Genomic DNA, 55,787 nt, shown 5'->3' with positions numbered 1-55,787 from the left:
CCCCTCTCGTCGCCGCGTTCGGCGGCCTTGCGCAGCTCCGCCACCAGCGTGGGCAGGTCGGCGGCGGCGACGGCCACCCGGTGCGGCAGCCGGGACTTGACCCGGTTGCTGGTCCAGCACAGCTGCGCCAGCTGGTCGCCGGGACGGCGGGACAGGGCGTCCGCCTGGGCCAGCAGATTGGCGCGCAGCCGCTCCGGCCCGCGGGCGGAGACGGTGAACACGCCCGGTGCGCCGGGGCGGGTCCGGTGGACGACCCGGGGCGCGGAGGCCAGCACCGCGTGGGCGTTGCTGCCGCCCATGCCGAAACTGCTCACCGCGGCGTGCACCGTGCCGGAGGGCAGCCTGAGCGGCGACTTCAGCAGGGACAGCCGTTGTCCGGGCAGGTCCAGCTTCGGGTTCTCGTCGTGGGCGAACCTGCTCGGCGGCACCGTGCGGTGGTGCAGCGCGAGGACGGCCTTGATGAGCCCGGCGATGCCGGCCGCGCCTTCGGCGTGCCCGAAGTTGCTCTTGACCGAGCCCAGCGCGACGCTGCCGCCGCTGCGGCCGCTGGTCAGTCGGCCGAGCGCCTGCGCCTCGATGAAGTCGCCGAGCAGGGTGCCGGTGCCGTGCGCCTCGATGAACCCGATGTCGTCGGCGGTGATCCCGGCCCGCTGCCACACGGACTCGATCAGCTGCTCCTGCGCCCAGCGGTTGGGCGCGGTGATGCCGTTGCTGCGCCCGTCCTGGTTGCTCCCGGTCTCCTTCAGCACGGCGTACACCGGCTGACGGTCCGCCAGGGCGTCGCTCAGCCGGCGCAGCATCAGCACCGCCACGCCTTCGGCCCGCCCGATCCCGTCGGCTGCGGCGCTGAACGGCTTGCACCGGCCGTCGGGCGCCGAGAGGCCGGCCTGGGTGTAGAAGATGTTGATGACCGGCGTCATGATCAGGTTGGTGCCGGCCACCAGGGCGTGGTCGCACTCTCCCCAGCGCAGCGAGTTCATGGCGAGGTGGACGGCGACGAGCGAGGAGGAGCAGGCCGTGTCCACGGCCAGGCTGGGGCCCTTGAGGTCGAGGTGGTACGAGACGCGGTTCGCGCCCATGAAGTAGCCGTTGCCGGAGCCGTAGCGTGCGGTGATCGTGTCGTAGTCCTTGAGCGCCAGATACGCCCACTCGTTGGCCATCACCCCGACGAATACGCCGGTCGCCGTTCCGGCCAGGTCCTGGGGTGCGATCGCGGCGTCCTCGATCGCCCGCCACGAGCACTGCAGCAGCAGCCGCTGCTGCGGGTCCATCGCGGCGGCCTCGCGCGGTGCGATCCCGAAGAAGGCGGGATCGAAGGCGTCGGGGTCGTGGATGAAGCCGCCGCGCACGGTGTTGCTGCGGCCCGGCGGCCGGGCCTCGCGGGCGCTTTGCGGAGCGGACGGGGGAACGGCGTGATAGCGCTCGGCGTCCCAGCGCTGCTCGGGCACCCGGCCCGTGCCGTCGCGTCCGTCCATGAGAAGGGCCCAGTACTCCTGGGCGTCGCGGGCGCCGGGGAAACGGCAGTCGAGACCGACGACCGCGATCGGCTCGCGCACGGTCATGACGGGTCCTCGTCGTCCGTCGCCCGGTCGGCCAGGCGTTCGGTGAGATGGGTGGCGATCGCGTGGACGGTCGGGAAGTCGTACGCGATCGTGGGGGAGACCGGGATCCGGAACTTCTCCTCGATCTCGCCGCAGATGCTGATCGCCGCGACGGAGTCGATGCCGTAGTCGGCGAGGGGGGTGTCCGGGTCGATGTCCTCGGCCGCCTTGCGCAGATGGAAGGCGACCCGCTCGGTCAGCCACAGTTCGAGGCCGGGTGCGTTGTCGCGGGGCGAGGGCCGGTCCATGGGCTCGGCGGGACGGGCGTCGCGGGTTTCGGGGGCGATGCTCATGGTGTTTCTCTCTCTGAGGGGCGTAGGCCTGCGGATCTCAACGGCGGGTGGCGGCGGGCTCTGGCGCCGCTTCCGTGGTGGTGACCAGGGCGGCGACCGCGGGCTGCAGCCGCTGGTGCAGCACCGACAGGCTGCCGTCGAGGAAGAGCTGCCGCATGAGGGTGCGCTGCGTCTTGCCGCTGGTGGTCTTGCGGATCGCGCCGGGGCGCACCAGCACCACGCTCACGGCGGGCAGCTGGAACTGACGGCTGACCAGGGCCTGGACGGAGGCGCAGAGTTGAGCCAGGTCGTGCTCCTCGGGGGCCCGGGCCCGCAGCTCCTGCACCACGACCACGTGCGAGCGGTCGGACGCCTCGTCGGTGACGGTGAACACCGCGCCGCCGCCGCGCCGGAGCGACTCCCCGGACTCCTGTACGGCCTGCTCGATGTCCTGCGGGTAGAGGTTGCGGCCGTGCTGGATCAGCATCTCCTTGATCCGACCGGTGACGTAGAGCTCCTCGTTGAGCAGGGCTCCGAGATCGCCGGTGCGGAACCAGCCGCCGCGGCCGTCCGCCGTCACCGCCCGGAAGGTCTCGGCGGTCAGTTCCTTGCGGTTCCAGTAGCCGACGGCCACCGAAGAGCCGCGCAGCCAGATCTCGCCGACCCGGCCGCCGGGCAGCACCTTCAGGGTCACCGGATCCACGATGAGCACCTCGGTGTCCTTGGGCCGGCCGCAGCCGACCAGGGTGCGGGCGGGCCGGTCGCTGCGGGCGGGCCGCAGCTCGTCCTGCTCCAGGGCGCGGGCGTCCACAGTGAGTTCGAGGTGGGGGGCCTCGGTGTCCCCGCTGGAGACCAGCAGGGTGTTCTCGGCCAGGCCGTAGCAGGGCAGGACGGCCTGCGGGCGCAGCCCGTTGGCGGCGAAGCGGCTCACGAAGGCGCGCAGGGTCTCGGCGCGTACCGGCTCGGCTCCGTTGAGTGCCACCCGCAGGCTGGACAGGTCCAGGTCCGCGGACTGTTCATCGGTGACGCGGCGGGTGCACAGCTCGTAGCCGAAGTTGGGGGAGGCGGTGCCCTCGACCCGGTAGTCGTGGATCATGCGCAGCCAGCGGTGCGGCTGCTTGATGAAGGCGATCGGTGACATCTGCACGCTGGTGCCGCCCATCCACAGCGGGTGCAGGGTCATGCCGATGAGCCCCATGTCGTGGTAGAGCGGCAGCCAGCTGCCGGCCACCACGCCCTGCGGGGTCACCATGGCGGTGCGGATGGCCTCCTCGTTGGCGGCGAGGTTGGCGTGAGTGACCATGACGCCCTTCGGTTCGCTGGTGGAGCCGGAGCTGTACTGGAGGAAGGCCACATCCGTGTCGCGCACGCGGGGCGGGGACCACAGGTCCGGGTCGGCCGTGTTGTCGTCGTCCCCGCCGGTCGCCAGGCACAGCACGTCCTGTTCTCCCGCGGCGACCAGCCAGGCCCCGATGGCCTGCCGGTACTCCGGGAGCGTCAGCACCGCGCCCACCTTGGCGTCCCGCAGGATGCCGTGGACCCGGGCCAGCCGTTCGCCCGGCTCGTCGGGCAGCGGCGCGGGAATGGCCGTGCGGCCCGCGTAGAAGCAGCCCAGGAAGGCCGTGACGAAGTCCAGGGTCGGCGGGTACAGCAGCAGGACCGGACGCGAGGGGTCTTTGGACGCGTGCCGCAGCCGGGTGGCCACCAGGCGGGCGCGGCGGTCCAGTTCGGCGTAGCTGAGCTGCTCGGGCCGCATGTCCGGGCCGTCCTCGTGCAGGTACACGAACGCGGCACGCTCGGGATGGCGTTCCACGCCGGAGCGTACGGCGTCCGTCAACGTCCGGTGCTGAGGCTGGTGTGGCACGGGCTGTCCTCTCCCAGGGCGATCCTTGCGACGGCACCGAGTGCCATCCGTTGTCCTCAGCCTTGACGTGCCGTGAAAAGGCGGCGTAAAGCGAAAATTGGTGCGCACGTCAAGGGTTTGGGGTTGTAGCCATGGCCGGGTGCAACGGTTGGTGCGCGCGGGAACACGTACCGTGCTGGCACGCGGTGCCGGATACCGTCTGCCCAAGGAGGCCTCGTGACCGGATGGGACGTACATGTCGAAGGGGCTGTGGCGAGCGGCCCCTTGCCTCCCGGCGGGCATGCCGTCCGCCTCGGCCGGCTGGACGAGTGGGCGCGGGCGTCGGGTGAACCCGCACGCGAATACGTCGGCCGGGCGCGGTCGTCGGGATCCCGGCTGCTGCTGCGCCATGCGGTGGCCGCGGCCGGCGGCACTCAACCGCACCGGGTGGTCGTGGGCCGCGACGGCCACGGTCGGCCGGTCCTGCATGCTCCAGCGGGGCTGGACGTGAGCATCAGTCACACGGCCGACGTGCTCGTCGTCGGCGTGGCCCGCGGCCGCCGTATCGGAGTGGACGTGGAGGCCTGGGACCGCCCACTGCTGGTGCCCGGGCTCGCCGAGAGGTTCTGCCACCCCGAGGAACTGGCGGAGCTGCGCGAACTGCCGCCCGCCGCACGCAATTCGATGCTGGTACGGCTGTGGACGCTCAAGGAGGCCTACACGAAGGCGCTCGGCGTCGGGCTGGCGTACGACTTCTCACACCTGCGCCCCCGGCCCGCCCCGGACAGCGGCTGGTGGCTGGACCGCGCCGCACCCGGCTGGCGCCTGCGCTGCGACCGTGTCCTGGACCGCTACGTCGTCGCCCGCGCCCTGGGGCCTGACGGGCTGTAACGGCATCGCCGCAATCGAGTCAGCCATGTTTCGATACACCGTTGACTCGATTGCTCGCCGGGTCTAGCGTCAAGTCCACACGGCACCAGTACGGCACTCAGCTCACGTTCACCCTCTTCTTGCCGAGGAGCGGAAATTCGTGACAACTCAGCCTCGCCGCAAGCCCCCTGACCAGGCGTCGGCCACCGCGCACCCGCACCGCTGGCGCGTGCTGGCGGTGCTCCTGGTCGGCCTGCTGCTCGTAGTCCTGGACACGTCGATCCTCAACGTGGCCCTGAAGACCCTGGCCGAGCCCGCGCCCGAGGGCCTCGGAGCCTCACCGGGCGATCTGCAGTGGTCGATCGACTCCTACACCCTCGTCTTCGCCGCCCTGCTCTTCACCACCGGCGCGCTCGCCGATCGCTGGGGACGCAAACGCGTCCTGCTGGCCGGGCTGTTGGTCTTCGGTGCCTGCTCCCTGTGGTCCGCCTACGCCCGCAGCGCCGACGAACTGATCGTCGCGCGGGCCGGGTTGGGGTTCGGTGCCGCTCTGGTGCTGCCGGCCACCCTGGCGATCATCATGGCCGTCTTCCCGCCCGCCGAGCGCGCCAAGGCCATCGGTCTGTGGGCGGGCGCCGCCGGACTCGCCGTCGCGCTCGGGCCGGTCACCGGCGGCGCGCTCCTCGAACACTTCTGGTGGGGCTCGGTGTTCCTGGTCAACCTGCCCATCGTGCTGATCGGTGCCGCCGCCGCGCTCGTCGTCGTCCCCGAGTCCAAGGACCCCGGGCGCGGCGGCCTCGACCCGCTCGGCGCCGTGCTGTCCGTCGCCGGGCTCACCTCCCTGGTGTATGGCGTGATCCGGGGCGGCGAGTCGGACAACTGGGCGGAGGCCGTGGTGTGGGGGCCGATCCTCGGGGGCCTGCTGGTCCTGGGCCTGTTCGCGTTGTGGGAGCACCGCACCGAGCGGCCCGCGCTGGACCTCGCCCTGTTCACGGTCCGCCGCTTCTCGGCCGCCGTGGCCGTGATCGGCCTGGTCTTCTTCGCCCTGCTGGGCGCCACCTTCTTCCTGGTCTTCTATCTGCAGAGCGTGCGCGGCTGGACGCCGCTGGAGGCCGGCTGCCTGCTGCTGCCCCTGGCCCTGGCGCAGTTGGCCTTCTCTGCGCCGGCCACGCTGATGGCCAAGCGGATCGGGTCCGGGCCGGTGTGCGCCACCGGCATGCTGCTCACCTCGCTCGCCTTTCTCGCCGTGGCCGGCGTCGACGAGCGGACCGAGGTGTGGGTGATCGAGTCCGTCCTGTTCGCCATGGGCATCGGCATCGCCTGTGTGATGCCGCCCGCGACCTCGGCCGCCATGTCCGCCGTCTCCCAGGACCGGGCGGGTACCGGCTCCGCGGTCACCACCACCTTCCGGCAGGTGGGCGGCGCCCTCGGCGTCGCCGTCCTGGGCTCGGTGCTCTCCGTCGCCTACCGCTCCCGGATCGAGGAGCACCTGACGCCGCTGCCCGCACCGGTCCGTGACACGGCGGAGGAGTCCATCGCCACCACCCTCACCGTCGCCGAGGAGTTGGGTCCGCGCGGTGCGCCGCTCGCCGGACAGGCTGTCGACGCGTTCGTCTCGGCCATGCACCTCACGGCCCTCGTCGCTGTCGGCGTCACCTTCGTCGGTGCCCTGGTCAGCCTGCTGTTCCTGCCTTCCCGTACGGCCGCCGGAGTGCCCGACGGCCAGGAGGCGCCCACGCGAGAAGTCCATACCACGGAGGTCTGATGCCTATGCCGCACGCCGATCGAGCCGCGGCCGCCCCGGGGTCCTCCCCCCGGGGCGGCCGTCAGCGCGACCCCGCCGCCGACCAGGCGATCCTGGACAGCACCCTGGGCCTGCTCAGCCAGGGGTGCAGCTTCGGCGACCTGTCCATGGACCTGGTCGCCCAGCGCGCGGGCGTCGCCCGGGCCACCATCTACCGGCGCTGGCGCAACAAGGAAGAGCTGGTGCTGGCCGCGCTGGGCAGTCTCGACCTGCCGGTGCCGCCGCTGGAGGGACTGAGCCTGCGGGACCGGCTGGTCACTCTCGTCGACCAGCTCCGGCACCGGGGTCAGGACACCAATCTGCACCGGCTGATCGGCAGTCTGCTCGGTGAGGCGGTGCGCCGCCCGCAGCTGGTGGAGCAATTCGAGAACACGGTCGTCGCCGCCCGGCACGAGGCCCTGCTGCGGGTGCTGCGAGACGGCATCGACAGCGGTGAGCTGCGGGCCGGCCTCGACCTGGACGACGCGATCGAGATGCTCACCGGGCCGATGGCCGCCCGGCTGATCCTGCGTCAACGCCCCGTGGAGTCCGTGGTGTTCGCCGAACGCATCGTCGACACGTTCCTGAACGGAACCCGCATTGTCCGTGCCGGGACAAGCCCGGGCACGACACCGGAGCACCTCCCACAACCAGAGGAGCCGCTGCCATGAAATTCCTGTTCGACGACCCCGCCTTCGACTACCAGGCCTTGCGCGCCGCCGGCTACGCCGACTACGGCGGTGCGCAGCTCGGCGAGGTCGTCGCGGTCGCCTCCCGGATCCCCGGCGGAGACACCGACGCCTGGCGGCACGCGTGGACGTCGCTCGCCGAACGCGTCCTCGGCCTGGCCACGGCGGCGCGCGGCGAGGGACGCACCGTCGACGCACGGGCCGCACTGCTGCGTGCGCACAACTACTACCGGACCGCCGAGTTCTTCGAGCGCGACGACCCGCAGGGCACGGAGGCCCGGCGGCTGATGGGCCTGTCCCGGGAGACCTTCGCCGACGCCGCCGCGCTCATGGAGCGGCCACCGCAGTTCATCCGCATCCCGTACGAGGACACCTCACTGCCCGCCTACCTGTACCGGGTGGACGACTCCGACGAGCCCCGGCCGACGATCATCCACCACGGCGGGCTCGACTCCACGGTCGAAGAGGGCTACTTCTTCGTGGCCGCGGCGGCCCTCGCCCACGGCTGGAACTGCCTGTGCTTCGAGGGCCCAGGGCAGGGCTCGGTCCTGCGTGACCAGGGGCTGGTCTTCCGGCCCGACTGGGAGAAAGTCGTCACCCCGGTGGTGGACCACGTCCTGTCCCTGCCCGGCGTGGACCCCGACCGCCTGGCGCTGGTCGGCACCAGCCTCGGCGGCCTGCTCGCGGTGCGGGCGGCCGCGTTCGAGCACCGGCTGGCCGGCTGCATCGCCCATGACGCGGTCTGGCAGCTGGGCGACGTCGTTCCGCTGCCGCCGTTCGTGCTGGACTGGGTCGAACAGGGACACGACGACTTCGCCAACCCGGTCATGTGGGGGATCGCCGCCCAGCAGACCTTCACCCGCTGGCTGCTGCGGCACGCCCTGTGGACCTTCGGCGCCGCCACCCCGGCCGAGCTGCTGCGCCGAATGCCTGCGTTCGGCCTCTCGGAGGTCATCGGCAAGGTGCGCTGCCCCGTGCTCGTCCTGGACGCGGAGGAGGATCTGTTCTTCGCCGGCCTGGAGCACGCCAAGAAGGTGTATACGGGGCTGAACTCACCCAAGACGCTGCATGTGTTCACCGCGGACGAGGGCGGCGGGGCGCACTGCCACTCCGGTGCCATGCGCCTCTTCCATGACCGGCTCTTCTCGTGGCTGACGGAGACTCTCGGGGCGGGGCGGGCGGTCGCGGTCTGACCGTCGGCGGAGCCGGCGCCGGACTCCCGGTCCGGACAGCCCGGTCCGCTCGCCCGCGGGCCGGGCTGTCTGCCGGACAGGATCCATGGACAGTCGATTTCGAGCGGCCGAATACATTTCCATAGCCAGTATCCGGGCGGCCCGAATTTTATTCTCCTTAATGGCCGTGTAACGGGGAGGGGGTGGTACCGAGAGATGAGCTAGCATATGCTTCACGCACTGGCGGCGATATTGCCGACTATGTTGCGTCCCAGACCTGAGGGCGGACGGGGGAACCAGAATCAGTTGAATGCGTACCTACGCATTCTGGGGGGTTTGCTGTGGCCCTGTCCTCTGTACAGGCTGACCAGCCACTGCGCTATGACCTACTCGGGCGCCTGCGGGTGACCCGAGGCGGTGTCGACCTGACGCCGGAGCCACCCAAGCTCGCCAAACTGCTCGCCCTGCTCCTGATCAGGGCGGGTGAGCCGGTGGCCGGCGAGAAACTCGTGGCGGAACTGTGGGAGCAGGATCCACCGCGCTGCGCGTTCGCGAGCCTGCGGGTGTACGTCTCACAGCTGCGGAAGCTTCTCAGTGGCCCGCGGGGAATGTCCCCGATCGTCACGACGCCGCCCGGATACATTCTCGACACGAGTGGGGCGGTGACAGACCTCCACGAATTCGAGATGCTCTACACCCGTGGCCGAGAACGGTATGTGGCGGCTGATTTCTCACATGCGTCCGAACTCCTGCGCCGGGCGCTGTCGCTGTGGCGTGGCCCCGTTCTGGAGGGTATTCCCGGCTCGCTGGTCATCGATTCGTTCACGGCAGTCCAGGACGAGAAACGGCTGAATTGCACCGAACTGAGCATGGACTCGGCGCTGGCTCTCGGCTGCCATCACGAGATGATCGAGGAACTGCGCGGCCTGGTCGTCCTGCACCCGCTGCGCGAGCCCTTCTACCACCAGCTGATGGTCGCCCTGTACCGGGCGGGCCGCCAGGGCGATGCGCTGGCGGTGTACCGCAGCGCCCGCCGGGTGCTCAGGGAGGAGCTGGGAGTCGAGCCGGGACCGTCGCTGCGGCTCTCCCAGGAAGCGATCCTGCGGGCGGATCCGGTGCGATTGGAGGCCGCCGGGGTCATTCCCGCCCTGCACTGACTGCACCGCACCCGCTGCCCGCACCGCCCCGTCGCGCGCTTTACACGGGTTTTGCAGTGGCTTAAGTGCCCTCTCCTAGCGTGCAGTTGACCCCGTGACCCGCGGGGGAGCCGAGTAGCCGTGGGAGGACACATGGCCGCGGTGTGGGCCGCCCTTCTCTCGCTGTGTCTGGTCGGGTTCCTCGCCGCACCGGCTCAGAACCCGACCGGACACCGCGACAGCACCAGGCACTTGAACGCGTTCCTCGCCACATACCACGCCGACGTGGGCTCCTCGGTCCCCCTGGGAGACGGCAGGGTGCTGTGGCTGTTCGGCGACACCGTGCGCGCGGACGGCGGGTTCGACCGCAACAGCGCCGCCGTCCAGTACCCGGACGGGCAGTTCCGCAGCCTCCCGGGCACCTTCGCCGACCACCCGCTCCCCGACCACTGGTACTGGCCCGGCACGGCGAGCCGGTCGGGGAACCGGCTGAGGATGCTGGCCATGGACTTCACCTGCGACGAGCCGTGCGGCGCGTGGGACATGCGCTACCAGCACACCGACGTCCTCACCTACCGACTGCCGGATCTGACCCCCCTCGGGCGGGTGTCGCTTCCCCGCCGTCCCACCGGTGCGATGTGGAGCCAGCTGTACCCGGCGCACGGCGGTGTCACCTACGTCTTCGGCTCCTACGCGGTGCTGGGCCGGCCGGGCAAGGCCGTCGAGGTGGCCCGCGTGCCCACCGGCCGCCTGGCCGACCCCGCGGCCTGGAACTACCTCGGCACGAAGCTCGGGCCCGAGCTCGAACTGGGCACGGTGATGAGCGTGGTGCGCACGGCCGAGGGCCATCGCCTGTACTCCAAACGGCTCGACCTGTGGTCCGACGAGATCATTTCCTACGACGGGCCCACTCCCCATGGGCCGTGGTCGAACCGCCGGGTGGTCGCCACGACCCCGCGACGCGAGGGAATGTTCACCTACGCCGTGGAGGCCCATCCGGAGCAGCCGTCCGCCCCGGGCCGCCTGCTCCTCACGTACGCGACGAACTGCAAGCGTCTGTGCGGCGGTTACCACGTCACGGCGATCACGGTCGCCGCGCCCGGCGTCCTGCGTGACGCGGCCCTTCAGGGCTCGCGTGCCGAATCCGCCTCCGGCGCACAGGGCGGCGAGGCGACCAGGCCGGAGCGGTAGGCGAGGGCGATGGCCTGCGACCGGCTGCGGAGTTCGAGCTTTTGCAGGAGATGGTGGATGTGGGAACGGACCGTCGTCTCCGAGATGAACAGCAGACCGGCGACCTGATGGGTCGAATACCCCTGTGCGATGTGCCGCAGGATCTCCAGTTCACGTGAGGTCAACCGGTCGAGAGAGCACGTCTCCCGATCGGTCACCGGATCCCGCTCCGCGGCCAGCCGGCGCAGCAGGGGACGGGTCACGGAACCGGTGAGGACGACCGCGCCGACCGCCACCATCCGCACCGCACAGACGAGTTGCTCGGCCGGGTCCTCTTTCAGCAGGAAACCCCGAGCACCCGCGAGCAGCGCCTGGGTGACGAGGTCGGTGTCACCGGCGGCCGCGAGCACGACCACCCCGCCCGGCTGGTCCGACCTCATCTCGGCGAACTCGCGCACGGCGGTGCCGCCTTCGTACCGGAGGGAGTTGACGTCCATGACGACGACCGCGGGATTGAGCCGGCGCACCATTCCCATGGCGTCCGCGATGCGGTCGACCTCACCCACCACCGTGATGCCCGTCTCGGAATCCAGAATCGACCGAAGCCCCGCGCGGACCAACCGCTGCTCGTCGCACAGGACCACTCGGATGTCCATGACCGACCATCAGCTCCAATTCGGAGTGAGTCCGCTGGCGACGGGTGTCGGGCTATATGGCGGTAATGCTGAATTAGCGTTCGAAAGGTGAGTCTATCGGGGCGCCTGAGAGACCGTCAATTCGTGGTGATTGTGATGTCGGTGAGGTGCGGCATGGGTGTCGGCTCCACGAAAAACGGAGACCGCGACCGAGCTTGGACGAATGATCGAGGCGGGGAATCAGCGAATGACTGAAGACAGTCCGACCTCAGATCTCGTAACCTCGGGCCCACTCTGGGGGGAGGGGAGGGAATCATGACTGCCGCAGAAGGTGTTCACATGCCCGCCGATGTGCGCGCGGAAAAGATACGGGGGATCGTCTGCGATATTTTGGAGATCGATCCTGCCGATATGACACCCACAAGTCTCTTCAAGGAGGAGCACGAGGCCGACTCCCTGCGGGCCATCGAAATACTCGCCGCACTTGAGCGGAATTTTTCCGTCGTCATCGACCAGACGGAGCTGAGCCGCATGGTGAACCTCGAAGGCGTCTGCGCGGTCGTCACCGATGCGCTGGAACGCACCTGACATGGACGGCGCGCGCGTTGTCATCACCGGACTGGGCACGGTGACCGGCATCGGCATCGGAGTCGAGGACTTCACGGACGCACTGCGCGCCGGACGCCACTGCGCACAGCCGATCACCGCGTTCGACACGACCGGCTTCGCTCATGCGAACGGCTGTGAGATAGCGGACTTCGACCCTGCCCGCTGGATCCGCGCCACGGACCCGTACACCCTGGGGCGCGCAGGCCGGTTCGCCGTCGCCGCGGCACGTCTGGCTCTTGAGGACGCGGGCCTGCCGGTGGACACCGTGCGGGCGCGGCGCTGCCTCGTGGCGGTGGGGACGACCGACGGCGAGTCCCGTGACCTCGACGACCTCGTCGAGGTGCAGCTGCGCAAGGGACCCGAGCACATGGATCCCGGCGTCGTCCGGCGCGCCGGAGCCGAACGGCTCTCCTCGGGCATCGTCCGCGAACTCGGTCTGGCCGACGTGGAGGCGGTGACCGTTGCGACGGCCTGCGCGGCGGGCAACTACGCGCTCGGCTACGGCTTGGACGCGATCGCTCAGGGCGAGGCGCAGATAGCCCTGTGCGGGGGAGCGGACGCGATCTGCCGCAAGACCTTCACGGGCTTCTACCGCCTCGGAGCCATCGCCCCCGACGCCTGCCGGCCCTTCGACCGCAACCGGCGCGGCCTGCTCACCGGAGAGGGCGCCGGCATCCTCGTCCTGGAAAGCCTGGGCGGCGCCCTGGCCCGAGGAGCCCGTATCTACGCCGAAGTCCTCGGCTACGCGCTGACCTGCGACGCCCACCACCCGATGGCGCCACTGCGGGACGGCATCGCACGGTGCATGCTGCAGGCGCACGGCAACGCCGGTGTCCAGCCGCACGACATCGACCTCATCTCCGCCCACGGCACCGGAACCAGGGCCAACGACGCCACCGAGGCGGCCGCCATTCGCCAGGTCTTCGGCGACCGGCCGCCCAGCACCGTCTCCATCAAGGCGATGATCGGTCACACCATGGGCGCCGCGAGCGCACTGGCGACCGCGGCCTGCGCGGTGGCGATCACCGAAGGATTCATCCCGCCCACGGTCAACCACATCGAGACCGACCCCGACTGCGCACTGGACTGCGTCCCCAACCGGGCGCGGCAGACGGCGCCGCGGATCGTGCAGAACAACGCTCTCGCTTTCGGCGGCAACAACGCGGTGGTCATCCTCCGCCGATGGGAGGGGACGGTGGCATGAGCGTCTCTCCGCCCGCAGCGCCGGGCAGCGTGGCCATCACCGGCATGGGGGTCGTGTGCTGCCTGGGCGACACCGTCAGCGGCACCTTCGCGGCGCTGTGCTCCGGGCGCAGCGGCGTCGCCCCGCTGCGAGCCTTCCGCCCGGAGCTGTACCGCGCCCGCCACGCCTACGAGATCGACGACCGGCCGGGCCGCCGCGACGAGACCCTGCGCGCCACGCGCTGGCTGGTGCGCGCGGTGCGCGCGGCCATCGCCGACGACGGGCTGCTCGACGACCTGGGCTCCGTTCCCGTGCTGGTCGGCACCACGCTGCGGGAGTTGCGCTCGGTGGAGCTGTGGTGGCGCGACGGCCATCCGTTCGCCCCGCGCGATCTGCACTTCGGCACGGCGCTGCGCGACGAGTTCGCTGCCACCGACACCCACACGGTGTGCAATGCCTGCGCCGCATCCCTCTACACCCTCGGCCTCGGCGCGGACCTGATCACCCTGGGCGCGGCACCCGCGGTCGTGGTCGCCGGCGTCGACGCGATCACCGAGAGCAGCTACGGGCTGCTGGACCGGGCGAACGACCGGCCCCCGAGCGCGCTGCGCCCCTTCGAACGGACCCGCAGCGGCATGTTGATGGGAGAGGGGGCGGCCGCGGCGGTGCTCCGCCGGGCCGACGCGGCACCGCCGAACCGGGTGCGTGCGGTGGTCCGGGCGGTCGCCCTGGCCTGCGACGCGCAGCACCCGACGGCCCCCGACCCCAAGGGAATCGCCGCGGCCATCCGCGAGGGCCACCGGCGTGCCTCGGTCGCCGCCGAGGACGTGGACCTGGTGATGCTGCACGGGAGCGGCACACCGCTGGGCGACGAGGCGGAGGCCATGGGGCTGACCGATGTGCTGGGGCCGTCGGTGCGCGGGCCGTACATGACCGCCGTGAAGTCGATGACCGGGCACACGGCCGGCAGTTCGGGACTGCTGAGCCTGATTGTCGCGGTGGAGAGCCTGCGCCACGGCAGGGTGCCGCCCGTCGTGGGCCTGGCCGAACCGATCGAAGCGGCACGGGAGTTCCGCCTCGTACGAGGTACCGCGGCCGCTGCCCGGCTGCGGCTGGCGCAGGTGAACGCGTTCGGCTTCGGCGGCCTGAACGCGGTGGCCCTGGTCGAGATGCCCGCCGCGTCGGAGGTGGCCTAGATGACGTACGACGATGACGACGGCGTGCTGGTGACCGGCACCGGCTTCGCCCTGTCCGGGGTGGACCGGGCGGCGGACCTGTGGACGTGCCCCTCGGCACGCTTCAAGGAGCCGTTCGAACCGGCGGACCGGCTCGGCGGACGGCGTCTTCGGTACAAGGACCGCGCGACCCGGCTCGGCCTCGCGGCCGTGCACCAGGTCCTGCGCGATGCGCGGCTGCAGGCGGACGGCGGCGGCCTCACCGTGCCGGGGGAGAGCACCGGAGTGGTCGTCAGCTCCAACCTCGGCAACGTGGACGCCGTGTGCGCGGCGGCGGAGACGATCGCGAGCGACACGGCGGCCGCCGTGAGCCCGATGGAACTGCCCAACACCGCGAGCAATGTGATCGCCTCCTGGATCGCGATCCGCTTCGGGCTGCGCGGCGCGAGCCTCACCCTGTGCAACGGGCCCACCTCCGGCCTGGACGCCTTGTTCTGGGCGTGGGCACTCGTCCGGGCCGGCCGCGTCGAGCGCGCCGTCGTGGTCGGCGTGGAGCCGACCGGCACAGCGGCCCGCCTCCTGGCCGCCGCCCACGACCGCCGACCGGACGACGGCGCACGGCTCCTTGACGGCGCGGTGGCCCTCGTGGCCGAGTCCGCCCGTGCCGCACGCCGGCGCGGGATTCCGGCGACGGCCGCGCTGTCCGGTTTCGCGCGCCGTGCCGACCTCCACGAAGCCGTCGCCCGGGCACGCGGACCGGACGGCCCGCCGGTCGGCGTGTGGCTCGTCCCGGAAGGCGGCAGCGTGCCCACGCCCGAGGGCCTGCACGGAGTGCACACCCGCGACCTCAGCACGGACGTGGGCCACTGTTCCGGCGCCCTGGGCGTGCTCCAATGCGCGGCCGCTACCGCGTACCTGAGCCGGGGCGGTCCTGGCTGCGTCCTGGCGACGGCGGGTGGCCACGACGATGACGACGCCGCCGCGGCCGTCGTGCTCACCGCCCCTGCACCGAGCGACGACTTCGTACCGGGCCCGTCGGCCCTGGAAGGACGCTGATGGCCTCCCCCACCGACACCGCCGGTCTGCCCCCGCTGCTGCGCAACCGCACCCGCCATGTGCTCCGCCCACGGTACGAGGGCGCCAACATCTGCACCTGGATCGGCTTCAAGCACGTCAACTACCTGGTGGAGGAAGCCGTACTCGCGCACTTCCGGGAGGCGGGAGTGCCCGCCGGACGCCTCTACGAGGACTTCGGCCTGTGTCTCGGCGTCACCGCCCTCGCCACCCGGATCGGCACCGCCCTCCACTTGGACGACAAGACCGTCGCCGACGTCACCCCCGCACAGTGGGACGCCTCGGGCCTGCGGATGCGGGTGACGCTGGCCCTGGACCGTGACGGCACGGCCCGCCGCGCGGCGACCTCGACGGTACGGGCCGTGCTGCGCACCGACACACGCGGCGGCCCCGTGGCGACGGTTCCGGAGGAACTGGCCGGCTGGTCCGTGCCAGGTGTGGCGGCCCCCCTTTCCGACGTCTCTCGGCCCGTGCCCGTGCCGGAGGACATCCCGGGCGAGGAGGTCGTCCGCCGACTCACCGCCGACGTCAACGCCTTCGCCGTCGCCTGGCGCATCCCGTACTACTACTGCCACTTCACCGAGCAGATGCAGATCTCCGGCTATCTGCGCGCCCTGGAGGGGGCCGTCGACCTGTTCCTGGCGGACCGGGGCGTCTCCATCCGGAGCCTGCTCGACGAGCGGAACCTGATCCCGGTCGTCCCCCGCTCGTCGGTCACCATGCTCGGCGAGGCGCTGATGGAGGACCGGGCCTACACCGTCCTCACGGTCGAGGAGGTCTTCAAGAACCTCACCTTCACTCTGCGCATGGACTGCTACGTCCACCGCGGCGGGGCCCTGCTGCCCACGGCCACCGGGCGGATCACCCACGGCTACGCGACGATCCGCGGCCGCCGCGACTGGAGCCTGGTCGGCTTCGACCCCCATCTGCTGCGCGCGCTCGGCCCGGCCGGTGGCTGAGCGCCGTCCTGTCGGCCGGAGGTGCCCGTGGAGCCCGTAGCGATCACCGGACTCGGTGTCCTGTGCTGCCTGGGCAGCGGAACGGACGTCTTCTGGCGTGGCCTGGCCACCGCACGGCCCGCGCCCGCACCGGTCGGCGACCCTCACGCCCGTATGCCGCTGCCCATCTGCTACGCCGTGCCGGACGGCGCCGTGCCCGACCGGCCCGACCACCTGGGCGGCCTGCCGCTCGGCCGGGCTTCGCGGATGGCGGTCGCCGCCGCCCGCCAGGCACTCGCCGACGCCCGGCTGACGGGCATGGCGGGAGCCCCGTACGCGATCGTCGTCGGCACCGGGATGGGTGACTCGGGGCTGCACGAGCAACACCGCTGCGACAGCCCCCCGGACGGAAAGGAGCTGGGCCCCGTCTTCGTGGTGGGCTCCGCCCTCGGCGACGCGCTGGGCTGGACGGGACCCTGCATCAGTGTCAGCAACGCCTGTTCCGCCGGCGGATTCGCGCTGACCGTCGCCGCCGACCTGATCCGCGCCGGCGAGGCCGATGTGGCCCTGGCGGGCGGCGCTGACGCCTACTCGCGGGTCGCGCTCGCGTGCTTCAACCGGCTCGGCGCCATCGACCCGCTGCGCTGCCGTCCCTTCGACGCCCGCCGACGCGGCACCGTCTTCGCCGAGGGCGCCGCCATGCTCGTACTCGAATCCGCGCTGCACGCCGAGCGGCGGGGCGCGCTCCCGCCCACGGCCTGGCTGCTGGGCGACGGGTGGAGCTGCGATGCCCACCACCCGACCGCCCCCGAACCGCAGGGGCAGCAGATCCGCCGGGCGATGCGTGCCGCGATCGAGGGCTCCGGCAGCGATGCCGACGCGATCGGCTGCGTCATCCCCCACGGCACCGGCACCGCACTCAACGACGTGGTGGAGAGCAGGGCGTTGCACGCCGTCATCGGCCCGCGGTGCGCGCGACTGCCGCTGTACAGCCTCAAGGCCCTCGTCGGCCACACCGGTGGCGCCGCCGGGGCCCTCGCGGCCGTGACCGGCGCGCTCATCGCACGTCGACGGGCCGTGCCGCCCAACGCCCCGCTCGACGAGCCCGATCCGGACTGCCCGGTCTGGCTGCCGGACGGCGGCCCCACCCCGCTCACCGGGCGGCACGTCCTGGTCAACGCCTACGCCTTCGGAGGCAACAACGTGTCGTTCGTTCTCGCCGGAGGTGATCCCCGATGAGCGCACCGGCCGATCTGGTGGTCACCGGAATCGGCGTCGTGAGCCCGCTCGCCGCCATGGCGGCCCTGGCTGCCCCGCCGCGCGCGGGGAACGCCGCACCCGCCCCGGCGGCCGACGCCTGGTTCGACGCCGACGCCCGCCTCGGCCCGCGCGGCCACAAGTACCTGCCGCCCGCCGCCCGGTACCTCCTCGCCGCCGCGGGCGACGCCCTGGCCGACGCCGGTGACTGCCTCGCCGGGATTCCCGAGGAGCGGCGTGGCGCCGCGGTCGGCACGAACCACGCCGTCGCCGCGCTGCACGCCCGCATGGACCGCACGGTGATCAGCGAGGGTGCGGACGGACTCAGCCCGGCCACCGCCCCGTTCTTCTCGGTCAACCTCTTCGGCAGCCACCTGTCCGGCCGGTTCGCGCTCAAGGCGTTCAACGTCACCGTCACCTCGCCCGGCGTGGCGGGTCTCGAAGCCGTGCAGATGGGCCTCCGCGCCGTCACGGCCGGCCGGTCCGCACTGCTGCTCGCCGCGGCGACCGAGGAAGCCCGCGAGGGCGGGACCCACACCGACAGCGGTGCCGTCGCCCTCGTGTTCGAGCGACGGCAGGCGGCGACGGCCCGGCCCGTGCGGCGGCACGGCTCCTGCCGGGTGCGCAGCGCCTTCGTACCACCGAGCCTGTTGCGGGAGGCATCCGGGCGGGCACAGGCCCGCGACAGGCTGGTCGCCCACCTCGCCGAACCCGGCGCCGACGCGCCGCCGACCCACCTGGTCCTGGACGACTCGCCGGTGGCCGCCGTGGCAGCGCAGGCCGTCGGTGCGACCGGAGCGGCGGTGACGTACGAGGCGGTGGGCTCCGGCAGCCTGCGCCCCATGCTGCGGCTGGCCGGGCTGTTGGCCGTCGCGCGGGGGCCGGCGCGGCTGGTGTCCGCGATCGCCCAGGGGCATGTCGCATGGGCCGAGACCCGCCCGGAAGATGCGCGCGCGGACGGGTCGGCGCCGTGCTGAGGGAACTGAAAGGACTCTGGGCGCTGATCCTGGGCGCCTCCAGCGGCATGGGCCGTGCCACGGCCCGCGCTCTGGCCGCGGAGGGCATGCACGTCGTCGGTGTCCACTTCGATCCGCCGTCCGCCCAGGCGGCCACGGACCAGCTGGTACAGGAGCTGCGCGCCGGCGGGACGTGTGCGCACTTCGCCCATGCGAACGCGGCCGCCGCCCGGACCCGCGGTCAGCTGGTGCCCTGGGTGGCCGACCTCACCGGCGGCGCCGGCGTCCACGTCCTGCTGCACTCCCTCGCCTTCGGCAGCCTGGCCCCCTACCTCGGCGGCGGGGACGGGGCGCCGGAGGCCGTCACCGAGCGCCAGTTGACGATGACGTCCAACGTCATGGCGCACAGCCTGGTCCTGTGGGTGCAGGACCTGCACGCCGCCGGACTGCTGCCGCGCGGTGCCAAGGTCTACGCGATGACCAGCGCCGGAAGCTCCCGCGCCGTAGCCCACTACGGGCCGGTGTCCGCCGCGAAGAGCGCGCTGGAATCCCATGTGCGGCAGCTCGCCCTGGAGCTGGCGCCGCACGGGGTCGCGGTGAACGCGCTGCGTGCCGGGGTGACCCTGACCCCGGCGTTCCAACGCATCCCCGGCAGCGAGGAGTTCGCGCGGCGCGCCCGCACGCTCAATCCGCACGGGCGACTGACCGTGCCCGAGGACGTGGCCGAGGCCGTCGTCGTGCTCGCCCGCACCGACTCCGCCTGGATCACCGGCAACACGATCGGCGTCGACGGAGGGGAGCTGATCAGCGGATGAGTACCGACGGGGCACCGGTCATCACCGCCTGGACGGTCATGTCCGGGCTCGGCGCGGGTGCCGGGACACTCACCGCCGGGCTGCGCTCGGGCCGCAGCGCGGTGACCGAACTCGATCCCACGGCGTGGCCGGGACCGCTCGGACACGGGGCGCCCATCCCCGCCTTCACGGTGGCCGGGGCACTCGGACGCAAGGGCACGCGCTCCATGGACCGTGCGACCGGCATTGCGGTGGCGACCGTCGGCATGCTGCTCGACGACCCGGAACAGCCCGTCGGGCCGACCGGCCGGCGTGACCTCGCCCTCGTGCTGGGCACGGGCAGCGGCAGTGTCCAGAGCATCATGGACTTCACCAGGGACTCCCTCACCCAGGACCGGCCGTACCTCGTGGACCCGGCACGCTTTCCCAACACCGTCATGAACTGCGCCGCCGGGCGCTGCGCGATCCGGTACGGGATCGAGGGGCCCAACTCCACGATCGCCGCGGGCCGGCTGACCGCTCTGCACGTGCTGCGGTACGCCACCCGGTTGCTGCGTGCCGGACATGCCGAGGCCGTCCTGTGCGGGGCCGTGGAGGAGTTCTCCGTGCAGCGCTCGTGGCTGGAATGGCACGCCCGGCCGGACGGCGACCGGCTGCGGCCACTGGGCGAGGGGTGCGCTCTGTTTCTGCTCGAACGGCCCTTCGCCGCGGCCAGGTTGGGGGGTGAGCCGCTTCTGCGGGTCTGCGCGACGGCGTTCCGCGGATTCCAGGACGCGTCCGCGGCGCGGCCGGCGCTGGCGGAGTGCGTCCACGAGGCCCTGTCCAGGTCCGGGGCTGGACCGGCCGACGTCTGGGCCGTCGTACCGTCGCCGCACGACGAGGAGACCGGCGCCGCACAGCAGGGTGCGCTCGGCGACGTACTGGGCGCCGCCACCCCCCTGTGGCTGCGGCCGGAGGAGCTGATCGGTGACACCTCCGCCGCCGCCGGCGCCTTCCAGCTCGCCGCGGTACTGGCCGAGGGAATCCCCCGTCCGACGTGGGGGCGTACCGCACTGGTCACCGCGATCGATGCGGGGGGACTGGCCGGATGCCTGGCGGTGAGCCCGCTATGACCGAACACCCTGACGTGAGGAGTGCTCCCATGACCGATGGCATCGACTGCGCGAGCGACAAGGAGGAACTGCGCGACACCATCGCCGAGATCCTGGACGTGCCCACCTCCGAGGTCACCGACAGCGCGCACTTCGTGGACGACCTCGATGTCGACTCGCTGCTGGCCCTGGAGATCGCGGTCGTGCTGGAGAAGAAGTACGGCGTCCAGGTCGCGGAGTCCGAGATGAAGCGGCTCACCTGCTTCCAACAGGTCTACGAGCTGCTGCGGTCGAGGCGGGGGCGGGCCTCATGAGGGCGACCGCCTTCGGGCGGGCCGTGCCCGTCGTCGGCCGGGACGGCGAGACCCTGACGGCGCGCACCCGTGTCGAGGCGGACGAGACGGTGCTCGCCGGCCACTACCCGGGCTTCCCGGTGCTGCCCGCGGTGTGCCTCGTCGAGGCGGTCGACCTGGCCCTCGACGGGGCGGGACGGTGGGAGCGCGGACGCATGCGCCTGGCGGAGATCGAGAGCAGCCGCTTCCTCGGCCCCGTGCTCCCCGGCGACGACCTGACCCTCACGATGACGGTCGAGCCGAGCCACGCCGGGGACGCGGTCCGCTGTACCGCCACGGTCAGCGCGGGCCGGGGCCCGGCCGCGCGGCTGCGCCTGCTCTACCGGGCGGTGCAGCCGTGACCTCGGTGACCTCGACGGATGTTGTGATCGACGTCAGCGCCATCAAGCGCGTCATCCCGCACCGCCATCCGGTGCTCCTGCTGGACCGGGTGACCGACGTGGTGCCCGGGCGAAGCCTGACCGCCGTCAAGGCCGTCACCTGCAACGAACCCTGGTACGCCGCCGTCGATGACACGGCTCGCCCCTGGGAGTACCGCTATCCGCCGACCCTGCTCGTCGAGTCGTGGTGCCAGGCTGCGGCGTTCCTGGTCGGCTGGGCGCGGCCCAACCCGGATGTGCTCTCCGGCGAGGTGATGCTCGGGGTCGGCATCTCCGGCGTCCGCTTCGGCGGCCCGGTGTTCCCCGGTGCCGTACTGCGCCATCACGTCCGGCTGCGGCGTGCCGTCACCGGCGCCGCGATCTGCGAGGGCGAGACGGCTGTCGGCGCGCGGACGGTCCTGTCGGTGGCCGACTTCGTGCTGGCGCTGCGCCCCGCGGACACCCTGCTGCGGGCACCGGCGGCGGGGGAGCGGCCGTGAGCGGCGAACGGCGCCCGGTGGCGCTGATCACCGGCGGCTCGCGCGGCATCGGCCGGGCGGTCGTGCTGCGGCTCGCGGCGGACGGGTACGACGTGGCGTTCTGCTACCGGGCGCAGGCCGAGGCCGCCGAGGAGGTGACCAAGTGCGTCGGCCCCACGGGCGCCCGCGTGCTCGTGCGGCAGGTCGACGTCCGCGACGAGGCACGGGTGCGGGCCTTCGTCGGCGCTGCGGAGGAGGAACTCGGCCCCTTGGACGTGCTGGTCAGCTGTGCCGGCATCGTGCGGGACGCCCCGCTGGTCCATATGACCGCCGAGGACTGGGAGGACGTACTCGCGGTGAACCTCGACGGCACCTACCGGGTCTGCCGGGCGGCCATCTTCTCCTTCATGCGCCGCAGGACCGGGTGCCTGATCACCGTGTCGTCGGTGGCGGGCGTCTACGGTCACGCGGGGCAGGTGAACTACGCCGCCGCCAAGGCCGGGATCATCGGCTTCACCCGGTCGCTCGCCAAGGAAGTGGCGCGGCTCGGGATTCGTGTCAACGCGGTCGCCCCCGGGTTCGTCGAGACGGACATGACCGCCGGCCTCACCGAACGGCAGCGCCAGGACGCCCTGCGGGAGATCCCGATGGGCCGGCTCGGCCGGGCCGACGAGATCGCCGACGCCGTGGCGTTCCTGGCGTCCGAGCGGGCCGCCTACGTGTCCGGACAGGTCCTCCAGGTTGACGGCGGCCTCACCTTGTGACCACACCCCCAGCCGAGAGAAGGAACCGACAGCCATGACAGCGCACACGCTCGCGGCCCCCCGCTTCTACTTCTCCTTCCGCAGCCCCTATTCCTGGCTCGCCCACCACGATCTCCTCGAGTGGTACCCGGGGCTGGCGGACGAACTGGCCTGGATCCCGTTCTGGGAACCGGACCGGCGCAGCGAGCGCATGCTGACCGACGCGGGCGGCTCCTTCCCGTATGTGCCGATGTCGCGCGCGAAGCATCTGTACGTGCTTCAGGACGTACGGCGTCTGGTCACCGTCCGCGGCCTGACCGTCGTCTGGCCGGTCGACCGGGATCCTTGCTGGGAAGTACCGCACCTGGCCTATCTGGTGGCGGCGGAGCAGGGTGCCGGGCAGGCCTTCGCCGACCAGGTGTACCGGGCACGCTGGCAGCAGGGCCACGACATATGCGACCGGGCCGTCGTGGCCGGCATCGCCAAGGAGTTGGGCCTGGACGCCGAGGCGCTGGGCGGCGCGGCCGATGACGAGCAGGCCCGGGCAGCCGGGCTCGACGCGCTGCTCGCGGCCGACCGGGACGGGGTGTTCGGGGTGCCGTTCTTCGTGCACCGGCACGACCGCTACTGGGGAGTGGACCGGCTGGCATCCTTCGCCTGGACGGTGCGGGCACTGCACGGCGGTCGCCCGAGGCCCCTGGCCGGCGGCGGGAGCAGGGTGCTCTCTCTCGGACCGGACGCCTCCCGCATCGCGGACGGCGGCCATGCCGGCGGCTGCGGCTGACGGGGAGCCGGGCTCTCACCCGCTCCAGCGCGCGGCAAGTGCCGAGACACGTGCCCGGGCGGCCCGGAAGCACTGCTCGATCGACGCGCCCCGCACATAGTCACCGGTGATCTCCAGCCCCGGCACCGCGGCGCCGAGCCCGGCGAGGCGGCGCAGCCGCCGCTCGTGGAAGCGGCTGTAGGCGCAGTACGCCCACACCCACCGGCCGGCCACGAAGTCCCGGCGGTCCTGCCGTCGCACCGGGAAATGCGCGCCGAGGAGATCCTCGGCAAGGTCCAGCAGGTCGGCGTCGGGCACGTCGGCGGCCAGTCGGCGCCGCGCGGCACGGCCGCTGAACGTGTACCGCACGATGTTCCGTTCGGCCAGGCCGTAGGCTCCGGCGTTGCTCAGCGGTTCCTCCGGGCCGAACACCAGGGACCGCACCCGCTCGGGGAAGACGGGGCGCTCGTACTCGGCCACGATCACGGCGGCCGGGAAGTACCGGATCTGCCGCAGCTCGGCGGCGAGTTCGCCGGCCGCCTCCTCCACGAGCCGTGCGGCCGAGGGCGCGGGCAGCGCGACGACCACCGTGTCGGCGGGGTGGAGGGTGGGCGTCTTCGTGCTCGTCGGCGCGGCGAGGACGCCCACTACACGGTCGCCCGCCCTCGCCAGCCGGGTCACGCGGGTACCCAGTCGGACCGTCACCCGCTGCGCGAACGCGCGGAACAGAGGATCGAAACCGGCGGTCGGCTGGTCGAACGAGTCCATGAGCAGGCCCAGTTGGCAGCCCAGGGTGCCCAGATGCACCTCGTCGGGCTCGGCGCCTGTCGTCCGCACCGTGAGCGGACGCAGCAGTGCCGCGCAGGCGCGCGGGCCGAAGTACTCGTGCAGCGGAGGGTCGCTGTGGCGCAGCGCGAGCGCGGTGAGCGCGGGTCCCCCGAGATGGCCTTCCGCTTCGTGCCGCCGCACCAGCGAGGCGAGCCGGAGCAGCCGTATGCCGTCCCTGGGTGAGGTGCTGCGGGCCAGCACGGTGGCGCTGCGCAGCCGGGCCGAGCTGTCGATGGTGCGCAGCCTGCCGTCCTCGACGCGCGAGGAATTGATGCCGAAGGGCTCGAACGCGACGGAGCCCAGCGTGCGGGCGAAGTCCCGGAAGTACGTGTAGTTGCGTCCGATGTTCTTGCCGCCGAGCGTCACGGTGCGGGAGCCGAGCTCCGTGCCGGCGCAGCGTCCGCCGAGCCGGTCCTGCTCGTCGAAGAGGGTGACCTCGGCTCCGCCGCCGGCGAGGTACCAGGCCGCCGCGATTCCGGACCAGCCGCCGCCGACGACGGCCACGGTGCTGCCCGTGAAGGGCTTCGGGCCGTGCGCGCCGGTCATCACCGACCGCTCCCGGCTGTCTCCGTGGCGGTCCACGCCGCCACGTACCGGGCGAGGTCCGTGCCGTGCCGCGCCCAGCGGAAGTGGTCCAGCCGCGACCCGTCCACCTCGGCGGAGGTGTAGTGCCACCGGTCGACGCGGGCGCTCGGCAGTTTGCCGCACAGGTGGTCGACAGCGGCGGGCGGCGCCAGCCGGTCGCCTTCCACCCCCACGGCGAGGACCGGCAGTCGCAGTCGTCGCAGCAGCTCCTCGGTCCGTGTGCCCGGGTGGCGTCCCAACCGGTAGCGGCCGGTGCGGGCTTGCCGGGCCCAGTCCCGCATGACGCGCGCAGGCTGCCGGCCGCCGAAGCCGAGCCGGTCCCCGGGCCAGTGCCCCAGCGCCGTCGCCAGCAGTGCCGCGGACTGACTGCCGATCAGGACGCCCGCACCGCACAGCATTCCGTAGCTCCCGTACCAGACGGAGCCGGCGGCGATGAGGACCACCGCGTCGGGGGGCCGCTCGTGGCCGGTCGCGCTGTGGGCCGCCTGGAGCAGCGCCAGTTGGCCGCCCAGGCTGTGTCCGAGCAGGACCAGAGGTGCCTGCGGGGCGAGCTCGCGCACCGCCGTGGAGGCGGCGGCCAGGTCCGCGACGAGCTCCGCGTAGCCGAAGGCGGGCGCCCGGCTGCCGTTCGGTGCACGCTCGCCCTGGCCGCGCAGATCGCCGAGCACCACGCTGAGCCCGGTGCTGTACAGGGCCCGCGCGAAGGAACGGTAGAAGCGCGCCGCGGTGCCCATCGCCGGAACGACCAGGACGACCGGGACGGTGGGGACCGGCTGGAGTCGCCCGCGGAGGGGGAAGCGGACTCCGTCGGCGGCCACCGCCTCGCCCACGGGCCGCAGGTCACCGATCACCGCGCCTTTCCTCCCACCGGCATTGCGTCGTCGTCCACCGCTGTGACGGTCATCCGCGCCTCGGCCACCGTTGTGTTGTGTTGGGTCACCCGTGTGCTCACGACAGGACAGCCGTCGTCCTCGCCCGTGAGCGCCGCATGGCACGACGTGATCCGGCCGAGTTCGGCGAAGCCGCTGAACTGGGCGCTGCACTTGGTGACCAGCAGCCGGGTTGCGGGGACGTCGAGCACCGCGGACGCCGCGGCCACGGCGGTCTGCCGGCACCCTTCGAGTACGGCGGTGCCCGGGTGGTGGTCCTGCGGATGCTCGAAGAAGACGGGATGGCCGGGGTCCACGACCAGGCGGGTCCATGCCGCGTCGGCAGCCACCGTGAGGTCGGACACGACCACGTTGGCCGCGTCGCGCCGGCCCACCAGCGCCGGGGTGACCGGGCGGTCGTGCGGCGGGAAGCCGTGGTCGGGGGCGGCGGCCGCGTCGGCGCGGAGTTTGGCGTATCCGTCCTCCGAGACGAAGTGCACGGTGCCGGTGAAGCCCGCGGCGCGGCGGCCGCCCAGCCAGCAGGAGGCCCGCCCCACCATGCCGTGCAGGGGGCCGTTGCGCCGTCTGCGGGCACGCTCGATATCGATCTTGATCACCAGGTCGGCCGGTTCCGCGCCGACGCGGAGCACCGGGAGATCGTCCAGGGTGATCGCCATGGCCCTGATGACGAACCGGGCCCCGTCCGGGACGCCGAGGAGCCCGTGGGCGATGGCCTCGACGGCCTGGCGCTCGACCTCGCCGATGAGGAGCAGGTCGTAGTAGGGCAGATAGGTGTCGTTGAAGTAACGGTGCATGCGCGGCAGTTGGGCGAGGACGACGGGGGAGCCGGAGACGTCCCGCACCGCAGTGAGGAAGACGTTCTCGACCGCGCGTTTGTGCACCAGCGCGCGCGGCAGTGTGGTGTCGGTGGTCAGCCCGAGCCTTCTCAGCTCTGGTTCCGACGCGTTGGTGACGTCCGCGTCGTCCGTCGGCACAGCCATGGGTGCCCTCCCGCGCCTGCCGGGGCACTGCGAGTGCATCGCGTGCGTCGGCACGCTAGGCGGCGGCCGTTAAGGAGGCATAAAGCCCCAGGCGGCGGGGGAGTCATGGCGCCGGGGCGTCCTCGGCTGTCCGGGCCCGCACGGAGCGGGTCGCCGCGTCCAGCTGGTCGCCCGAGCCCACCGCGAAGTCCCGTAGCAGTTCCTCGAAGCACGTGTCGGCGGCGTCCGGTTCCAGGAAGTACCCACCGAGGTCGAGCTGGACGTGCCCGTGGATGCAGCACCAGTACTGGCGCGTGACCATCCATGCGTCGCCCGCGCGAAAGCGTCCGGCGGCGGTGCAGCGCTCCACCGTTGCCATGGCGACGTCCAGCAGCATGGCGCCGCGGGCGCGGTCGTCCTCGGAGAGCCGGAACCCGCCCAGTGCGGAACCGCCCAGCATCACCGCGTACATGTGGGGATGGGCAAGGGCGTTGCGCCGGTACGCGCGGCCCAGTTCGGCGAGGTGAGTGACGGGGTCGTCGTGGTCCGCGACCTCGGCGAGCCGCTCGGCGAGCCGGGCGAAGCCCTCGCGCACCACGCCGCGGATCACGTCCTCCATGCTGCCGAAGTAGGTGTACACGGCCATCGTCGACGCCCCCACCTCCGCGGTGAGCCGGCGTGCCGACAGCGCGGCCGGCCCTTCCTCGGCGAGCAGATGAGCGGCGGCCTCGACCAGTTTGGCGCGCAGGGTGGGATTGCGGGCGCGTGGACTCATGAAGGCATCTTCTTCAACGACCCGGCGGGCGGACAACATCTGGCCGGGAGTCAGTCACCGGGCGGGGTCCGGAGTTGACGAGGCCCGTAGTATCACGCTGTTATGTAACCATCCGTCAGTGGCTCCCCCAGGGGGGATGCACAGTGAGCACCGAGAGCCCGAACGCCCCCGTCCCGCGCCTCGCCGACCACGAGCCCGGGCCCCCCGTCCGTCACGGACTGGTCCTGCTCACGCTGTCCATCGGCTTCTTCATGACGGTGCTGGACGTGACGATCGTCAACATCGCCGTCCCGGACCTGATCAGCGGCCTCAGCAGCTCCTTCAACCAGGTGCTGTGGATCCTCAACGCCTACACACTGGTCTTCGCGGTCCTGCTCCTGGTCAGTGGCAGGCTCGGCGACGCACTGGGGGCACGGCGCCTGCTGGTGTGGGGACTCGCCCTGTTCACGGTGGCCTCGGCGCTGTGCGGCGCGGCGCAGGATTCCGGTCAGCTCATCGCCGCCCGAGCCCTGCAGGGTCTGGGCGCCGCGGCCCTGATGCCGCAGACCTTGTCCATCCTGACCAGCCTCACGCCCGTGGAGCGGCGCGGAAGGGCGTTCGGGATCTGGAGCGCCATCGCCGGGACCGCGCTGGTGGCCGGGCCCACTCTGGGCGGGCTGCTGGTGACCTGGCAGAGCTGGCGGTGGGTCTTCGTCATTAACGTGCCCGTCGGGCTGGTGGCCATCGTCCTGGCGCTTCGTCACATACCGCCCATGAGCACCCACCGGCGTCATCGACTCGACCCGCTCGGGCTGATCCTCTCGACGGCGGCCCTGTTCTGTGTGACGTACGGGGTCATCGAGGGCCAGCGCTATGAGTGGGGGACGATCCGTGGCGTCGTCAGCATCCCGGCGGTGATCGTGCTGGGGGTCGTGCTGTGGGGCGCGTTCTTGTGGTGCGAGTGGCTGGGGCGGGCCGGTGACCCGCTGCTCCCGCTGGAGCTGCTGCGACGCCGGAACTATCTGCTGATGAACCTGGTCATCGCCATCGTCATGCTGGCGATGACCGGCCTGCTGCTGGTGCTGACCCTGTACCTCCAGCTCGTGCGGGGCATGTCCGCCCTGGAGGCGGGGCTCGCGCTGGCGCCGACACCCGTGGTCGCCGTACTGCTGTCCCCGTTCGTCGGACGGCTCACCGGGCGGCGGTCGGGCAAGTACGCCCTCGCCCTGGGCCTGCTGGTGTTCGCCGGGGCCTTGATCCTCATGGCGGCGACCGTCGCCACCGACTCGGACGCCGTCACACTGCTGCCCTCCCTCCTGATGGCGGGCACGGGGATGGGCCTGGTCCTCGCGCCGATGAACACCATCGCCATGCACGGCATACCTCAGCATCTGGTCGGCGCCGCCTCCGGTGTCTCCAGTACGGCCCGGCAGCTCGGCACGGTGATCGGCGTCGCCGCCGTGGGCGCGCTGCTGGCGAACCGGATCTCCCATGAGCTGCCCCGGGCGGCGGCCCGGCGGGCCGAGGGCCTTCCGCCCCTGCTCAGGGGCCGGTTCGTCGAGGCGTTCCATGATGCCTCGCACCGGCTGCGCCTCGGAGCGGGCGACCAGAGGGCCGCGTTCGGGCCGCCGGACGGGCTGGACGCGGCCGCGGCCCGCCACTGGCAGAGCAAGGGCGGCGCGGCCTTCGCCGACGGCTTCGTGAACGCGCTGAGCCTGCCCCTGCTGCTGCCCGTGCCGCTGCTCGCCCTCGCGATCGTCCTCACCGCGCTGGTGCGCACGAAGGAGGCAGCCCACGACTGAACACCGCCGGTCGTCAACGGGGGTTGAACCGATCGAACGCACCACCCCTATCCGGGAGTTGAAAGTGTCACCGCACCCCGTCCAGACCTGCCGACCGTTGCGCTACGAGGTTCTGGGCCGACTTCGTGTCACCCGTGACGACATCGATCTCACCCCCGCCCCGCCGAAGATCGCCAAACTGCTCGCCCTGCTGGTCGTGCGAGCCGGGGAGCCCCTGCCGGGCGGAAGGCTCCTCGCCGAACTGTGGGAGGACCGTCCTCCGCGCTGTGCCGTCGCAAGCCTGCGGGTCTACATCTCGCAGTTGCGCAAACTCCTCGGTGCTCCCGGGGAGGAGTCGCCGATCATCACCGCGCCGCGGGGCTACATCCTCGCCGTCGGCAGGGACCGGATCGACGCACGCGAGTTCGAACTGCTGTACCGGAAGGGCAGATCCCGTTTCCTCGCGGCCGATTTCAAGGCAGCCTTCTCCCTTCTGCGCGAGGCCCAGGGCCTGTGGCGCGGCCCTGTTCTTGAGGGCATGTCCTACTCCATGGACCTCACCTCGTTCGCCGCGGTGGCGGAGGAGAAGCGGCTGAACTGCACCGAACTGGGCATCGACGCGGCCCTGGCGCTGGGCCGGCATCACGAGGTGATCGAGGAACTCGGAGGTCTGCTCGTCCAGCACCCGCTGCGGGAGCCGTTCTACCGGCAGTTGATGATCGCTCTCTATCGGGCGGGCCGCCAGGGCGACGCGCTGGGTGTGTACCGCCGTGCCCGTGAGGTGATCAGGACAGAACTCGGCGTCGAGCCGGGGCCGCCCCTGCGCAGCGCCCAGCAGGCCATCCTCCGGGCGGACGTGGCGCGGCTCGGGGTGACAGGCGCGGTGTCGTTCCGGGGGTGACGCTGGGGGCGACGACCGCCGCCTGCCGCAGGTTTATGGAGCCTTTTCACGGCTCCAACCCGCGCACGGAAGGGTCGGCTCCATGCTGATGACACCGATCCTCGACTACGAGCCGACCCCTGGTGAGCTGGTCGAATTCCACGTTACGGCCCCGGCGTTGCGGTCCGCCGCCACCGCCCGGGAGCATCCCGCGCCGCCGTCCTACGTACAGGAGAACCACATCCGGCGCCGACTGGCGAACCGGGCCCGGGGCAAGGAGCAGTCGCCCTGGCTGGGCATCGTCTTCGACGTGCCGGGCAGGCTGGACACCGCCGCCATGGCGCGGGCGCTGGAGAAGTGGATCCGGCGCCACCCGACCCTGCTGACCTGGTTCGCGGTGGGCGAGCACACGGGCGGACTGCGGCGGCACGCGGTGCCCGCGGACGTGCTGTCGCTGGAGCCGGTGGCGCTGCGCACCCATGCCTCCCCCACCGTGATCCGGGACCACCTGCGGGAGCGCTGCGACACCGGCACCGATCCCTTGAACTGGCCGCCGTTCGTGGCGGGCGCGGTCGTCCGTGCGGAAACGGCCCCTTCGACCGTCTGGTTCGCGGTGGACCACGCGCACACCGACGGGTTCTCCATCCTGCTGGTCTTCAGCGAACTGCGCGCGCTGTACGAGGCGGAGCTGACCGGAGAGCAGCCGGACCTTCCGGCGACGGGCAGCTACGTCGACTTCTGTGCCCTCGACCGCGAACGGGCCGCCGCACTCGACGTCGCCGCGCCGGAGGTGCGTCGATGGCTGGAATTCTTCAGCGGAGGGCCGCCACGCTTCCCCCTGGACCTCGGGACCGAACCGGGCGGGGACCACCGCAGCGCCTCCATTGACATGCACCTGCTTGACGAGGCCGCGTCCGAGGCGTTCGCCGCGGTCTGCCGGAGCCGGGGTGCCGGATTCTCCGCCGGTCTGCTCACCGCGCTTGCCATCACCGGATACGAACTGGGCGGTCCGTCGTCGTACCGCGGCCTGGTCGTCGTCCACACCAGGGACGAGCCGCGCTGGACGTACACGCAGGGCTGGTTCATCAACCTGGTCCCGGTCGAATTCCCCTTGGCGGGGCCGCGGTTCGGCGATGTCGTCGGTCGCGCCCAGAAGGCCTTCGAGGGGGCCCGAAACCTGGCCGGGGTGTCGCCGTTGCGGGTGGCGGAGCTGTTCCCGGGGCTGTCGGTGCAGCCGGACAGCGCGGCCGTCCTGCCCATGGTGTCCTACATGGACCTCCGGCACGCACCGGGCTCGCGGGACTGGGCCGCCGCGAACTGCAACGCCCTGGTCGGCCCGGCCGGCGGCGCCGATGTACTGATCTGGGTGAACCGCCTGTGGGACCGCACCTATCTCAAGGGCAGCTATCCGGACACGGCCGTGGCCCAGGTCAACGTCCCGCGCTTCCTGCACCGGCTGCGGCATGTGCTGAACGAGATCGCCCGGACCGGCGACCATCGCATCGAGGCACCTTTGCCCGTCACGACGGCTTGAGCCGCACGCCGACGCCCCCCGGCGTCAGTGCGCGGCTGCGGCGTGTTCGTGGTCGCAGGCCTCGTCGATGCCGTAGGTGTCCCAGGCCGGGAACGGATCGGCGGGCGGAAGCGCCTCACCGGGTGCCATGAGGCAGTCGGTCAGCGCGGACCGGAGGGCCTTCGCGTCCAACTGCGTGCCGATGAAGACCAGTTCCTGCGCGTACGGGGCCGTGTCGTCCCGCGCGGTGGACGGCTCGAAGCGGGCCACCGAGCCGGCCTGGGACCACAGGCCCGTCACGTGCGGGCGGCTGGCGAGGGTGAAGAAGCCCTTGGAGCGGAGCACCTTTCCGTATGTGCCGCTGTCGAGTTCCTCGGTGACGAAGGTCCACAACCACTCGGGGTGGAAGGGGAGTTCGGAGCGGAACACCGTGGAGGAGATCCCGTACTCCTCGGTCTCGGGGACGTGGTCGCCGTTGAGTTCGCGGACCCAGCCGGGGGCCTGCTGGGCGCGCTCCAGGTCGAACAGCCGCGTGCCGAGCACCTCTTGGAGCTGCACGCGTCCCTGTACGGCGTCGACGATCCGCGCGGCCGGGTTGAGCCGGGCCAGTGCCGCCCGCAGCCGGTCCGCCGTCACGTCGTCGACCAGGTCCAGCTTGTTGAGCACGATGACGTCCGCGAACTCCACCTGGTCGACGAGGAGATCGCTCACTGTGCGCTCGTCGTCCTCGTACGGGGCGAGGCCGCGCTCGGCGAGTTCGTCGCCACCGTCCAGCTCGGACAGGAAGTTGGCGGCGTCGACGACCGTGACCATGGTGTCCAGGAGCGCGAGGTCGCCAAGTGTGGCGCCGTCGTCGCGGGCGAAGGCGAAGGTGGCCGCGACCGGCATCGGCTCGGAGATCCCGGAGGACTCGATCAGGAGGTGGTCGAAGCGGCCCTCGCGGGCCAGCCGGTCGACCTCCTCCAGCAGATCGTCGCGCAGGGTGCAGCAGATACAGCCGTTGGTCATCTCGACCAGGCGTTCCTCGGTCCGCGACAGGGCGGCCTCGCCGCCGCGCACCAGCGCGGCGTCGATGTTGACCTCGCTCATGTCGTTGACGATGACGGCCACCCGCAGGCCCTCGCGGTTGGTGAGGACGTGGTTGAGCAGCGTGGTCTTGCCCGCCCCGAGGAATCCGGAGAGCACGGTGACGGGCAGGCGGCGGTCGTCGGACATCCGCTCAGTCCTCGGGGCGCAGCAGCCCGCGCTCGTAGGCCTTGACCAGGCGCTGCGGCACCAAGTGCTGGACTCCGTCGACGGTGACCGGCACCAGCGTGGGGGTGGCGGCCTTCCACTGCGCTCGGCGGTGGCGGGTGTTGCTGCGGGACATCTTCCGCTTGGGGACGGCCATGACGTACCTCCTCGGTGGGTGAACACCGAGGACGCTACATGAAAATGGATCCCATTAACAATCAGGGGCTGTGCAGGTCAGCGCCGCGAGCGCACCCTCGGGTCCTTGGGTGCCTCGATGAACTGCAACTCCAGCGTCACCGGCGGCTCCGCCACCCCCGGCCCGCCCGCCGCCACCCAGCGCACGACCTCGTCGGTGCTGTCGTCGTCCGTGGCGAAGCCGACCCACGTCGGCCGTCCGCCGGCCCTCCGTCCCGCGGCCGAGGGGCCGACGACGATGACGTTGGCCTGGTCGCAGGGGCCCAGGCAGTCGGTCGTACGGATCCGGAAACCGTGCTCCGAGGCCGCCGCGCGCAGCAGCTCCAGCTGGCCCTCGTGGTCGGTGCCGGGGTGCTTGCGGGCGTTGCCGCAGCAGCAGCCCCGGCAGACGACGAGCGAGCAGGCGGAACCGGTCAGGGGAGTACGGGGCGTCGAAGGCATGACAGAAGTGTGAGGCCTGCGGAGATCGTCCTGATCACCGGGCCGCCCGCGCGTAGGACCGTTCTGATCACCGGGCCGCCCTCTGCGTAGAGTTGACGCCGTGACCGACAGCAGTAAACGCCCGCTCGCCGTGTTCGACCTCGACAACACCCTCGCCGACACCGCCCACCGGCAGCGGTTCCTGGAGACCAAGCCCCGCGACTGGGACGCCTTCTTCGCCGCCGCCCCCGCGGACCCGCCGATCGCCGAGGGCATCGCGCTGGTGCTGGCCAGCGCCGAGGAGTGCGAAGTGGTCTACCTGACCGGGCGGCCCGAGCGCTGCCGGCGCGACACGCTGGAGTGGCTCGCTGCCCAGGGGCTGCCCGAAGGGCGTGTGTACATGCGCCGCAACGACGACCGCAGGCCCGCCCGGCGCACCAAGCTGGAGATCCTCCGCCGCCTGGCCAGGACCCGGGAGATCCGGGTCCTGGTGGACGACGACGAGCTGGTGTGCGAGGACGCCGAACGGGCCGGGTTCACCGTCGTACGGGCGAAGTGGACCGCCCCCTCCGCGGCGCTGAAGACGGCGCAGGAGCGGGAGGGGCGGACCTGAGGTCCGGCGCGCTCAGTCGGCGGTGTCCTCCAGGCGGAAGCCGACCTTCATGGTCACCTGCCAGTGCGCGATCTGCCCGTTGTCGAGCTGGCCGCGCACCTCGGTCACCTCGAACCAGTCCAGGTTGCGCAGGGTCTGCGAGGCCCGCTCGATGCCGTTGCGGATGGCCTGGTCCACGCCCTCGGGCGAGGTGCCGACGATATCCGTGACCCGGTAGGTGTGGTTCGACATGTGGGTGCTCCTCTCACACGCGTCACTCCACGGTGCCCCAAGGCGGGACATCGCGCGAGCCGTCCGTCACCGGGCCACGCTCAGTGACAGCGCGAACCGGCCCTCGCCGTCCGTCCACCAGTGGGCCAGATCCAGCCCCGCCGCGGACAGTTCGGCGCGCACACCCTCCTTCCGGAACTTCGCCGACACCTCGGTGTGCAGTTCCTCGCCGGCCGCGAAGTCGACGGCGAGGTCCAGCGCGGGCACCTTCACCGTCTGCGCGGTGCGGGCCCGCAGCCGCATCTCGATCCACTCGTTGTCGGCGTCCCACAGCGCCACATGGTCGAAGGCGCCCGGATCGAAGTCGGCGCCCAGTTCACGGTTGACGACGGTCAGGACGTTCTTGTTGAACGCGGCCGTCACCCCGGCCGCGTCGTCGTACGCCCTGACCAGCACCTTCTCGTCCTTGACCAGGTCCGTGCCGAGAAGCAGGGCGTCGCCCGGCGCCATCAGCGCGCGGACCCGGGCGAGGAAGGCGGCGCGCTCGGCGGGCAGCAGGTTGCCGATCGTGCCGCCGAGGAACGCCACCAGCCGGGGACCCGGGGTGTCGGGCAGGGTGAGCCCGCCGGTGAAGTCGGCGATCAGCGCGTGCACGTCAAGGCCGGTCCGCTCCTCGATGAGGGCGTGCCCGGCCTGGCTGAGGGCGCTCTCGCTGACGTCGACGGGGACGTACGTGTGCAGTTCGGTGAGCGCGTCGATGACGTACCGCGTCTTCTCCGAGGAGCCGGAGCCCAGTTCGACCAGGGTGCGGGCGTGGGTGGCCGCGGCGATGTCGTCGGCACGGGTGATCAGGATCTCCCGTTCGGCGCGCGTGGGGTAGTACTCGGGCAACTCCGTGATCTGCTCGAACAGTTCGCTGCCGTGGGCGTCGTAGAACCATTTCGGTGGGAGGGTCTTCGGGGTGCGGGTCAGGCCCTGGAGGACGTCGGCGCGCAGGGCGGCCTCGGTGGCGTCCTCGGGCAGTTGGCGGGTGAGAAGGAACGGGCTCACGTACGGGGCTCCTTGGACGATGGGGGTCCCCCCGCGCGAGTGGATTCGAGCGTGGGGGAGGGTGCCGAGGTCTCGCCCGGCTCCTTCAGGGGAGTGAGAGTGACGTCCGTGCGGCTTGCGACGAGGAGCGTGCGGTCCGGGACCTCGCGCCAGAGCGGATCGTCGTCGTACGGTTCGGAGGCCACGACCGTGCCGTGGCCGGGTGTCGTGAGGTACCACAGCGTGTCGCCCCAGGCGGTCGCCGTGATGCTGTCGCCGCTGGTCAGCAGCAGGTTGAGCCGGGATCCCGGCGCCGCCTCGGCGACCTCGCGGACCGTGTCGGCCAGCGCCTGGCCCTCGTCGTCCCCGGCACGCAGCCGGGCCAGCACCAGCGCCCACACGAACGCCGAGTCGTTACGGGCCTCCAGCGACAGCAGATCCGTCGCGGACAGCGTCCCAGCGAGCGGCGCCAGGGAGTCGGGCCAGCCCGGCACGGCCCCGTTGTGGCTGAACAGCCAGGTGCCGGAGGCGAAGGGCGCCGCCGCGGCTTCCCCGTCCGCCCCGGAGAGGGTCGCGTCCCGCACCGCAGCCAGCAGGCAGCTCGTCCGGGCGACACGGGCGAGATCGGCGAAGGACAGGTCCGCCCAGATCGGCCCCGCCCGCCGGTAGCGGGCCGGCAACGGATCACCGGCCGCATACCAACCGACGCCGAAACCATCGGCATTGACCGTCCCGTACTGCTGCCGCCTGGGCGCCCAGGACTGCCGGTACAGGCCGTGCGGGGGCGTCACGAGGTATCTGCCGAGCGGCTCCTCGGGCCCCAGATACGCCACATGACGGCACATCAGACAGCCTCCGAGCGGGCCGTGCGGAACCCGGAGAAGATCTGCCGGCGGATCGGGTAGTCCCAGTTGCGGAACGTGCCCCGGCAGGCCACCGCGTCCACGGCGAACGAACCGCCGCGCAGCACCTTGTACTCCGGCCCGAAGAACACCTCCGAGTACTCCTTGTAGGGGAACGCGACGAACCCCGGGTAGGGCAGGAAGTCGCTCGCCGTCCACTCCCACACGTCGCCGATCAACTGGCGTACGCCGAGCGGCGATTCGCCCTCCGGGTAGCTGCCGACGGGGGCCGGGCGCAGATGGCGCTGGCCCAGGTTGGCGTGCTCGGGGGCCGGGTCGGCGTCGCCCCAGGGGTAGCGCGTGGAGCGGTCGCCGGCCGGGTCGTGGCGGGCCGCCTTCTCCCACTCGGCCTCGGTGGGCAGCCGGCGGCCCGCCCAGCGGGCGTAGGCGTCGGCCTCGTACCAGCACACGTGCAGCACCGGCTCGTCGGGCGGCACGACCTCGGTCACCCCGAACCGGCGCCTGAGCCACTGCTTGCCGTCCCGGTGCCAGAACAGCGGCGCGTGGATGGAGTGCTGGCGGATGTGGGCCCACCCCGCCGGGGCCCACCAGCGCTCGTCCTCGTAGCCGCCGTCCTCGATGAACGCCTGGTAGGCGCCGTTGGACACGGGTGTGGTGTCGATATGGAAGGGCGCCACCTCGCGCCGGTGCGCTGGGCGTTCGTTGTCCAGCGCCCACGGTTCGGTGGAGGTGCCCATGGTGAACGGGCCGCCGGGGACCAGGACTTCGGCCGGTCCGGTGAACAGCGGGGCCGGCTCCGGGTCGGGGGCGGTCAGGGCCTGCGGGCCCTTGCGGAGCTGATGGGTGATCAGCATGGTCTCGTCGTGCTGCTGTTCGTGCTGGGCGATCATCCCGAAGGCGAAGCCCGCCTCGGTCAGCCGGGTCCCGTGGAACGCGGTGCTCTCCAGCAGGTCCAGCACCCGTCCGCGCACCTCGTCGGCGTACAGCCGGGCCTCGGCGGGCGGCAGCAGCGGCAGCGTGGGGCGCTCGGAGCGCGGATGCTCGAAGGCGTCGTAGAGGCTGTCGATCTCGGGGCGCATGGCCTCCCGGCCCGCGACGGCCCGCAGCAGCCACTGCTCCTCCTGGTTGCCGATGTGCGCCAGGTCCCACACCAGCGGCGACATCAGCGGGGAGTGCTGCGCGGTCAGATCGGGGTCCTCGACGCAGCTGGTGAGCAGGGTGGTGCGGTCCCGGGCCGTGGTGAGTGTGGTCAGGGCCCGTTCCCGGAGCGCCTCGGTCTCGGTCATGGCGTGCGGTCCTTCCCGTGCAGGCGGTCGAGCAGATCGTCGGCGGGACAGCGGCCCCGGGCGATGTAGCGGTCCCGGTACGCCGCCACGGACGCCGTGACCTCGGGGGTGGCGCCCATCCTCGGCAGGGCCTCAAGCGCGGAGGCGAAGCAGACGAGCGCCGCCTCGTGCAGTTCCGGGTCGGTCAGGGCGTGCATGGCCGCGTCGGTCCACAGCGGGTTGTGCGGCGCGGGCAGCGGCTGGGCCCGCTCGGCGAGCGGCTTGACCGCGCGATAGGCGGTCTCGGCGGCCTGCGGGTCGTCGAACAGCGCGGCCGTCACGGCGAGCGGGACGATCCAGCCGTCCTCGCCCGGCTGCGCGTCGATCATGCGCAGTTCCAGATGGCCACGCGGTCTGACCGGCGGGAACAGGGTCGTCAGGTGATAGCCGAGGTCCTCCTGGGTGGGCGGTCTCGGCACCGCCGATCTGGTCCACTCCCGGAAGGTGAGCCCCTCCGGGACCTCCCACGGTCCGTTGTCGTGGCGTACGCACATCACCGGCGCGTCCAGCACATGCCGGGCCCAGGCGGCGCGCGGATCGCCGTCCAGCGGGGGAGCGCCCGCCCGGCCCGCGCCGATCTCCATCCACAGCAACTGCCGGGTGGAGCGCCAGCCGGTGGGCTCGTTCCCGGCGAGGGGGGAGTTGGCGAAGGCCGCCACCAGGACCGCGCCGAGCTGGTGGGCGAGCCACCAGCGCCGTACATGGCCGAGCGGTCCCGGCTCCTCGTGGCCGGCGTCGAGGCAGACCTGGACGGAGGCGGAGGTGCACATCATGGCGCGGCCCGCCGGACCTCTGCGGTCCAGGCAGGTCTCCATGGCGTCGTAGCGGGGTTCGCGCAGATAGCGGCGGGGTTCGTGCCAGGGGTCCTGGCCGATGCCGACCAGTCCGAGACCGTGCTCGCGCAAGGTGGCGCGGACGGTGTCGAGGTCGGCGGAGACGGTACCGATGCACTCCATCAGGGAGGCGGCGGGCGGGGAGCTCAGCTCCAGCTGACCGCCGGGTTCGACGGTGAGCGCCGACCTCAGGGGCACGGTCCGCAGGGCGGCGTAGGCCGCTCGCAGTCGTTCGGGTGTGACGGGGAGCTGCGGGGTGCGCAGCTCGTGGACGAGCCATTCCACCTCGACACCTATGGTGCGCGGTGGGCCGGTCTTGAAGCAGATACCGCGGACCAGGGCCTCGACCTCGGCCTCGGAGACCGAGGTGCGGGGCCTGGTACAGCCGCTCGGTGAAGAGCCGCCAGACGAATTGGTCATATCGGGATCCTCCTGATATTCCACCATGCCACCGGCCCGGCATTTCGGGTGGGCCGGGACGGCACACCCGTCCCACCCAAGACGCTGAACTGGCTCCGCACAAGGGCGCCTCCCGGGATGTTCCGGATCGGTCACATCCAGTTCCCGCGCGTTTCCGGGCGCGTTCGCGGACCAGGAAACTCCGTTGCGCCACCTGTCGAGCATCGCGCAGGATGCCTGCATGAGCACGACGGGGGAGAGCGCCCGGCGCGCGCTCAAGGCGCTCACGGGGGTGGCGCCATGAGCGCGCGCCTGCGGGGCATCGCACAGCAGACGGAACAGATCGTGGCGGAGGGCCGCTATACGGCGTCCGACGGCCGCGAGGTGTCGATCGCGGCGGCGGTGTCAGCCGCCCGGCGAGGGACGCGCATGTACGGGCCGGGCGCTGTCCCGGTCCCCTCCGCGCCCTTGGTGGACACGTTCTTCGAGGTCACCGGCGAGAGCAGCCTGGAGGCGGCGCGCAGGATCGGCGAGGGGACGGCCGTACTGAACTTCTCCTCGGCCCGCAACCCGGGCGGCGGCTACCTCAACGGCGCCCAGGCCCAGGAGGAGGCCCTGTGCCGCGCCTCCGCGCTCTACACCTGCCTGGTCGAGGTCCGCGAGTTCTACGACCACCACCGGGCCCACCGTGACCCGTTCTACACGGATCGTGTCATCCACTCACCGGCCGTGTCCGTCTTCCGCGACGACCGCGGACGCCTGCTGGACGAGCCGTACACGGCCGGGTTCCTCACCTCCGCGGCGCCGAACGCGGGAGTCGTCAGACGTACGGCGCCGGAACGCGCCGCGCAACTCCCGGGCGCCCTCGCCGTTCGCGCCGAGCGCGTGCTGGAGGTGGCCGCGGTGCACGGCTACCGGCGCCTGGTGCTGGGCGCCTGGGGCTGCGGGGTGTTCCAGAACGACCCGGCGCAGGTCGCGGGCGCGTTCCGGGCGCTGCTCGGGTCGGGCGGGCGGTTCGCGGGCCGCTTCGCGCACGTGGTGTTTGGCATCCTGGACCGCACGCCGGGAACGACGACGCGGGCGGCCTTCGAACGGGCGTTCCCCGAGCGTCAGTTCCAGTCGTAGAGCTTCCGGAGCGTCAGCTCCAGGCGTAGCGCTCCCGCAGCCGGTGCCGGACCGCGTTGAACCGCATCCGGTCCAGCGCGCACGCCTCGCGCCGCATGCCCCGCTCGTGCAGCCGCAGCACCCGGTCCACGTCGACCCAGGAATCCCGCCCGGACCGGTCCCAGGGCCCGTTGCCGATCGGCACCCAGTCCCTTTGCGCGTCATGCCGCTTGCTGGAGAGCTGCACGGCGAGGAAGGTGCCGCCCGGCTCCCGGGCCACGACCAGCACGGGCCGGTCCTTGCCCCGGCCGTCGTTCTCCTCATACGGCACCCAGGTCCACACGATCTCCCCGGGGTCCGGGTCGCCGTCGTGGGCGGGCGAGTACTCGGTGCGCACCCGGCCCACCTCGCGGGGGTCGGCCTCGACGGTGGCGAAGGGGCCGTGGCGGCCGGGGACGTTCTCTTCTGTGGACGCAGTCACGGGGATCACGTTAGAGCGTGCGGTGTGGTGAACCGACGCCGGGCACCCCGCCGTTGGCCTACGCGGCCGGCGCGTCCGAGGTGACCTGCCCCGGCGGCCACGCCTCGTGCCAGCGCAGCTCCGCCTCCAACTGGGCGGCGAGCGACAGCAGAAGAGGCTCGCTGTGGGACGGTCCGAGCAGTTGGGCGCCGACCGGCAGACCGTCCGCGACGAACCCGGCCGGGACGTTGACGCCGGGCCAGCCCAGCACGTTCCACGGCCAGGCGAAGGGGCAGGCGGCGATCATCGCGCGGTCGGTGGCGAGCCCGCCGAGTCCCAGCATCGCGCCGATGCGCGGCGGGGGAGCGGCCGTGGTGGGGGCGAGCATGACGTCGTACGACTCGAAGAAGGTGCCGATACGGCGTTGCAGTACGGCTTCGGCGCGCCGGGCCGCCCGCAGCGGTGCCCCGCCGAGCAGCCGGCCCAGGCGGGCGGCGCCCAGGGTGCGCCGGTCGAGGAGGGCCGGGAAGGGCGACTCGGTCACCCACTCGGCGATCCCGACGGTCGCCCGGGGCACGAAGGTCAGCCCGATCTGCCCGTACGGCGGATCGGCCTCCTCGACGGTGTGCCCCAACGCGGCCAGTTTCTCGGCGAGTTGGACGACCTTCGCGCGCACCTCGGGCTGGAGCCGGGCGGGCAGGGCGGTGAAGGGCGGCTTCAGGGAGAGGGCGATGCGCAGTCGTCCGGGGTCGCGGCCCACGGCCGCCGAGGCGTCGACGGCCGGCGGGCGGTGCGGGTCCCCGTCGTGGTTGCCGCTCGCCGCGTCCAGCAGCAGGGCGGCGTCGGCGACCGTACGGGCCAGGGTGCCGTTGACCGTGATGCCCTGGAAGGACTCGCCGCGCGGCCAGGTGGAGATCCTGCCGCGCTGCGGCTTGATGCCGATCAAATGGGTCCAGGACGCCGGGATCCGCACCGACCCGGCGCCGTCCGAGCCAAGGGCAGCGGGCACGAGCCCGGCGGCGACGGCGGCGGCCGAACCTCCGGAGGACCCGCCCGGGGTGTGCGCGGTGTTCCACGGATTACGGGTCTCACCGAAGGCAGGCCCCTCGGTGAACGGCCACTGCCCGAGCTCGCAGGTGTTGGTCTTGCCGACGATCACCGCCCCGGCCGCGCGCAGCCGCCGTACCGCCTCACCGTCCTCGGCGACCGGCGGGAACTCCCCCCGACAGCCGAACGCGGTCGGCTCTCCCGCGACATCCATGTCGTCCTTGACGGCCACCGGCACCCCGAGGAGTGGACGACGGTTACCGCCGGCGAGTTCCTTGTCCGCCGCATCCGCCTCGGCGAGCGCCGCCTCGGCCCGGACGATCCGGAAGGCGTTCAGCGACCCCTGCGTCGCCTCGATGCGCGCGAGCGCCCGCTCGACCAGCGTCCGGGAGGTCACCTCCCCGTCGGCCAGGGCGCGGGCGGACTCCGCCAGGCCTGCTGAACGGTCGAACGTCATGCGGGACACCTCCGGAGACGGACTTGTCTACCGAACAGTAACCTCTGCGGATCCATGACGGAACGACCTCGGCGCGAGCCGGACTCGGTGCATGCCGCAGCTTTTTCGTGGGTCTCGCCGGTGTGTGCGCGAACCATTGACGCACCCCTGCCCCACCCCTACCTTCTGACCGAATTCCCGAACTGAGTTCGATATCCCGAACATATGTCAGAGGGAGAGCCGCCCATGACCGCAGGACCCCCCACCCCGTCCCGCCGCACCCTGCTCCGCGCGATGGCCGCCGTACCCGCCTCCGCGCTGCTGCTGTCCGAAGCCCCCGGACTGCTCGGCGCGGCGGCAGCCGCCGCACCGCCGAGCGGCTCCGCCACCCGCTACACGATCGTGCCGTTCCTCAACAGCAACGACGGCACGGTGAACGTCTACCAGTCCGACGACGCAACGGACTTCCGCCTGCTGAAGTCCTCCGCCTACACCCCGCCCAGCAACCGCATCCGCGACGCCAGCGTCATCAGACACACCGACGGCTACTACTACGTCACGTACACGACGCACACCTGGCAGGACACCAGCACCACGATCGGCTTCGCGCGGAGCGCCGACCGCGTCAACTGGGCGTTCCTCTATGACTATCCGGTCCCGATCGCGAACCTCTCCCGCGCCTGGGCGCCGGAGTTCTTCGTCGACAGCGACGGCAGCGTGAACATCATCGTGTCCTGCTCGACGACGAACGACGAGTGGATCTTCACGCCGTATCTGCTACGGGCCACGAACTCCGCGCTGACGGCGTGGAGTTCACCGGTGGCTCTGTCCGGCATCGGCGCCAACCACATCGACACGTTCATCGTGAAGATCGGCTCGACGTACCACGCCTTCACGAAGAACGAGACGACGAAGTACATCGAGTACGGCACGGCGTCGAGTCTGACGGGCCCGTATGTGATCTCCCGGACCGGCAACTGGGCGGGCTGGGGCAGCTACCGCGAGGGCCCGGCGCTGATCCAGCTCGACAACGGCGCGTGGCGGCTGTTCTTCGACGGCTACGGCGACGGCCGTTACTACTACAGCGACAGCTACGACACCTTCGCGACGTGGTCGGCGCCGACGGCACTGCCCGCGATCTCGGGTACGGCCCGGCACTTCACGGTGGTCAAGGAGACGGTGTCGGGCGGCCCGACCCTGTCCCGCAACGTGACCCGCTCCTTCCAGTCCGTCAACTACACGACCCGCTACTGGCAGCAGCAGTCGTCACTGCTGAACCTCCCGGTGGTGAGCGCCTCCAGCAGTTCCGCGGAGAAGCAGGCGTCGACGTTCACAGTGACGGCAGGCCTCGCGGACGCGGGCGGCTACTCCTTCCGCGACGCCTCCGGCAACTACCTGAGACACTGGGACTTCCGGGCCCGCTTCGACGCCAACAACAGCACGACGACGTTCGCGAGGGACGCGACGTTCATCGCCCGCACGGGCACGACGACGGGTTCGCTGCGCTTCGAGTCGTACAACTACCCGGGGTACTACCTGCGGCACTACGGCTACCAACTCCGAGTGGAACGGTCGGACGGGACGGACCTGTTCCGGCAGGACAGTTCGTTCCTGCCGGTGGGGGCCTGGGGCTGAGCTGCACCCCTGCTGGCCTGGGGAGTTGCGTTGAGGGATACGGAGGGCTTCCCTCCAGTTTCCTGGATTTCCCGGGAGTTCCCGGGCAAGTGCGCAATAGATGTGCAATGATCTTGCCGACTGGGCTGTGTCGCTCAGCAGGCAGTGCACGTTGGACTGACGAGTCCGCCAGGTTCTCAGTGCCGCAGGTGAGGGCGGGATGAGGCGGCCACAAGAGGCCACCGGACACCCTGTCCGTCGGCGTGGGGTCGATGCTGATGCGTGGGTGCGGCCCCTGTGTGCGCTTGTCGTCGCAGGGGTCGCCGCCTATGCCTCCTATGTCCATCAGCGGAAGTTCGCCCTGCAGGGCGGAGCCGACTCGGTCAGTGCCTCGCTGTGGCCGCTTTCGGTTGATGGTCTGTTGCTCCTGGCCACGGTCGGGCTTCTCAAACAGTCAGAGCCTCGGACCCGCCGGGCAAAATGGGCGATTTGGTCGGCCTTCTTGCTGGGAATCGCGGTCTCTCTGGCCGCAAACATCGCGGCGGCACCGGCTTTGGAATGGAAACCGGTCCTCGTCGCCGGGTGGCCGCCCGTCGCGCTCCTGCTCTCGGTCGAACTTCTCGTGCACCGTCCGGGAAGTCCGGGCATTCACGACACGGCATGGTCGAATGAAGGCACCGTCACGGCGGATTGGCCCTCTGGGCAACAAGGGGACGAACCTTTGCTGGAGCAGGCGAAGATCCTCGATGCCCGGCACCGGGAACTGCATCAGCGGCCTGCATCGGCCGAAACGCTTCGGAAGGAGTTGCGCATCGGCGCGGCTCGATCCAGACAGCTCACTGCTCTCGTCCGGACTGGCCAGGCCGATGGCCAGGGCAGCCATGGACTGCGGGAAGCTGTGGAAGCCAAGGAGCAGCGGTGTCCTGGATGATGGCCGGGAAGGCGCCAGCAGCTTCTTTGTCTGCTGGTGGTACAGCGGCGGCAACTCGCTGACCTGCGCATACGGCAGCCGTGGAGACCATGCCGGGACCGCTGGCCCGGGAATGTCCGGATCTCGAGTGATGCAGACCGTGGGACTGCGGCTCTGTTGGATTGGCCGTAGCCGCTCGCTCCGAGCTGACGGTCCCACCTAGCACATGTCGTAGAAGCCGTCTCTGGGCGTCCAGCTGGTCCAGGGCGGGCGCGTAAGTCCAGGTCAGAGCCTTGTGACGTGAGTGCATCCGCGGGGTTGGTGACCCGCCGTGATTGCTTGTGATCGCTCGTGACAAGGGAGCACCCTCGTCGGCTTGCTCCGGCGGGGGTCCTGCGTAGACGGGGACCTGATACGACGACGCCCCGCCGACTTGCTGCGGCGGGACGTCGTCGTGCAGTTGGTCATGAAGGATTGGGGCTTGCACTGGAGGCTCTGCTGGCAGGTGATAGGCATCCAGCGCGTCGGACCTGCCGGACGAACTGCGTCAGACGGGTTCCGTCATCTCCTCCATGAGTTCCGGCAGTCTGCGCAGCCTGGATAGCGTCTGGTTCAGGAGCCGCACGGTCCTATCGGCCTGCTGCCGGCCGATGGGTTGGGTGACAGACGCCGCCCGGCTCTGGTCCGCGAGGTGGCCGAGGAGTTCGCCGATTTCGGCGGAGGCCGCGTGCAGGCCACGGATCCGTTCTTCGACACGGGTCACTAGTGTCTCAAGGTTGAGGGGTTCCTCGGGGGAGAGTGCGGAGCTATCGGCTCCGTCGGTTTCATCGGTGGCGGGCGCTTCGGACTGGGCTGAGACTGCAGGGGCGGGCTGCGGCGCGGGTTGTACAGGGGCTGATGCCGCGGGCGAGGGCATTGGTGTCATGGGTGGGAGCCCGGGCAGTTTAGGCGAGGAGAGGGGGGTGGGTACCGTCACCGTCGTGATCAATGGCGAGCAGGATTGACGAATTGGCGAGCCGGTGCTACTGATCCCTCTCCGTCAGTGGCGCCAGCTGAGTCGCCTAATTTCGCCCGCCTCGACGCCTACCCCACTGGCAGACCTCTCGCCCGCACCCAAGTCTCACCCTTCGCAGCAATCCGTCCCGCCGGATGAGATCCAGCGGGACGGATTTACCAACAGCGTTGGGAACATCCCGACGGGGCTTTTGCGGAGTTCGTCGTGGCCGCCGGTGACCTGTCGGCCTACGCGGACGCCGGTCCTGGCCTCCGCGGCCGGGAGCGCATCTGCTCGATGTCGGTCGGGCGCGGCGGCCCGTGGCGAGCAGCAGCCGTTCCTCCTGGGCGGCCTCTTCGTCGCCGTGCAGGGGCTTGTGCGGGGATGCGGGGCAGGGATCCGGAGCGAGTCGGGAAGGACGCGGCGATGGCGTCCACGACGGAGGCGAGAGCGTCGGCCTCGGCCTCGGCCAGTGTGGTAGGCACGGGGTGCGGGAGGCGTCCCGTACTGGGTGCATCGGGTGCGCGGCGGCCTCGCGCAGGCGGCGTCGGGCGTGTTCGGCCACGATGATCCGCGTGTACGTGGGCGTGTGCCGGGGCGATTCGGCGGCAGTGACGTGGCCGATCGGGGCCTGGGCGAGGGGTTCCGGGGAGCGGTGCAGGAACGCCTGCGCGAGCAGCAGACCCGCCGCACGAAGGCACTTCCCGGTGCGAAATACTCTCCCGATGAGTTCACGCACTTCCCCGATCAGCCAGCCGGTCACGATACGGAGGGCGGTCGCGCGGGATGCCAAACGGCTCACGCGACTCGTGCGTGGCTCAGGCGCCTATGAGGGTAAGTACGCAGCCGCAGTCGCGGGCTACCGGGTCGGTCCTGATTACATCGAGGCACACCGCGCCTTTGTGGCCGTCGGCGCCGACGAGCATGGAGGCCGGGTCCTCGGGTTCTACTCGCTCGTTCTTGCTCCACCGGAGCTCGACCTGCTGTTCGTCGCCGACGAAGTGCAAGGACGGGGTATTGGACGGCTGCTTGTGGCGCACATGCAGTCCGAGGCCCGTGCTGCCGGGATCGACCGTCTCAAAGTCGTGTCGCACCTTCCCGCCGAGGACTTCTACCACCGCGTCGGTGCAGTGCGGACCGGGACCGCGCTCGCGAACCCGCCCGCCGTGCCGTGGGACCGTCCCGAATTCGAGTTTCGCATTCCTTCGGAATGACGCGGTGTGCCGGTTCGCAGGGCACCGGCTTCGCCTGCATGGTGGCCGGCTTGCAGGAGCCGCTGGGCGCCGCGCGCTCCGTGCGTGCCGTCTCCTCTGCCCTGGCGCCGTGATCACCTGCGCCAGCGGTCTGCCCCCCAAGGCCCGGACGTCCCAGGCCAGGGCCCGGGCGGGATCTTCGTGAGATCTGCCAGGTAGTGAGCGAGAGAGCAGCGGTGAAGCGGGTCGCCCGTGACACCGACCGCGGACCACAGAGTCAGAAGCTTCTGGCGGGTAGAAGCGATGTCACCGGCTCGGCCTTCGGTGACGGCTTGCCTTATGGCTTCCATGGTCGGGGCTGGCGGGTGCGGTGGTCATGGATGTTCCTCGTCGTCTTTCTCAGGCGGAGCGGCGGGGCTTGATGGGCAGGGCCAGGGTGGTGAGATCGCCGCGGTCGGCGGAGCGGATCGTGACGGGCTGGTCGTTTCCCCTCAGGTCGGGCATCACGTCGGGGCTGATCGCGGTGCTCACGGCGGGATAGAGCGTGGTCAGCTCGAAGCAGATCTGGAGGGCCTGCCCCGTCGCGGTAGCCGGGAGCGGGATGTCGGGGTGCTCGTCATCTGCTGACACGACGTCCACTCCCTGGGCGGCAACGTGCAGTGCGATGCGCTCGCCGGGGTGTTCTTCAGGGCTCGCAGGAGCAGTTCCTAGACCGTCACACGTGTGGTGACTCGCTCAGTGACGCGAGCATCAGCCGATAGTCGGGGAACTCCTCGAGCAGCAAACGGCAATGCCGGTCCTCCCGGTCGGCCACGCGGAGCCCGATCCCGTGCGGCAGTCGCACCAGCCCGCTGCGGCGGATCTCGGCGACCGCGGCCCGCATCTCATCGCCGTTGACCGTGCCGGCCCACGCCTGCCTCGGTGGTTCAGTCGGCACCAGGGTTCGGGTGGAGAGCCGGTATTGGTCAGTCGCGGTCAGCGTGACCGCCTCATGACTCGCCTCGATACGCAGGCCAGCAAGCACTGGCATGCCGGGCTCGCGTGCGGGCGCGGTCAGGACCTCGACCGCATCCGCCAGCACGGGACCCTTCAGCGCCGTGATCGGAAGACCCGGCACGTTCCCGAGCGCGGACTTGATGACAGCAGCCTTCTGCTGTGCCGCCGCCGCTCTCCCGCGTCCGGCTTGCTGACCTGCACCCGCAGCAGGGGCCTGCTGCCCCGCCCGGCGCCCCGCTCGTAAGGCTCGATGCGTGGCTCGACAGCTCGCCCGTGGGGTGGGGCCGTTCTTCAAGGGGAACGGTTGTTCCATGCCGACCCGCTGCCAGCACCCGTACACAGGGGCGATCGGTATCAGCGGCGCGAGGTTATGCCATGTGTTAGTCTCACGCGTTTGCGTGGTCGTCGCGGTGGGCGATTCTGCCTGTTCTGTTCGGCTTGTGCGTGGGCTGTTCAAACCTGCCGGGCCTTCCTCGGTACGTTCCCTTGCGGAAGGCTGTTTATGAAGCATCCCAATTACTCCGGCATCGCCCACGGCAGTCCCGCCCAGCCCGGGGCAACGACCCCGGCGCTGCTCCCGGCCGTCACCTTCGCCGGTCTGGAACTGCCGACGGAGGTGCTGCGGACACTGAGCGAACTCGGGGTGCGCGAAGCCTTTCCGATCCAGGCCGCCACACTGCCCGATGCCCTGGAGGGGCGCGACATCCTGGGACGCGGGCGCACCGGATCAGGCAAGACGCTCGCCTTCGGCCTGCCGCTGCTGACACGTACAGCCGGGCGGCGCGCCGAACCGAAGCAGCCCCTCGCTCTGATCCTTGTGCCCACCCGGGAGCTGGCCCAACAGGTCACCCAGGCGCTGGCGCCGTACGCCGAGGCACTGCGGCTGCGGATCGCCACGGTCGTCGGCGGAACGTCGATCGGCCGGCAGGTCACCGCGCTGCGCCAGGGAGCCGAGGTGGTCGTCGCCACCCCCGGACGCCTGCACGACCTGATCGAGCGCAACGCCTGCCGCCTGGGACGGGTGAGAATCACCGTGCTGGACGAGGCCGACCAGATGTGCGACTTGGGATTCCTGCCGCAGGTTGCCGACGTGCTCGACCAGGTGCACCCCGACGGTCAGCGGATGCTCTTCTCGGCCACTCTCGATCGCGACGTCGATCAACTGGTCCGCCGCTACCTCCACGACCCCGTCGTCCACTCGGTCAACCCGGCCGCGGGCACAGTCACGACGATGGAGCACCACGTTCTGGTCGTCCACGGCCCTGACCGCTACGCCGTCACCACGGAAATCGCCGCCCGCGACGGCCGCGTACTGCTGTTCCTCGACACCAAGCACGCCGTCGACCAGCTCACCCGGCATCTGCGGGCCAGCGGGGTGCACGCCGGGGCCCTGCACAGCGGCAAGTCCCAGCCACAGCGCACACGGACCCTGGCGCAGTTCAAGAACAGCCAGATCACCGTTCTGGTGGCGACCAATGTCGCGGCCCGTGGCCTGCACGTCGACCACCTCGATCTCGTGGTCAACGTCGACCCGCCCACCGATGCCAAGGACTATGTGCACCGGGCGGGCCGCACCGCCCGCGCCGGTGAGTCCGGCAGCGTGGTCACGCTCGTGCTGGCGGGCCAGCGCCGCGAGACGAGCCGCATGATGGCCGGGGCCGGCATCGAGCCGACCGTCACCAAGGTGCGCTCGGGCGAGGCGGAGCTGAGCCGGATCACCGGCGCCAAGACTCCCTCCGGGGTCCCGCTCGACGGCGGGCCCGCCGTCGCCCGACCCAAGAACACCAACGCTCCCTTCCGCGGCCTCGGCACCAGCAAGGGCACCTCCCGCGGCGCCGGCGGCAAGTCCCGAAAGGCCGGCGAGGCCCGCAAGCTCGCCGAGGCCCGCAGGGCCGCCCTCGTGCGTCGCAACGGCTGAGAGCCGTTGCCCTGGCAGCCTGGCCACGGGATCGACAACCCTCGGCCCGGCCCGAAGCCGTCCTGTGCGCCTCACCTACGAAGTCAACGCCTTTGGCCGCGAGAGGGATGCCCGCCGAAACGGAGCAGGATGACGTTGTCGGGGCCTCGCACTGCGCTCGGCATGACAAGCTGTGCTTGCCCATCCCCGAACCCAGGAGGTCACCATGACCGCAGAGCCCGTATCTACGGAAGGTTCGGAGCCGGCTGCCCCGGAGACGTCCCCTCTGGAGCCGGACAGCGACGGCAACTACGACCTCAAGCGCAAGTTCCGCGAAGCACTGGCGCGCAAGCGCGGTGCGCAGGCGGACGCCGCTGATATTGCCGCCAAGTCCGATACGTCGAAGGTGCGTTCGGCGCACGGCCCGGCTGCGAGCCAGCGGTCGTTCAGGCGCAAGAGCGGCGGCTGAGTCGATGAGTCCCGCGATCTAACCGCTTCACCGGCACTCGCGCTATTCACTCGTGCGTCCCGTGCAGTGGCCCGCGACGTGCGCATGCCCGTGCGCGCGTTGCGGGCGGGGCGTAGCCGGCGGACTTGCCTGGGGGAATGGCCCAGATGCGGTTGGTTCGGGTTGGTGGCGCCGCCGAACTGGAATTCCGGGATGAGGGCACTGCCTTGTCCGAGGGTGCACGGCCGGTGTTGCGCGCCTTGCGTGCCCCTGTACCGCTGTGAAAATCGACTGCGGTTGTCCGGGGTGACGGTAGGCATCCGCGTGGCGTTCCCCGTCCTGCTGCGGCTGATCGACACACAGTCGGTCGCGTTCCCGGCAGCGGTCGCCTTCGTGCCCAGCCACGACGTGCAGTGCCGACCTGCCCCGAGTGGACGCTGTCCGATCTGGTGCAACATCTGGGCGGGGTGCACCGCCGCCATGTCACCCGGTCCTCCCGCGGCTTCGGCCGCGAGTTCGCGCAGGCGGCCCTGGAGCGCGGCGACAGGGCTGTCGCCCGCAACACCGACTCCCTCGCGGACCTGCTGGCCGCCCACGGCGAGGCCATCCGCCTCGTCGAGCCCGGCGGCTTCGCCACCGTCCGGTCCGGGCGTGCCCGACCTCGATGCTCGCGGGGCCGCGACCGGAACGGCGACCGTGCTGCCGGGCTGTGGCTCAGGCGTCGATGATGACGGGGATGATGAGGGGTCGGCGGCGGTGGGTGCGGAACGCCCAGTTCGCCACGGCGCGGGCGAGGAGTTGTTCGAGTTGGCGCGCGTCCCCGACGCCTTCCTCGGCCGCGGTGGCCAGGGTCTTCTCGATGACGGGGATGACCGGCTCGAAGGTGGTGTCGTCGTGGACGAAGCCGCGGGCCAGGAAGTCGGGGGCCTCGGCGAGGGCGCCGGTGTCTGCGTCGACGATCGCCACCACCGTGATGACGCCTTCGGCGGCGAGGGTGAGGCGGTCCTTGAGGGACGCTTCGGTGGCGCCGCCGACTTCCATGCCGTCCACGTAGACGTTGCCGGCGGGGACCTTGCCGGTGATGGATGCGCGCCCGTCGACCAGGTCGACGACGACGCCGTCCTCGGCGATGACGACGCGTTCGGGGTCGACACCGGTACGGATGGCGAGGTCGGCGTTGGCCCGGAGGTGGCGCCATTCGCCGTGCACGGGCATGACGTTGCGGGGTTTGACGATGTTGTAGCAGTAGACGAGTTCGCCGGCGCTGGCGTGCCCGGAGACGTGCACCTTGGCGTTGCCCTTGTGGACCACGTGGGCGCCCCACCGGGTGAGTCCGTTGATCACCCGGTAGATGGCGTTCTCGTTGCCGGGGATCAACGAGCTGGCGAGCAGGACGGTGTCGCCCTTGCCGATGCGGATCATGTGGTCGCGGTTGGCCATCCGTGACAGTGCGGCCATCGGTTCGCCCTGGGAGCCGGTGCACACCAGAGTGATCTTGTGGTCCGGGAGCTTTTCCAGCTCCTTCGTGTTCACGACCAGACCGGAGGGGACCTTCAGATAGCCCAGGTCACGGGCGATGCCCATGTTGCGGACCATCGACCGGCCGACGAAGGCGACCCTGCGGCCGTGCTGGTGGGCGGCGTCCAGGACCTGCTGGATGCGGTGCACATGGCTGGCGAAGCTGGAGACGATGACCCGGCGCGGCGCGGTGCGCATCACCTGCTCGATCGCCGGGTTCAGCTCTCGCTCGGAGGTGGTGAAGCCGGGTACTTCGGCGTTGGTGGAGTCCGTGAGGAACAGGTCCACGCCCTCCTCGCCGAGGCGGGCGAAGGCGCGCAGGTCGGTGATGCGGTCGTCGAGAGGGAACTGGTCCATCTTGAAGTCGCCGGTGTGCAGCACCATCCCGGCGCTGGTGCGGATCGCGACCGCGAGGCTGTCGGGGATGGAGTGGTTGACCGCCACGAACTCGCAGTCGTAGGGCCCGAAGCCGCGCCGGTCGCCCTCCCGCACCCGCACCGTGCGCGGCCGGATGCCGTGTTCCTTGAGCTTGGCCTCCAGGAACGCCAGTGTCAGCTTGGAGCCGACGACGGGGATGTCGGACCGCTCGCGCAGCAGGTACGTCACGCCGCCGATGTGGTCCTCGTGGCCGTGGGTGAGGACCACGGCCACGATGTCGTCCAGCCGGTCCCGGATCGAGGTGAAGTCCGGCAGGATCACGTCCACGCCGGGCTGGGTCTCCTCGGGGAACAGCACGCCGCAGTCGACGATGAGCAGCTTGCCCGCATGCTCGAAAACGGTCATGTTGCGGCCGATCTCACCCAGGCCGCCCAGGGCGACGACCCGCAGCCCTCCTTCGGGAAGGGGCGGGGCGGCTTTCAGCTCGGGGTGCGGATGACTCATACCCTGACGGTACCCGGAGAGCGGGACGGGGTGATCCGTGGAATGAGAACGGCCCGCGGGGCGACCTACGATCGTCTGTCATGGGTGTATACGCGAGCCGGAATCGGACGGATGCGGCGCCGAAGCGGGCGGCCGAGCCACAGGCCGAGTTCTTCGAGAGGGTCGCCGGTCCGTTCTGGGACCAGGTTCGGGATGTGATCAACGAATGGTGGTCGTGCTTCCCTGACCAGGCTCAACCCGGCCTGCTCAGCCGGCTGCGGGACCGAAACTCCGACACGAACGTCTACTCTGCGCTGTGGGAATTGTACCTGCACCAGATGTTGCTCGGTTCCGGTTGCAGCGTGGAGGTTGAGCGGCAAACGGGAACAGGTGGCTATAAGCCCGACTTCCTGGTTATGCGCGGTAACGAGCAGTTCGTCGTCGAAGCGATCTGGAAGGCTCAAAAGCGCGACGCTGGGTCTTACTCGCTCCCACCGCAGTTGAGCGATGCCATCGATCGCTTGCCGAGTCCGAACTTCTTCGTATCGTGCGAACTCCATAGCGCCGGTACGGCAACGCCGCCGCAGAGACGGCTGAAGTCCGGGCTCACGCGATGGCTTGCAAGCTTGGACCCCGACCAGGTCATCGCCGACCATGAGCGCAAGGTGCCGCTTCCCAGTCACACTTGGCAAGAGGCTGGCTGGTGCCTCACGTTTCAAGCGATCCCCCGCAGCCCAGGCAAACGTGGCAATCCATCCAGCAGGACAATCGGCGTCTACCCCTCGGCATGGGTGGTCGAGGACGGATCGGAGCGAGTGCTCGACGCCGTCACACACAAGGGTGGGAGGTATGGTGACCTGGAGCTGCCATTCATCGTGGCGGTAGGCCATGCAGCCGACTTCCCCGAAGATGAGGACCTCGAGAGAGCGCTGTACGGGAGTACGGTTGAGTACGCCTACGACAGCGGATCGACCTTCAGTCGAAAGCCTGATGGCTACTGGACTGCCACCTACGACCATGCCCACAGCCGTGTCAGCGGCGTGCTCGTCGTGAACAACCCAGCACCCTGGACCTGGACGAAAAACACTCCCGTTCTCTGGCAAAGCCCGGATCCCGCCTCGCTTCCTGCCCCCATCTTCTCTACCTGGGCAACCGCGCAACTGGCTGGGAACCAGGTCGAGCGCCAGCCCGCGATTCGCTCCGTCCACACCGCTCTTGGTCTGCCGGAACGCTGGCCGACCGGCGACGCCTTCCCCCGGAGTGACCCGAGATGACGGCAGCGGCACCGTCAGTCTCGACAGCGGCACCCCGGTGAGATCACCTCATGCGCACGGCAGCGTTCGGTGGGGGCCTCTGCGTGGACTGGGGAGGCCGCTCGACCGGGTTCGGGAGCATCCGTCGTGCACCGGGTGGACGCCCTGATCGGCCAGCCGACGCTGTGCTGCATCCGAACGAAGTGGCCTGCGGCCGCGGGCCGAAGGCTGGGAGGTGGATGTGGCTTGCGGGCGGGTTCTCGCCCGCCGGGCCGCGCTTTTAGCCGATCAGAGCGGGTGCCGGAATCCGGCCAGCGCGACCCGGGTGCCTGGCCGTCAAGGGACGCATCCCGTCGTGTCGCCGGCCACGTCCTGCGATGGCGCAGCAGGGTCTTGGGGGTAGCTCTGCGGCGCATTTCGGTGGGGTGTGGGGTGACCGTGTCGGGGGCCGGCAACTGTTGTCGACGACGGCTTAATTGGTTCAGGCCGCGATTCCGTGAATCCCCAGGTCATGATCGGAGCAGGATCCGGGTGCGGAGGAGACGGAACGAGGCCCGGCCGTACATCTGTCGCTTGATGGTCTTGATGCGGTTGACGTGCCCTTCGACGATGCCCGAGCTCCACGGGAGGGTGAGGCCGGCGGTGACGGCGTCGAGGTCGAGGCACAGGCCCTGCGCGAAGGCAAGGATCGGGGCGGGCGCGTCCCGCTCGACCTCGCGTACCCATGCCAACAACTGGTGTCCGCGGCGGTGTTGGAGCAGGTCGTGGAAGGCACGGGCGAGATCGCAGGCTCGGGCGATGTCAGGGCAGGCCAGGCGCACGGTCAGGAGCTCGGCTTCCTCGTCGCGCGTGAGGGAGCCGCGGGGCAGCATGATCCATTTGGTGATTCTGCGGGGTCGGGGGATGGCGCCGCGGGCGGGTTCGACGGTGCCGGTCCGCAGCCCGGCGACGTAGCCGCGCACGGGCATGTCGCTGCCCTGGTAGCCGCGCTCGCGGATCTCCCGGTAGAGGTCGGTCGGGCTGGTCACTCCTTCGGTGAACCGCTCGGTGATGTATGCGGTGAAGGGCTCCAGCACCCCCTTGGGGCGGCCCATGCGGGAGGAGGCGAGCAGGGTGTCGAGGTCGGTGTCGCGGAAGTGACGGACGGTCTTGCGGTCCAGGTGCAGGCGTCGGGCGGTCTCGGAGATCGAACATCCTTCGCGAAGCAGGCGGTGGATGTCGGAGTACCGGTCGACGGTGCGCAGGGCCATCTTCGTGGGCGGCAGGGCCGGCGGCGGCAGCGGATTGATGACCTTCCGGGGTGCGGCTTCTCGTTCCGCGTCGGCCTGTTTGCGCAGGCAGGGGCGGTGTTGATGGCAGATCTTCTCGACCGCGGCGGAGAGGTTGTTCAGCAAGTGCCAGCGGTCGGCGATCTCCTGGGCGTCGGGAGCCGCTTCGCGGATCGCGGTGGAATACGCGGTGGCCCGGTCCCGGCAGATGACTTCGGCGCCGGGGTGTTCGTGCAGCCAGGCGATGAATGTGGCCGCGTCTCGGTCCGGGAGGACGTCCACGACGCGGGCCTCCTCCACGTCGACCAGGACGGTGCCGTAGCGCCATCCCTTGCGGAAGGCGAACTCGTCGACCCCGAGGACCCGGGGCGCCTGCGCGGGAACCGACGGCGCGGTCAACAGGCCGAGCAGCTGGGTGCGGCCGGTGGGGAACTGCAGGGCCTGGCACAGGCGTTGACCAGAACGCCCGCCGAGGAACACCGCCACGGCCCGCATCCACTGTCGCAGTCCGACACCGTGACGCCGGTACCGTTCGCTGAGGTCAGGGACCTGCTCGACGAACGTCCGCCTCCGGCACCCGGGTCGGTCACAGAAGAACCGACGCACCCGCAGAACGATCACCAACGGCCTTCCTGCGATTGGGCGTTCAGCCAGGCGGCGCCAGTAGCGGGAGTGCACACGGCATCCCAGAGCGCCGCAGCTCGGACAGTTCTGCCGGCGCCCGCATGCCTCCGCCTCGACAACGAACCCTTCAGCGGCGGCCTGCACCGCCGTTACCTGCACATCGATCCCGGGAAACAGCACATCCTCGATCGCCACGACCCCCATACCGGGGCAATCCCCACGAGAAACGTTCCGGCACTCATGCGTCTACCTGGGGATTCACGGAATCACGGCCTGAACCAAAACGGCTCTGGCCGCGATTTCGTGATGACAGCGATCACGGCGGGAGTCCCGGCCGCCCGAGGGTCAGCGCCTGATCCTGGGGCGGCCGCTCTCCAATGCGTTCCGTGCCGCCTCCATGAAGGCGTAGCGATATTCGCGCTTCGCGGGATTCTGTTCAGACGGAACGGTGTTGCGCATGTGGGTGTGTAGCACCTTGGTGTAGTCATGGGCGGCCTGGGCTGTCTCGTGCGCACAGGTCAACTCGACGGCCTTCTTCGCCAGCCACAGGTCGTGGAGCTTCTCGTCTGCAGGGTCTTCAGAAGTCGGGAGGCCAAGTCCTCGGCGATCTAGTATCAGCTCGATGCGTTGCGCGGCAGCGAGGAATCCCAAGATGGCTTCCTTGCGCTCAGCGCGTTCCGCTTCCGTGCGCTGCCGCCGATCACGTTGCACCTCGACACGCGTCGCCAGGTACTGCCCTACGAAGGTCCCGGCAGTCCCGAGCAGAACACCGATCAGGGCGAGAACTGTGCCTCCTGTAACTCCATCCATGACATACAGCCTGGTAGACGGCTGCTGTGCCACGGCGGGTTTCTTGAAAACCAGCCTCTGCTCAAGCTCCAGGGTCATGGTTGGGTGAGGATGCGGGTG

General features: G+C 71.0%; 56 protein-coding genes (1 of these 56 running past the window's edge). 32 read left to right on the top strand and 24 right to left on the bottom strand.

Translation table 11 applies throughout. The annotated features are described in order from the left end of the window. The 3 genes in view from H4N64_RS19215 to H4N64_RS19205 are tightly spaced (at most 37 nt apart) and all read right to left on the bottom strand, a layout consistent with a single transcriptional unit that may run on beyond the window. On the bottom strand, positions 1-1,562 hold the 5' portion of the coding sequence (locus tag H4N64_RS19215) for a type I polyketide synthase (protein ID WP_186283593.1). It extends 1,471 nt beyond the left edge of the window; the window shows 1,562 of its 3,033 coding nt (coding positions 1-1,562); its start codon is at positions 1,560-1,562; its stop codon lies off the left edge, out of view. Then, entirely contained in the window at positions 1,559-1,894 is a 336-nt protein-coding gene (locus H4N64_RS19210; RefSeq protein ID WP_260859802.1) for an acyl carrier protein, read from the bottom strand. The genes H4N64_RS19215 and H4N64_RS19210 overlap by 4 nt, the downstream gene beginning before the upstream one ends. Before the next feature lie 37 nt (positions 1,895-1,931). Further along, positions 1,932-3,737, bottom strand: coding sequence for an AMP-binding protein (locus tag H4N64_RS19205; protein ID WP_186283592.1), 1,806 nt, complete (start codon positions 3,735-3,737; stop codon positions 1,932-1,934). A 216-nt stretch (positions 3,738-3,953) separates the two neighbouring features. Between H4N64_RS19205 and H4N64_RS19200 the strand changes: the two genes are divergently transcribed. The 6 genes from H4N64_RS19200 to H4N64_RS19175 all read left to right on the top strand — a co-directional run bounded on the left by H4N64_RS19200 (position 3,954) and on the right by H4N64_RS19175 (position 10,557). Next, positions 3,954-4,607: a 4'-phosphopantetheinyl transferase superfamily protein gene (locus H4N64_RS19200; RefSeq protein ID WP_186283591.1), complete on the top strand. Its 654-nt coding sequence runs from the start codon at positions 3,954-3,956 to the stop codon at positions 4,605-4,607. A gap of 139 nt (positions 4,608-4,746) precedes the next feature. Beyond that, positions 4,747-6,351 (top strand): DHA2 family efflux MFS transporter permease subunit, encoded by a 1,605-nt coding sequence (locus H4N64_RS19195; protein WP_186283590.1) that lies wholly within the window; start codon positions 4,747-4,749, stop codon positions 6,349-6,351. Beyond that, positions 6,351-7,040 (top strand): TetR/AcrR family transcriptional regulator, encoded by a 690-nt coding sequence (locus tag H4N64_RS19190; protein WP_186283589.1) that lies wholly within the window; start codon positions 6,351-6,353, stop codon positions 7,038-7,040. Before H4N64_RS19195 ends, H4N64_RS19190 begins: the two co-directional genes overlap by 1 nt. Further along, positions 7,037-8,251, top strand: a complete 1,215-nt coding sequence (locus tag H4N64_RS19185) for an alpha/beta hydrolase family protein (protein WP_186283588.1) — start codon at positions 7,037-7,039, stop codon at positions 8,249-8,251. The genes H4N64_RS19190 and H4N64_RS19185 overlap by 4 nt, the downstream gene beginning before the upstream one ends. A 320-nt stretch (positions 8,252-8,571) precedes the next feature. Beyond that, complete coding sequence (locus H4N64_RS19180; RefSeq protein WP_186283587.1) at positions 8,572-9,387, top strand: BTAD domain-containing putative transcriptional regulator; 816 nt, start codon at positions 8,572-8,574, stop codon at positions 9,385-9,387. A 132-nt stretch (positions 9,388-9,519) separates the two neighbouring features. Next, positions 9,520-10,557 (top strand): hypothetical protein, encoded by a 1,038-nt coding sequence (locus H4N64_RS19175; RefSeq protein WP_186283586.1) that lies wholly within the window; start codon positions 9,520-9,522, stop codon positions 10,555-10,557. Here the strand turns inward: H4N64_RS19175 and H4N64_RS19170 are convergent. Then, on the bottom strand, positions 10,491-11,192 hold the full coding sequence (locus H4N64_RS19170) for a LuxR C-terminal-related transcriptional regulator (RefSeq protein ID WP_186283585.1): 702 nt from the start codon (positions 11,190-11,192) through the stop codon (positions 10,491-10,493). The genes H4N64_RS19175 and H4N64_RS19170 overlap by 67 nt on opposite strands. A 294-nt stretch (positions 11,193-11,486) precedes the next feature. Between H4N64_RS19170 and H4N64_RS19165 the strand changes: the two genes are divergently transcribed. Genes H4N64_RS19165 through H4N64_RS19100 form a run of 14 tightly spaced genes read left to right on the top strand, consistent with a single transcriptional unit; the run spans position 11,487 to position 22,966 of the window. Further along, entirely contained in the window at positions 11,487-11,759 is a 273-nt protein-coding gene (locus H4N64_RS19165) for an acyl carrier protein (RefSeq protein WP_186283584.1), read from the top strand. Between the two features lies 1 nt (position 11,760). Next, positions 11,761-12,984 carry a beta-ketoacyl-[acyl-carrier-protein] synthase family protein gene (locus H4N64_RS19160; protein WP_260859801.1) on the top strand — a complete coding sequence of 408 codons (1,224 nt, stop codon included), beginning with the start codon at positions 11,761-11,763 and terminating at the stop codon, positions 12,982-12,984. Further along, positions 12,981-14,159, top strand: a complete 1,179-nt coding sequence (locus H4N64_RS19155) for a beta-ketoacyl synthase N-terminal-like domain-containing protein (RefSeq protein WP_186283582.1) — start codon at positions 12,981-12,983, stop codon at positions 14,157-14,159. The genes H4N64_RS19160 and H4N64_RS19155 overlap by 4 nt, the downstream gene beginning before the upstream one ends. Beyond that, positions 14,160-15,194, top strand: coding sequence for a beta-ketoacyl synthase N-terminal-like domain-containing protein (locus H4N64_RS19150; RefSeq protein WP_186283581.1), 1,035 nt, complete (start codon positions 14,160-14,162; stop codon positions 15,192-15,194). Beyond that, positions 15,194-16,171: a hypothetical protein gene (locus H4N64_RS19145; protein WP_186283580.1), complete on the top strand. Its 978-nt coding sequence runs from the start codon at positions 15,194-15,196 to the stop codon at positions 16,169-16,171. The genes H4N64_RS19150 and H4N64_RS19145 overlap by 1 nt, the downstream gene beginning before the upstream one ends. A gap of 27 nt (positions 16,172-16,198) precedes the next feature. Continuing rightward, positions 16,199-17,389, top strand: coding sequence for a beta-ketoacyl synthase N-terminal-like domain-containing protein (locus tag H4N64_RS46380; protein WP_186283579.1), 1,191 nt, complete (start codon positions 16,199-16,201; stop codon positions 17,387-17,389). Then, positions 17,386-18,384, top strand: a complete 999-nt coding sequence (locus tag H4N64_RS19135) for a beta-ketoacyl synthase N-terminal-like domain-containing protein (protein WP_186283578.1) — start codon at positions 17,386-17,388, stop codon at positions 18,382-18,384. The genes H4N64_RS46380 and H4N64_RS19135 overlap by 4 nt, the downstream gene beginning before the upstream one ends. After that, positions 18,378-19,178 (top strand): SDR family oxidoreductase, encoded by an 801-nt coding sequence (locus H4N64_RS19130; protein ID WP_186283577.1) that lies wholly within the window; start codon positions 18,378-18,380, stop codon positions 19,176-19,178. Before H4N64_RS19135 ends, H4N64_RS19130 begins: the two co-directional genes overlap by 7 nt. Next, complete coding sequence (locus H4N64_RS19125; RefSeq protein ID WP_186283576.1) at positions 19,175-20,269, top strand: beta-ketoacyl synthase N-terminal-like domain-containing protein; 1,095 nt, start codon at positions 19,175-19,177, stop codon at positions 20,267-20,269. The genes H4N64_RS19130 and H4N64_RS19125 overlap by 4 nt, the downstream gene beginning before the upstream one ends. Positions 20,270-20,298: 29 nt before the next feature. Next, positions 20,299-20,562 (top strand): acyl carrier protein, encoded by a 264-nt coding sequence (locus H4N64_RS19120; protein WP_186283575.1) that lies wholly within the window; start codon positions 20,299-20,301, stop codon positions 20,560-20,562. Continuing rightward, positions 20,559-20,942 carry a 3-hydroxyacyl-ACP dehydratase FabZ family protein gene (locus tag H4N64_RS19115; protein WP_186283574.1) on the top strand — a complete coding sequence of 128 codons (384 nt, stop codon included), beginning with the start codon at positions 20,559-20,561 and terminating at the stop codon, positions 20,940-20,942. The genes H4N64_RS19120 and H4N64_RS19115 overlap by 4 nt, the downstream gene beginning before the upstream one ends. After that, positions 20,939-21,460 carry a 3-hydroxyacyl-ACP dehydratase FabZ family protein gene (locus H4N64_RS19110; RefSeq protein WP_336246734.1) on the top strand — a complete coding sequence of 174 codons (522 nt, stop codon included), beginning with the start codon at positions 20,939-20,941 and terminating at the stop codon, positions 21,458-21,460. The genes H4N64_RS19115 and H4N64_RS19110 overlap by 4 nt, the downstream gene beginning before the upstream one ends. Continuing rightward, positions 21,457-22,203, top strand: coding sequence for a 3-oxoacyl-[acyl-carrier-protein] reductase (fabG, locus tag H4N64_RS19105; RefSeq protein ID WP_186283573.1), 747 nt, complete (start codon positions 21,457-21,459; stop codon positions 22,201-22,203). The genes H4N64_RS19110 and fabG overlap by 4 nt, the downstream gene beginning before the upstream one ends. A 34-nt stretch (positions 22,204-22,237) precedes the next feature. After that, positions 22,238-22,966: a 2-hydroxychromene-2-carboxylate isomerase gene (locus H4N64_RS19100; RefSeq protein ID WP_186283572.1), complete on the top strand. Its 729-nt coding sequence runs from the start codon at positions 22,238-22,240 to the stop codon at positions 22,964-22,966. Positions 22,967-22,981: 15 nt separating this feature from the next. Here H4N64_RS19100 and H4N64_RS19095 read toward each other — a convergent pair whose 3' ends face one another. The 4 genes from H4N64_RS19095 to H4N64_RS19080 form a co-directional block, all read right to left on the bottom strand. Next, positions 22,982-24,355, bottom strand: coding sequence for an FAD-dependent oxidoreductase (locus H4N64_RS19095; protein ID WP_186283571.1), 1,374 nt, complete (start codon positions 24,353-24,355; stop codon positions 22,982-22,984). Next, positions 24,319-25,209 (bottom strand): alpha/beta fold hydrolase, encoded by an 891-nt coding sequence (locus tag H4N64_RS19090; RefSeq protein WP_186283570.1) that lies wholly within the window; start codon positions 25,207-25,209, stop codon positions 24,319-24,321. Before H4N64_RS19090 ends, H4N64_RS19095 begins: the two co-directional genes overlap by 37 nt. Then, positions 25,206-26,228, bottom strand: a complete 1,023-nt coding sequence (locus H4N64_RS19085; protein WP_186283569.1) for an AfsA-related hotdog domain-containing protein — start codon at positions 26,226-26,228, stop codon at positions 25,206-25,208. Before H4N64_RS19085 ends, H4N64_RS19090 begins: the two co-directional genes overlap by 4 nt. Before the next feature lie 103 nt (positions 26,229-26,331). Next, the gene (locus tag H4N64_RS19080; RefSeq protein WP_186283568.1) at positions 26,332-26,982 is read right to left on the bottom strand and encodes a TetR/AcrR family transcriptional regulator; all 651 of its coding nucleotides are present in this window, start codon (positions 26,980-26,982) and stop codon (positions 26,332-26,334) included. A gap of 143 nt (positions 26,983-27,125) precedes the next feature. On the opposite strand from H4N64_RS19080, the gene H4N64_RS19075 reads away from it, so the two are divergent. The 3 genes from H4N64_RS19075 to H4N64_RS19065 all read left to right on the top strand — a co-directional run bounded on the left by H4N64_RS19075 (position 27,126) and on the right by H4N64_RS19065 (position 31,156). Beyond that, complete coding sequence (locus H4N64_RS19075) at positions 27,126-28,763, top strand: DHA2 family efflux MFS transporter permease subunit (protein WP_186283567.1); 1,638 nt, start codon at positions 27,126-27,128, stop codon at positions 28,761-28,763. Between the two features lie 64 nt (positions 28,764-28,827). Next, positions 28,828-29,643, top strand: a complete 816-nt coding sequence (locus H4N64_RS19070; protein WP_186283566.1) for a BTAD domain-containing putative transcriptional regulator — start codon at positions 28,828-28,830, stop codon at positions 29,641-29,643. An 82-nt stretch (positions 29,644-29,725) separates the two neighbouring features. Next, positions 29,726-31,156, top strand: a complete 1,431-nt coding sequence (locus tag H4N64_RS19065; protein WP_186283565.1) for a condensation domain-containing protein — start codon at positions 29,726-29,728, stop codon at positions 31,154-31,156. 24 nt (positions 31,157-31,180) lie between these two features. On the opposite strand, the gene H4N64_RS19060 is transcribed toward H4N64_RS19065, so the two are convergent. The 3 genes from H4N64_RS19060 to H4N64_RS19050 form a co-directional block, all read right to left on the bottom strand. Continuing rightward, entirely contained in the window at positions 31,181-32,350 is a 1,170-nt protein-coding gene (locus H4N64_RS19060; protein WP_186283564.1) for a GTP-binding protein, read from the bottom strand. 4 nt (positions 32,351-32,354) lie between these two features. Continuing rightward, positions 32,355-32,525, bottom strand: coding sequence for a 50S ribosomal protein L32 (gene rpmF, locus H4N64_RS19055; protein ID WP_186283563.1), 171 nt, complete (start codon positions 32,523-32,525; stop codon positions 32,355-32,357). 77 nt (positions 32,526-32,602) lie between these two features. Further along, a complete protein-coding gene (locus tag H4N64_RS19050) occupies positions 32,603-33,004 on the bottom strand; it encodes a (2Fe-2S) ferredoxin domain-containing protein (protein ID WP_186283562.1) in 402 nt (133 codons plus the stop codon). Between the two features lie 100 nt (positions 33,005-33,104). On the opposite strand from H4N64_RS19050, the gene H4N64_RS19045 reads away from it, so the two are divergent. Next, a complete protein-coding gene (locus tag H4N64_RS19045; RefSeq protein WP_186283561.1) occupies positions 33,105-33,596 on the top strand; it encodes a phosphatase domain-containing protein in 492 nt (163 codons plus the stop codon). Between the two features lie 12 nt (positions 33,597-33,608). Here the strand turns inward: H4N64_RS19045 and H4N64_RS19040 are convergent, their stop codons facing one another. From H4N64_RS19040 to egtA, 5 genes are all read right to left on the bottom strand, one after another. Beyond that, positions 33,609-33,827, bottom strand: a complete 219-nt coding sequence (locus H4N64_RS19040; RefSeq protein WP_186283560.1) for a dodecin — start codon at positions 33,825-33,827, stop codon at positions 33,609-33,611. Between the two features lie 66 nt (positions 33,828-33,893). Continuing rightward, entirely contained in the window at positions 33,894-34,856 is a 963-nt protein-coding gene (gene egtD / locus H4N64_RS19035) for an L-histidine N(alpha)-methyltransferase (RefSeq protein ID WP_186283559.1), read from the bottom strand. Beyond that, positions 34,853-35,680 carry an ergothioneine biosynthesis protein EgtC gene (egtC, locus tag H4N64_RS19030; protein WP_186283558.1) on the bottom strand — a complete coding sequence of 276 codons (828 nt, stop codon included), beginning with the start codon at positions 35,678-35,680 and terminating at the stop codon, positions 34,853-34,855. Before egtC ends, egtD begins: the two co-directional genes overlap by 4 nt. Continuing rightward, entirely contained in the window at positions 35,680-36,984 is a 1,305-nt protein-coding gene (egtB, locus tag H4N64_RS19025) for an ergothioneine biosynthesis protein EgtB (protein ID WP_186283557.1), read from the bottom strand. Before egtB ends, egtC begins: the two co-directional genes overlap by 1 nt. Further along, the gene (gene egtA / locus H4N64_RS19020; RefSeq protein ID WP_186283556.1) at positions 36,981-38,276 is read right to left on the bottom strand and encodes an ergothioneine biosynthesis glutamate--cysteine ligase EgtA; all 1,296 of its coding nucleotides are present in this window, start codon (positions 38,274-38,276) and stop codon (positions 36,981-36,983) included. The genes egtB and egtA overlap by 4 nt, the downstream gene beginning before the upstream one ends. A gap of 279 nt (positions 38,277-38,555) precedes the next feature. On the opposite strand from egtA, the gene H4N64_RS19015 reads away from it, so the two are divergent. Beyond that, on the top strand, positions 38,556-39,380 hold the full coding sequence (locus tag H4N64_RS19015) for a TIGR02452 family protein (protein ID WP_186283555.1): 825 nt from the start codon (positions 38,556-38,558) through the stop codon (positions 39,378-39,380). A gap of 13 nt (positions 39,381-39,393) precedes the next feature. On the opposite strand, the gene H4N64_RS19010 is transcribed toward H4N64_RS19015, so the two are convergent. Beyond that, a complete protein-coding gene (locus H4N64_RS19010; protein WP_186283554.1) occupies positions 39,394-39,840 on the bottom strand; it encodes a type II toxin-antitoxin system PemK/MazF family toxin in 447 nt (148 codons plus the stop codon). Positions 39,841-39,898: 58 nt separating this feature from the next. After that, entirely contained in the window at positions 39,899-41,323 is a 1,425-nt protein-coding gene (locus H4N64_RS19005; RefSeq protein WP_186283553.1) for an amidase, read from the bottom strand. Between the two features lie 225 nt (positions 41,324-41,548). On the opposite strand from H4N64_RS19005, the gene H4N64_RS19000 reads away from it, so the two are divergent. Both H4N64_RS19000 and H4N64_RS18995 read left to right on the top strand, forming a co-directional pair. After that, positions 41,549-42,937 (top strand): glycoside hydrolase family 43 protein, encoded by a 1,389-nt coding sequence (locus H4N64_RS19000; protein WP_186283552.1) that lies wholly within the window; start codon positions 41,549-41,551, stop codon positions 42,935-42,937. Positions 42,938-43,136: 199 nt separating this feature from the next. After that, entirely contained in the window at positions 43,137-43,847 is a 711-nt protein-coding gene (locus tag H4N64_RS18995; RefSeq protein ID WP_186283551.1) for a DUF2637 domain-containing protein, read from the top strand. A 526-nt stretch (positions 43,848-44,373) separates the two neighbouring features. Here the strand turns inward: H4N64_RS18995 and H4N64_RS18990 are convergent. Further along, a complete protein-coding gene (locus tag H4N64_RS18990; protein WP_186283550.1) occupies positions 44,374-44,589 on the bottom strand; it encodes a hypothetical protein in 216 nt (71 codons plus the stop codon). Between the two features lie 956 nt (positions 44,590-45,545). On the opposite strand from H4N64_RS18990, the gene H4N64_RS18985 reads away from it, so the two are divergent. Continuing rightward, entirely contained in the window at positions 45,546-46,034 is a 489-nt protein-coding gene (locus tag H4N64_RS18985; protein WP_186283549.1) for a GNAT family N-acetyltransferase, read from the top strand. 378 nt (positions 46,035-46,412) lie between these two features. Here H4N64_RS18985 and H4N64_RS46765 read toward each other — a convergent pair whose 3' ends face one another. Beyond that, positions 46,413-46,643 carry a hypothetical protein gene (locus tag H4N64_RS46765; RefSeq protein WP_418896277.1) on the bottom strand — a complete coding sequence of 77 codons (231 nt, stop codon included), beginning with the start codon at positions 46,641-46,643 and terminating at the stop codon, positions 46,413-46,415. An 85-nt stretch (positions 46,644-46,728) separates the two neighbouring features. After that, the gene (locus H4N64_RS46760) at positions 46,729-47,130 is read right to left on the bottom strand and encodes a beta clamp domain-containing protein (protein ID WP_418896276.1); all 402 of its coding nucleotides are present in this window, start codon (positions 47,128-47,130) and stop codon (positions 46,729-46,731) included. A gap of 381 nt (positions 47,131-47,511) precedes the next feature. Between H4N64_RS46760 and H4N64_RS18975 the strand changes: the two genes are divergently transcribed. The 3 genes from H4N64_RS18975 to H4N64_RS18965 all read left to right on the top strand — a co-directional run bounded on the left by H4N64_RS18975 (position 47,512) and on the right by H4N64_RS18965 (position 50,082). Beyond that, on the top strand, positions 47,512-48,927 hold the full coding sequence (locus H4N64_RS18975; RefSeq protein ID WP_186283548.1) for a DEAD/DEAH box helicase: 1,416 nt from the start codon (positions 47,512-47,514) through the stop codon (positions 48,925-48,927). A gap of 205 nt (positions 48,928-49,132) precedes the next feature. Further along, positions 49,133-49,375, top strand: a complete 243-nt coding sequence (locus H4N64_RS18970) for a DUF5302 domain-containing protein (RefSeq protein ID WP_186283547.1) — start codon at positions 49,133-49,135, stop codon at positions 49,373-49,375. A gap of 392 nt (positions 49,376-49,767) precedes the next feature. Then, the gene (locus H4N64_RS18965; protein WP_186283546.1) at positions 49,768-50,082 is read left to right on the top strand and encodes a maleylpyruvate isomerase N-terminal domain-containing protein; all 315 of its coding nucleotides are present in this window, start codon (positions 49,768-49,770) and stop codon (positions 50,080-50,082) included. Here H4N64_RS18965 and H4N64_RS18960 read toward each other — a convergent pair. Beyond that, positions 50,069-51,754, bottom strand: a complete 1,686-nt coding sequence (locus tag H4N64_RS18960; protein ID WP_186283545.1) for a ribonuclease J — start codon at positions 51,752-51,754, stop codon at positions 50,069-50,071. The genes H4N64_RS18965 and H4N64_RS18960 overlap by 14 nt on opposite strands. Positions 51,755-51,834: 80 nt before the next feature. Between H4N64_RS18960 and H4N64_RS18955 the strand changes: the two genes are divergently transcribed. Next, positions 51,835-53,007, top strand: a complete 1,173-nt coding sequence (locus tag H4N64_RS18955; RefSeq protein WP_222109144.1) for a hypothetical protein — start codon at positions 51,835-51,837, stop codon at positions 53,005-53,007. 488 nt (positions 53,008-53,495) lie between these two features. Here H4N64_RS18955 and H4N64_RS18950 read toward each other — a convergent pair whose 3' ends face one another. Both H4N64_RS18950 and H4N64_RS18945 read right to left on the bottom strand, forming a co-directional pair. Then, entirely contained in the window at positions 53,496-55,082 is a 1,587-nt protein-coding gene (locus H4N64_RS18950) for an ISL3 family transposase (RefSeq protein ID WP_186283544.1), read from the bottom strand. 141 nt (positions 55,083-55,223) lie between these two features. After that, positions 55,224-55,787, bottom strand: a 564-nt coding sequence (locus H4N64_RS18945; RefSeq protein WP_222109143.1) for a hypothetical protein, incomplete at its 5' end; no start/stop codon positions are given.

It is taken from the genome of Streptomyces cupreus (assembly GCF_014257025.1).
GTDB classification, from domain to species: Bacteria; Actinomycetota; Actinomycetes; order Streptomycetales; family Streptomycetaceae; genus Streptomyces; species Streptomyces cupreus.
The sequence above is the reverse complement of the archived record's forward strand: the minus strand, read 5'-3'. Positions and strand labels throughout refer to the sequence as shown.

What these genes read in the sequence shown, in the direction of transcription:
- H4N64_RS19210 (WP_260859802.1), bottom strand. Translation starts at nt 1,894, where the DNA reads ATGAGCATCGCCCCCGAAACCCGCGACGCCCGTCCCGCCGAGCCCATG.
- H4N64_RS19190 (WP_186283589.1), top strand. Translation starts at nt 6,351, where the DNA reads ATGCCTATGCCGCACGCCGATCGAGCCGCGGCCGCCCCGGGGTCCTCC.
- H4N64_RS19185 (WP_186283588.1), top strand. Translation starts at nt 7,037, where the DNA reads ATGAAATTCCTGTTCGACGACCCCGCCTTCGACTACCAGGCCTTGCGC.
- H4N64_RS19175 (WP_186283586.1), top strand. Translation starts at nt 9,520, where the DNA reads ATGGCCGCGGTGTGGGCCGCCCTTCTCTCGCTGTGTCTGGTCGGGTTC.
- H4N64_RS19170 (WP_186283585.1), bottom strand. Translation starts at nt 11,192, where the DNA reads ATGGACATCCGAGTGGTCCTGTGCGACGAGCAGCGGTTGGTCCGCGCG.
- H4N64_RS19165 (WP_186283584.1), top strand. Translation starts at nt 11,487, where the DNA reads ATGACTGCCGCAGAAGGTGTTCACATGCCCGCCGATGTGCGCGCGGAA.
- H4N64_RS19160 (WP_260859801.1), top strand. Translation starts at nt 11,761, where the DNA reads ATGGACGGCGCGCGCGTTGTCATCACCGGACTGGGCACGGTGACCGGC.
- H4N64_RS19155 (WP_186283582.1), top strand. Translation starts at nt 12,981, where the DNA reads ATGAGCGTCTCTCCGCCCGCAGCGCCGGGCAGCGTGGCCATCACCGGC.
- H4N64_RS19150 (WP_186283581.1), top strand. Translation starts at nt 14,160, where the DNA reads ATGACGTACGACGATGACGACGGCGTGCTGGTGACCGGCACCGGCTTC.
- H4N64_RS19145 (WP_186283580.1), top strand. Translation starts at nt 15,194, where the DNA reads ATGGCCTCCCCCACCGACACCGCCGGTCTGCCCCCGCTGCTGCGCAAC.
- H4N64_RS19135 (WP_186283578.1), top strand. Translation starts at nt 17,386, where the DNA reads ATGAGCGCACCGGCCGATCTGGTGGTCACCGGAATCGGCGTCGTGAGC.
- H4N64_RS19125 (WP_186283576.1), top strand. Translation starts at nt 19,175, where the DNA reads ATGAGTACCGACGGGGCACCGGTCATCACCGCCTGGACGGTCATGTCC.
- H4N64_RS19120 (WP_186283575.1), top strand. Translation starts at nt 20,299, where the DNA reads ATGACCGATGGCATCGACTGCGCGAGCGACAAGGAGGAACTGCGCGAC.
- H4N64_RS19115 (WP_186283574.1), top strand. Translation starts at nt 20,559, where the DNA reads ATGAGGGCGACCGCCTTCGGGCGGGCCGTGCCCGTCGTCGGCCGGGAC.
- H4N64_RS19100 (WP_186283572.1), top strand. Translation starts at nt 22,238, where the DNA reads ATGACAGCGCACACGCTCGCGGCCCCCCGCTTCTACTTCTCCTTCCGC.
- H4N64_RS19085 (WP_186283569.1), bottom strand. Translation starts at nt 26,228, where the DNA reads ATGGCTGTGCCGACGGACGACGCGGACGTCACCAACGCGTCGGAACCA.
- H4N64_RS19080 (WP_186283568.1), bottom strand. Translation starts at nt 26,982, where the DNA reads ATGAGTCCACGCGCCCGCAATCCCACCCTGCGCGCCAAACTGGTCGAG.
- H4N64_RS19065 (WP_186283565.1), top strand. Translation starts at nt 29,726, where the DNA reads ATGCTGATGACACCGATCCTCGACTACGAGCCGACCCCTGGTGAGCTG.
- H4N64_RS19060 (WP_186283564.1), bottom strand. Translation starts at nt 32,350, where the DNA reads ATGTCCGACGACCGCCGCCTGCCCGTCACCGTGCTCTCCGGATTCCTC.
- rpmF (WP_186283563.1), bottom strand. Translation starts at nt 32,525, where the DNA reads ATGGCCGTCCCCAAGCGGAAGATGTCCCGCAGCAACACCCGCCACCGC.
- H4N64_RS19050 (WP_186283562.1), bottom strand. Translation starts at nt 33,004, where the DNA reads ATGCCTTCGACGCCCCGTACTCCCCTGACCGGTTCCGCCTGCTCGCTC.
- H4N64_RS19040 (WP_186283560.1), bottom strand. Translation starts at nt 33,827, where the DNA reads ATGTCGAACCACACCTACCGGGTCACGGATATCGTCGGCACCTCGCCC.
- egtC (WP_186283558.1), bottom strand. Translation starts at nt 35,680, where the DNA reads ATGTGCCGTCATGTGGCGTATCTGGGGCCCGAGGAGCCGCTCGGCAGA.
- egtB (WP_186283557.1), bottom strand. Translation starts at nt 36,984, where the DNA reads ATGACCGAGACCGAGGCGCTCCGGGAACGGGCCCTGACCACACTCACC.
- egtA (WP_186283556.1), bottom strand. Translation starts at nt 38,276, where the DNA reads ATGACCAATTCGTCTGGCGGCTCTTCACCGAGCGGCTGTACCAGGCCC.
- H4N64_RS19015 (WP_186283555.1), top strand. Translation starts at nt 38,556, where the DNA reads ATGAGCGCGCGCCTGCGGGGCATCGCACAGCAGACGGAACAGATCGTG.
- H4N64_RS19005 (WP_186283553.1), bottom strand. Translation starts at nt 41,323, where the DNA reads ATGACGTTCGACCGTTCAGCAGGCCTGGCGGAGTCCGCCCGCGCCCTG.
- H4N64_RS19000 (WP_186283552.1), top strand. Translation starts at nt 41,549, where the DNA reads ATGACCGCAGGACCCCCCACCCCGTCCCGCCGCACCCTGCTCCGCGCG.
- H4N64_RS18995 (WP_186283551.1), top strand. Translation starts at nt 43,137, where the DNA reads ATGAGGCGGCCACAAGAGGCCACCGGACACCCTGTCCGTCGGCGTGGG.
- H4N64_RS18985 (WP_186283549.1), top strand. Translation starts at nt 45,546, where the DNA reads ATGAGTTCACGCACTTCCCCGATCAGCCAGCCGGTCACGATACGGAGG.
- H4N64_RS18975 (WP_186283548.1), top strand. Translation starts at nt 47,512, where the DNA reads ATGAAGCATCCCAATTACTCCGGCATCGCCCACGGCAGTCCCGCCCAG.
- H4N64_RS18970 (WP_186283547.1), top strand. Translation starts at nt 49,133, where the DNA reads ATGACCGCAGAGCCCGTATCTACGGAAGGTTCGGAGCCGGCTGCCCCG.
- H4N64_RS18960 (WP_186283545.1), bottom strand. Translation starts at nt 51,754, where the DNA reads ATGAGTCATCCGCACCCCGAGCTGAAAGCCGCCCCGCCCCTTCCCGAA.
- H4N64_RS18955 (WP_222109144.1), top strand. Translation starts at nt 51,835, where the DNA reads ATGGGTGTATACGCGAGCCGGAATCGGACGGATGCGGCGCCGAAGCGG.
- H4N64_RS18950 (WP_186283544.1), bottom strand. Translation starts at nt 55,082, where the DNA reads ATGGGGGTCGTGGCGATCGAGGATGTGCTGTTTCCCGGGATCGATGTG.